This is a genomic window from Bradyrhizobium sp. BR 1433 (genome assembly GCF_051547665.1).
GTDB classification, from domain to species: domain Bacteria; phylum Pseudomonadota; class Alphaproteobacteria; order Rhizobiales; family Xanthobacteraceae; genus Bradyrhizobium; species Bradyrhizobium australafricanum.
The window spans coordinates 8,498,660-8,555,045 of sequence record NZ_JBPUGG010000001.1 but is presented as its reverse complement, the minus strand read 5'-3'; the positions used below and the strand labels follow the sequence as shown (position 1 = coordinate 8,555,045).

48 protein-coding genes and 9 pseudogenes (2 of these 57 cut by a window edge) are annotated in these 56,386 nt (G+C 65.3%); 22 read left to right on the top strand and 35 right to left on the bottom strand.

The window, feature by feature from the left end:
* Positions 1–1,421 carry the 5' portion of a thiamine pyrophosphate-binding protein gene (locus ACSKB9_RS40975; RefSeq protein WP_253587145.1) on the bottom strand. Its footprint begins 241 nt before the window's first position, so the window shows 1,421 of its 1,662 coding nt (coding positions 1–1,421); its start codon is at positions 1,419–1,421; the stop codon falls past the left edge of the window.
* Positions 1,422–1,558: 137 nt separating this feature from the next.
* Between ACSKB9_RS40975 and ACSKB9_RS40970 the strand changes: the two genes are divergently transcribed.
* On the top strand, positions 1,559–1,987 hold the full coding sequence (locus ACSKB9_RS40970; protein ID WP_438079903.1) for a hypothetical protein: 429 nt from the start codon (positions 1,559–1,561) through the stop codon (positions 1,985–1,987).
* Positions 1,988–2,297: 310 nt separating this feature from the next.
* Positions 2,298–3,788 carry a methyl-accepting chemotaxis protein gene (locus ACSKB9_RS40965; RefSeq protein WP_438079901.1) on the top strand — a complete coding sequence of 497 codons (1,491 nt, stop codon included), beginning with the start codon at positions 2,298–2,300 and terminating at the stop codon, positions 3,786–3,788.
* A gap of 151 nt (positions 3,789–3,939) precedes the next feature.
* Here the strand turns inward: ACSKB9_RS40965 and ACSKB9_RS40960 are convergent, their stop codons facing one another.
* The 5 genes and pseudogenes from ACSKB9_RS40960 to ACSKB9_RS40940 form a co-directional block, all read right to left on the bottom strand.
* A complete protein-coding gene (locus ACSKB9_RS40960) occupies positions 3,940–5,085 on the bottom strand; it encodes an acyl-CoA dehydrogenase family protein (protein ID WP_225641438.1) in 1,146 nt (381 codons plus the stop codon).
* 12 nt (positions 5,086–5,097) lie between these two features.
* Complete coding sequence (locus tag ACSKB9_RS40955) at positions 5,098–5,925, bottom strand: SDR family NAD(P)-dependent oxidoreductase (RefSeq protein ID WP_253609161.1); 828 nt, start codon at positions 5,923–5,925, stop codon at positions 5,098–5,100.
* A gap of 216 nt (positions 5,926–6,141) precedes the next feature.
* Positions 6,142–6,546, bottom strand: coding sequence for a MaoC family dehydratase (locus tag ACSKB9_RS40950; RefSeq protein WP_225641440.1), 405 nt, complete (start codon positions 6,544–6,546; stop codon positions 6,142–6,144).
* A complete protein-coding gene (locus ACSKB9_RS40945; protein ID WP_028344581.1) occupies positions 6,543–6,998 on the bottom strand; it encodes a MaoC family dehydratase N-terminal domain-containing protein in 456 nt (151 codons plus the stop codon). The genes ACSKB9_RS40950 and ACSKB9_RS40945 overlap by 4 nt, the downstream gene beginning before the upstream one ends.
* A 7-nt stretch (positions 6,999–7,005) precedes the next feature.
* Positions 7,006–8,191 (bottom strand): annotated as a pseudogene (locus ACSKB9_RS40940) (lipid-transfer protein).
* A 95-nt stretch (positions 8,192–8,286) separates the two neighbouring features.
* On the opposite strand from ACSKB9_RS40940, the gene ACSKB9_RS40935 reads away from it, so the two are divergent.
* From ACSKB9_RS40935 to ACSKB9_RS40925, 3 genes are all read left to right on the top strand, one after another.
* Positions 8,287–9,081, top strand: coding sequence for a TetR/AcrR family transcriptional regulator (locus ACSKB9_RS40935; RefSeq protein WP_438079898.1), 795 nt, complete (start codon positions 8,287–8,289; stop codon positions 9,079–9,081).
* Positions 9,011–10,567, top strand: a complete 1,557-nt coding sequence (locus ACSKB9_RS40930; RefSeq protein WP_438079896.1) for a long-chain-fatty-acid--CoA ligase — start codon at positions 9,011–9,013, stop codon at positions 10,565–10,567. The genes ACSKB9_RS40935 and ACSKB9_RS40930 overlap by 71 nt, the downstream gene beginning before the upstream one ends.
* A gap of 194 nt (positions 10,568–10,761) precedes the next feature.
* Positions 10,762–11,349: a DUF2889 domain-containing protein gene (locus ACSKB9_RS40925; protein WP_438079894.1), complete on the top strand. Its 588-nt coding sequence runs from the start codon at positions 10,762–10,764 to the stop codon at positions 11,347–11,349.
* Between the two features lie 163 nt (positions 11,350–11,512).
* On the opposite strand, the gene ACSKB9_RS40920 is transcribed toward ACSKB9_RS40925, so the two are convergent.
* A complete protein-coding gene (locus ACSKB9_RS40920; RefSeq protein ID WP_438079892.1) occupies positions 11,513–11,983 on the bottom strand; it encodes a carboxymuconolactone decarboxylase family protein in 471 nt (156 codons plus the stop codon).
* Positions 11,980–12,387 carry a cupin domain-containing protein gene (locus ACSKB9_RS40915; protein WP_253609167.1) on the bottom strand — a complete coding sequence of 136 codons (408 nt, stop codon included), beginning with the start codon at positions 12,385–12,387 and terminating at the stop codon, positions 11,980–11,982. The genes ACSKB9_RS40920 and ACSKB9_RS40915 overlap by 4 nt, the downstream gene beginning before the upstream one ends.
* A gap of 88 nt (positions 12,388–12,475) precedes the next feature.
* Here ACSKB9_RS40915 and ACSKB9_RS40910 point away from each other — a divergent pair, with 88 nt between their 5' ends.
* The gene (locus tag ACSKB9_RS40910) at positions 12,476–13,930 is read left to right on the top strand and encodes a PLP-dependent aminotransferase family protein (protein ID WP_438079890.1); all 1,455 of its coding nucleotides are present in this window, start codon (positions 12,476–12,478) and stop codon (positions 13,928–13,930) included.
* On the opposite strand, the pseudogene ACSKB9_RS40905 reads toward ACSKB9_RS40910, so the two are convergent.
* A pseudogene (locus ACSKB9_RS40905) lies at positions 13,908–14,736 on the bottom strand (SDR family NAD(P)-dependent oxidoreductase). The gene ACSKB9_RS40910 and the pseudogene ACSKB9_RS40905 overlap by 23 nt on opposite strands.
* A gap of 321 nt (positions 14,737–15,057) precedes the next feature.
* Here ACSKB9_RS40905 and ACSKB9_RS40900 point away from each other — a divergent pair.
* Positions 15,058–15,351 carry a hypothetical protein gene (locus ACSKB9_RS40900; RefSeq protein WP_229159760.1) on the top strand — a complete coding sequence of 98 codons (294 nt, stop codon included), beginning with the start codon at positions 15,058–15,060 and terminating at the stop codon, positions 15,349–15,351.
* Between the two features lie 178 nt (positions 15,352–15,529).
* On the top strand, positions 15,530–16,162 hold the full coding sequence (locus tag ACSKB9_RS40895) for a TerC family protein (protein ID WP_438079888.1): 633 nt from the start codon (positions 15,530–15,532) through the stop codon (positions 16,160–16,162).
* 63 nt (positions 16,163–16,225) lie between these two features.
* Here the strand turns inward: ACSKB9_RS40895 and ACSKB9_RS40890 are convergent, their stop codons facing one another.
* The 4 genes from ACSKB9_RS40890 to ACSKB9_RS40875 all read right to left on the bottom strand — a co-directional run bounded on the left by ACSKB9_RS40890 (position 16,226) and on the right by ACSKB9_RS40875 (position 20,941).
* The gene (locus tag ACSKB9_RS40890; protein ID WP_028344569.1) at positions 16,226–16,945 is read right to left on the bottom strand and encodes an RraA family protein; all 720 of its coding nucleotides are present in this window, start codon (positions 16,943–16,945) and stop codon (positions 16,226–16,228) included.
* 368 nt (positions 16,946–17,313) lie between these two features.
* Positions 17,314–18,237, bottom strand: coding sequence for a CDP-diacylglycerol--serine O-phosphatidyltransferase (gene pssA, locus ACSKB9_RS40885; protein WP_438079886.1), 924 nt, complete (start codon positions 18,235–18,237; stop codon positions 17,314–17,316).
* A gap of 38 nt (positions 18,238–18,275) precedes the next feature.
* On the bottom strand, positions 18,276–18,974 hold the full coding sequence (locus tag ACSKB9_RS40880) for a phosphatidylserine decarboxylase (RefSeq protein ID WP_016846296.1): 699 nt from the start codon (positions 18,972–18,974) through the stop codon (positions 18,276–18,278).
* Positions 18,975–19,027: 53 nt separating this feature from the next.
* Positions 19,028–20,941 carry an ABCB family ABC transporter ATP-binding protein/permease gene (locus ACSKB9_RS40875; protein WP_438080614.1) on the bottom strand — a complete coding sequence of 638 codons (1,914 nt, stop codon included), beginning with the start codon at positions 20,939–20,941 and terminating at the stop codon, positions 19,028–19,030.
* A gap of 287 nt (positions 20,942–21,228) precedes the next feature.
* Here ACSKB9_RS40875 and ACSKB9_RS40870 point away from each other — a divergent pair, with 287 nt between their 5' ends.
* A complete protein-coding gene (locus tag ACSKB9_RS40870) occupies positions 21,229–21,834 on the top strand; it encodes a TIGR00730 family Rossman fold protein (RefSeq protein ID WP_438079884.1) in 606 nt (201 codons plus the stop codon).
* 160 nt (positions 21,835–21,994) lie between these two features.
* Here the strand turns inward: ACSKB9_RS40870 and ACSKB9_RS40865 are convergent, their stop codons facing one another.
* From ACSKB9_RS40865 to cysS, 4 genes and pseudogenes are all read right to left on the bottom strand, one after another.
* Entirely contained in the window at positions 21,995–22,372 is a 378-nt protein-coding gene (locus ACSKB9_RS40865) for a VOC family protein (RefSeq protein ID WP_229192507.1), read from the bottom strand.
* A 109-nt stretch (positions 22,373–22,481) separates the two neighbouring features.
* A complete protein-coding gene (gene cimA, locus ACSKB9_RS40860; protein WP_438079883.1) occupies positions 22,482–24,080 on the bottom strand; it encodes a citramalate synthase in 1,599 nt (532 codons plus the stop codon).
* A pseudogene (locus ACSKB9_RS40855) lies at positions 24,077–24,582 on the bottom strand (N-acetyltransferase family protein). Before ACSKB9_RS40855 ends, cimA begins: the two are co-directional and overlap by 4 nt.
* Positions 24,579–25,994 (bottom strand): cysteine--tRNA ligase, encoded by a 1,416-nt coding sequence (cysS, locus tag ACSKB9_RS40850; RefSeq protein WP_438079881.1) that lies wholly within the window; start codon positions 25,992–25,994, stop codon positions 24,579–24,581. The pseudogene ACSKB9_RS40855 and the gene cysS overlap by 4 nt, the downstream one beginning before the upstream one ends.
* Positions 25,995–26,288: 294 nt before the next feature.
* On the opposite strand from cysS, the gene ACSKB9_RS40845 reads away from it, so the two are divergent.
* Both ACSKB9_RS40845 and ACSKB9_RS40840 read left to right on the top strand, forming a co-directional pair.
* The gene (locus ACSKB9_RS40845) at positions 26,289–26,612 is read left to right on the top strand and encodes a hypothetical protein (RefSeq protein WP_438080612.1); all 324 of its coding nucleotides are present in this window, start codon (positions 26,289–26,291) and stop codon (positions 26,610–26,612) included.
* Between the two features lie 143 nt (positions 26,613–26,755).
* On the top strand, positions 26,756–27,919 hold the full coding sequence (locus ACSKB9_RS40840; RefSeq protein WP_438079879.1) for a DUF2865 domain-containing protein: 1,164 nt from the start codon (positions 26,756–26,758) through the stop codon (positions 27,917–27,919).
* A gap of 7 nt (positions 27,920–27,926) precedes the next feature.
* On the opposite strand, the pseudogene ACSKB9_RS40835 reads toward ACSKB9_RS40840, so the two are convergent.
* The 3 genes and pseudogenes from ACSKB9_RS40835 to ACSKB9_RS40825 all read right to left on the bottom strand — a co-directional run bounded on the left by ACSKB9_RS40835 (position 27,927) and on the right by ACSKB9_RS40825 (position 31,620).
* Positions 27,927–29,679: pseudogene (locus ACSKB9_RS40835) on the bottom strand (NAD+ synthase).
* Between the two features lie 149 nt (positions 29,680–29,828).
* Positions 29,829–30,182 (bottom strand): diacylglycerol kinase, encoded by a 354-nt coding sequence (locus ACSKB9_RS40830; protein ID WP_028334253.1) that lies wholly within the window; start codon positions 30,180–30,182, stop codon positions 29,829–29,831.
* Between the two features lie 49 nt (positions 30,183–30,231).
* The gene (locus ACSKB9_RS40825) at positions 30,232–31,620 is read right to left on the bottom strand and encodes a class II 3-deoxy-7-phosphoheptulonate synthase (RefSeq protein WP_028334252.1); all 1,389 of its coding nucleotides are present in this window, start codon (positions 31,618–31,620) and stop codon (positions 30,232–30,234) included.
* A 151-nt stretch (positions 31,621–31,771) separates the two neighbouring features.
* On the opposite strand from ACSKB9_RS40825, the gene ACSKB9_RS40820 reads away from it, so the two are divergent.
* Positions 31,772–32,698: an alpha/beta hydrolase family protein gene (locus ACSKB9_RS40820; RefSeq protein ID WP_438079878.1), complete on the top strand. Its 927-nt coding sequence runs from the start codon at positions 31,772–31,774 to the stop codon at positions 32,696–32,698.
* Positions 32,699–32,967: 269 nt separating this feature from the next.
* On the opposite strand, the gene ACSKB9_RS40815 is transcribed toward ACSKB9_RS40820, so the two are convergent.
* The 6 genes from ACSKB9_RS40815 to ACSKB9_RS40790 form a co-directional block, all read right to left on the bottom strand.
* Positions 32,968–33,321: a cupin domain-containing protein gene (locus tag ACSKB9_RS40815; protein ID WP_225641477.1), complete on the bottom strand. Its 354-nt coding sequence runs from the start codon at positions 33,319–33,321 to the stop codon at positions 32,968–32,970.
* 56 nt (positions 33,322–33,377) lie between these two features.
* Positions 33,378–33,587 (bottom strand): DUF2934 domain-containing protein, encoded by a 210-nt coding sequence (locus tag ACSKB9_RS40810; RefSeq protein WP_438079875.1) that lies wholly within the window; start codon positions 33,585–33,587, stop codon positions 33,378–33,380.
* 476 nt (positions 33,588–34,063) lie between these two features.
* A complete protein-coding gene (gor, locus tag ACSKB9_RS40805; protein WP_057017261.1) occupies positions 34,064–35,449 on the bottom strand; it encodes a glutathione-disulfide reductase in 1,386 nt (461 codons plus the stop codon).
* Between the two features lie 215 nt (positions 35,450–35,664).
* Positions 35,665–36,195, bottom strand: coding sequence for a DUF2059 domain-containing protein (locus ACSKB9_RS40800; protein ID WP_438079874.1), 531 nt, complete (start codon positions 36,193–36,195; stop codon positions 35,665–35,667).
* A 23-nt stretch (positions 36,196–36,218) separates the two neighbouring features.
* Positions 36,219–36,917, bottom strand: a complete 699-nt coding sequence (gene rpiA / locus ACSKB9_RS40795; protein WP_438079872.1) for a ribose-5-phosphate isomerase RpiA — start codon at positions 36,915–36,917, stop codon at positions 36,219–36,221.
* Between the two features lie 107 nt (positions 36,918–37,024).
* Entirely contained in the window at positions 37,025–37,858 is an 834-nt protein-coding gene (locus ACSKB9_RS40790) for an SDR family NAD(P)-dependent oxidoreductase (protein ID WP_438079871.1), read from the bottom strand.
* A gap of 76 nt (positions 37,859–37,934) precedes the next feature.
* Between ACSKB9_RS40790 and ACSKB9_RS40785 the strand changes: the two genes are divergently transcribed.
* From ACSKB9_RS40785 to ACSKB9_RS40760, 6 genes and pseudogenes are all read left to right on the top strand, one after another.
* On the top strand, positions 37,935–38,615 hold the full coding sequence (locus ACSKB9_RS40785; protein WP_076826449.1) for an HAD hydrolase-like protein: 681 nt from the start codon (positions 37,935–37,937) through the stop codon (positions 38,613–38,615).
* Between the two features lie 161 nt (positions 38,616–38,776).
* On the top strand, positions 38,777–39,265 hold the full coding sequence (locus tag ACSKB9_RS40780; RefSeq protein WP_438079869.1) for a hypothetical protein: 489 nt from the start codon (positions 38,777–38,779) through the stop codon (positions 39,263–39,265).
* A gap of 255 nt (positions 39,266–39,520) precedes the next feature.
* Positions 39,521–40,555, top strand: a complete 1,035-nt coding sequence (gene moaA, locus ACSKB9_RS40775; protein WP_438079868.1) for a GTP 3',8-cyclase MoaA — start codon at positions 39,521–39,523, stop codon at positions 40,553–40,555.
* Positions 40,556–40,896: 341 nt separating this feature from the next.
* Positions 40,897–41,436 carry a TRAP transporter small permease subunit gene (locus ACSKB9_RS40770; protein WP_028334243.1) on the top strand — a complete coding sequence of 180 codons (540 nt, stop codon included), beginning with the start codon at positions 40,897–40,899 and terminating at the stop codon, positions 41,434–41,436.
* Positions 41,433–43,031: pseudogene (locus tag ACSKB9_RS40765) on the top strand (TRAP transporter large permease). Before ACSKB9_RS40770 ends, ACSKB9_RS40765 begins: the two are co-directional and overlap by 4 nt.
* A 216-nt stretch (positions 43,032–43,247) precedes the next feature.
* Positions 43,248–44,528, top strand: coding sequence for a M20/M25/M40 family metallo-hydrolase (locus tag ACSKB9_RS40760; RefSeq protein WP_438079866.1), 1,281 nt, complete (start codon positions 43,248–43,250; stop codon positions 44,526–44,528).
* 31 nt (positions 44,529–44,559) lie between these two features.
* On the opposite strand, the pseudogene ACSKB9_RS40755 reads toward ACSKB9_RS40760, so the two are convergent.
* The 7 genes and pseudogenes from ACSKB9_RS40755 to ACSKB9_RS40725 form a co-directional block, all read right to left on the bottom strand.
* Positions 44,560–45,889, bottom strand: a pseudogene (locus tag ACSKB9_RS40755) (sensor histidine kinase).
* Positions 45,890–45,891: 2 nt separating this feature from the next.
* A pseudogene (locus ACSKB9_RS40750) lies at positions 45,892–46,565 on the bottom strand (response regulator transcription factor).
* Positions 46,566–46,953: 388 nt separating this feature from the next.
* Positions 46,954–48,042, bottom strand: coding sequence for a TRAP transporter substrate-binding protein (locus ACSKB9_RS40745; protein WP_438079865.1), 1,089 nt, complete (start codon positions 48,040–48,042; stop codon positions 46,954–46,956).
* Positions 48,043–48,283: 241 nt separating this feature from the next.
* Positions 48,284–49,371, bottom strand: a pseudogene (locus ACSKB9_RS40740) (TRAP transporter substrate-binding protein).
* Positions 49,372–49,679: 308 nt separating this feature from the next.
* A complete protein-coding gene (locus tag ACSKB9_RS40735) occupies positions 49,680–49,916 on the bottom strand; it encodes a hypothetical protein (RefSeq protein WP_076826437.1) in 237 nt (78 codons plus the stop codon).
* 206 nt (positions 49,917–50,122) lie between these two features.
* Entirely contained in the window at positions 50,123–51,253 is a 1,131-nt protein-coding gene (locus tag ACSKB9_RS40730; protein WP_438079864.1) for an Mrp/NBP35 family ATP-binding protein, read from the bottom strand.
* A 57-nt stretch (positions 51,254–51,310) separates the two neighbouring features.
* The gene (locus ACSKB9_RS40725) at positions 51,311–51,748 is read right to left on the bottom strand and encodes a VOC family protein (protein WP_438079863.1); all 438 of its coding nucleotides are present in this window, start codon (positions 51,746–51,748) and stop codon (positions 51,311–51,313) included.
* A gap of 201 nt (positions 51,749–51,949) precedes the next feature.
* On the opposite strand from ACSKB9_RS40725, the pseudogene ACSKB9_RS40720 reads away from it, so the two are divergent.
* From ACSKB9_RS40720 to ACSKB9_RS40705, 4 genes and pseudogenes are all read left to right on the top strand, one after another.
* A pseudogene (locus ACSKB9_RS40720) lies at positions 51,950–52,821 on the top strand (NAD(P)-dependent oxidoreductase).
* A 295-nt stretch (positions 52,822–53,116) separates the two neighbouring features.
* The gene (locus ACSKB9_RS40715) at positions 53,117–54,724 is read left to right on the top strand and encodes a sensor histidine kinase (protein WP_057017245.1); all 1,608 of its coding nucleotides are present in this window, start codon (positions 53,117–53,119) and stop codon (positions 54,722–54,724) included.
* Positions 54,725–54,980: 256 nt separating this feature from the next.
* Entirely contained in the window at positions 54,981–55,184 is a 204-nt protein-coding gene (locus ACSKB9_RS40710; protein ID WP_026192618.1) for a DUF1289 domain-containing protein, read from the top strand.
* A 25-nt stretch (positions 55,185–55,209) separates the two neighbouring features.
* Positions 55,210–55,800 (top strand): TIGR02281 family clan AA aspartic protease, encoded by a 591-nt coding sequence (locus tag ACSKB9_RS40705; protein WP_028344537.1) that lies wholly within the window; start codon positions 55,210–55,212, stop codon positions 55,798–55,800.
* A gap of 22 nt (positions 55,801–55,822) precedes the next feature.
* Here the strand turns inward: ACSKB9_RS40705 and catC are convergent, their stop codons facing one another.
* Together catC and ACSKB9_RS40695 are read right to left on the bottom strand one after the other, a co-directional pair.
* Positions 55,823–56,113 (bottom strand): muconolactone Delta-isomerase, encoded by a 291-nt coding sequence (catC, locus tag ACSKB9_RS40700; protein WP_438079862.1) that lies wholly within the window; start codon positions 56,111–56,113, stop codon positions 55,823–55,825.
* An 87-nt stretch (positions 56,114–56,200) separates the two neighbouring features.
* A protein-coding gene (locus tag ACSKB9_RS40695) for a 4-hydroxyphenylacetate 3-hydroxylase N-terminal domain-containing protein (RefSeq protein WP_438079861.1) crosses the window boundary here: on the bottom strand, positions 56,201–56,386 show its final stretch. Its footprint extends 1,392 nt past the window's final position; only the last 186 of its 1,578 coding nucleotides appear in the window; its start codon lies beyond the right edge, outside the window — the gene reads right to left on this strand; its stop codon occupies positions 56,201–56,203.

Genomic DNA, 56,386 nt, shown 5'->3' with positions numbered 1-56,386 from the left:
ATGGTGCCGTATTGCGCGTTGTCGATGACGACGACGATCAGCGGCGCGTCATACTGCACGGCGGTGGCGAACTCCTGCCCGTTCATCAGGAAGCAGCCGTCGCCGGCGAACGCCACGACGACCCGGTCCGGATGATGCCGCTTGGCCATCACAGCCGCCGGCACGCCGTAGCCCATCGAGCCCGAGGTCGGCGCGAGCTGCGCGGCGAAAGCGTGGAAGCGATGGTGGCGGTGAATCCAGCCGGCATAATTGCCGGCGCCGTTGCAGACGATGGCATCCTTCGGCAGGCGATCGCGCAGCCAGGTCACGACCTCGCCATACTGGAAGCTGCCCGGCAGCTCGCGCGGCTTGTCGGTCCAGGCGAGGTAATCCGCGTGCGCCTTGGCCGCCTCGCCCTTCCAGGCCGGCACTGCCGCCGGCATCATGGTCTCGACCGCGGCGGCAAAGGCCGCAGGCGTCGCCTGGATCGCCAGCGCCGGCTGGTAGACACGGCCGAGCTCCTCGGCGCCGGGATGGACATGGATCAGTTTCTGGCTCGGCACCGGAATGTCGAGCAGCGTGTAGGACGAGGACGGCATTTCCGACATGCGGCCGCCGATCAGGAGGATGACGTCGGCGCCGGTGATGCGATCCCTGAGCTTCGGACTCGGGCCGATGCCAAGATCGCCGGCATAATGCGAGTGGTCGGCGTCGAACAGCGAGGCGCGGCGGAACGAGGTGGCAACCGGCAGGTCGAAGCGCTCGGCGAAGCGCGCGATGCCCTTGGCGGCCTCCGCGGTCCAGGCCGAGCCACCGAGCACCACGATCGGCGCCTTGGCGCCGGCGAGCATGCTGCCGAGGCGCTCGAGATCGGCCGGCGCAGGCCAGGTCGCCGCAGGCTCGACCTTCGGCGCGTCGGCGACCGCGGCGGTTTCAGTCAGCATGTTCTCCGGCAGCGAGATCACCACCGGACCGGGCCGGCCCTGCAGCGCGACGCGGAAGGCGCGCGCGACGAGTTCCGGAATGCGATCCGGACGATCGATCTCGACCGCCCATTTCGCCATCGTGCCGAACACCGCCTTGTAGTCGAGTTCCTGGAATGCCTCGCGCTCGCGCATGCCGGTGTCGACCTGGCCGACGAACAGGATCATCGGGGTGGAGTCCTGCATCGCGATGTGCACGCCATGGGCGGCATTGGTCGAGCCCGGACCGCGGGTGACAAAGCAGATGCCCGGACGTCCCGTCAGCTTGCCATAGGCCTCCGCCATCATCGCGGCCCCGCCCTCGGCGCGGCAGATCACGACGTCGATCGGGCTGTCGTGCAAGGCGTCGAGCGCCGCCAGATAGCTCTCGCCCGGCACGCAGGTGACGCGCTCCACCCCTTGCGCGACCAGCTGGTCGATCAGGATCTGGCCTCCGGTGCGGGCATTGCTTTTGGTCATGAGGGCTCCCTGCAAGTACTGGCGCGCGTTTGGGCTTCGCGCGGATCGTGGTCCCACGGGGTATGATAGACGGAAATGGGGTGCAAGGCCGAAGCTGCGTCTCGCGGGCGCAGCGGCGTCAAGCCATGCGGTAGGCAATGGGCAACGCAGTTTCGTCATCGATTTCCGCAGAGCGGACGATCGCCGGCAGGATTGAAGCCGCCGGCCAGCAAGCAACGCGGGTCACCGTCGGCCGGCTCTCGTTGCGCTCGCGCGGGACCGATGTCACGACGCCGGTCTGTGACCCCGATCGGGTCTCGCGCGGCATGATCAACTTGGGCGAGCTTCTTTCACGAACACCCGCATCGACGATGCGGCAGCCCTGTCATCACGAGGCGCCGACCGACGCCACAGAGCGCAGGCGAAAGAATGATCGCACGCCACATCGCCAAGACCGACAGCGCGTGGCCGCCGACACGATTGAAATCAGGAGCACTCCGCTGCGCGATGGGTGGCACAATCTGCATGAGCCACCACGTTATGTGCACGCTAACAATCATTATGAGCGCACGCGTCTGCTTCCGTAAGATTACGGTGCAGCGATCGGCCGCTTCGCATCTTCGTCGCAGGATCACGCGGATTTCACGACAAATCGCGGTGTTGCACGACATTTTCGGCTGCGCTCATCGCGAGCATCGCGCGTTCGACCTTGCGCGAGCGCACGCGGCGCATTGCACGCCCTTCTTGGTGGAACTCGAATCGCCTACCGTTCCATGCAGTCAGAAATTGTAAATAGTGTAGCGCACCTGCGTGGGGCCGGCGGTGGAAGGCATTCCGCTGCCGATCAGGTGCACCGTTTCAATTCACCAAGATCATTATCAAGGCTGGAGGCAATGCATGTTGGGAATGAAGAGCGTCGCAAGCGTGATCGGCGCGGACAGTTCGTACCGGCTGTTCGACGACATGCCGATCAGTGTCATGCTCTGCGAGCTGGACAATTTCAGAATCACCTACATCAACGAGTCGACGCGGCATAACCTGAAGAAGATCGAGCATGTGCTGCCGGTGAAGGTCGACGCGTTGATCGGGCAATCGATCGATATCTTTCACAAGAACCCGCAGCATCAGCGCCGGCTGCTGTCCGACCCGAAGAACCTGCCGCACAAGGCGCGCATCACCATCGGCGGCGAGACGCTCGATCTCACCGTGACGGCGATGACCAATTCGCGCGGCCGCTACACTGGCCCGATGCTGACCTGGGAGCTGGCGACCGAGAAGGCGCGGCTTGAAACGCAGACCGAACGGCTGTTGCAGATGCTCGACAACATGCCGATCAACATCATGATGTGCGACACCGATTTCAACATCACCTACATCAACCAGACCAGCCTCAAGACGCTCGACACCGTGAAGCATCTGCTTCCCGTGGCGCCGGACAAGATCCTCGGCAACTCGTTCGACATCTTCCACAAGAACCCGGCGCACCAGCGCCGCATCGTCGGCGATCCCAAGAACCTGCCGCATGCGGCCAAGATCAAGCTCGGTCCGGAAACGCTCGACCTGCGGGTCTCCAGGCTGACCGACAAGCGCGGCAACTACACCGGTGCGATGCTGAGCTGGTCGGTCGTGACAGGCAATGTGAAGCTAGCCGACGATTTCGAGAAGGACGTGAAGGGGCTTGCGGGGATGCTGGCGTCGGCCTCGACGCAAATGCAGGGCACGGCGCGATCGCTGACGACGACCGCCGAATTCGTCAATCAGCGCTCGGCGAGCGCGGCGTCCGCGTCCGAGGAACTGTCGTCCTCGGTCAACGAGATCAGCCGCCAGGTTGCCGAGGCGAGCCGCATTGCCCGCATGGCGGTCGACGAAGCCGAGAAGTCCGACAAGCTGGTCGCGGGTCTCGTGACCATGGCGCAGAAGATCGGCGACGTCGTCGCCCTGATCAGCCAGATCGCCGGCCAGACCAACCTGCTTGCGCTCAACGCAACCATCGAATCCGCGCGGGCCGGTGAGGCCGGACGCGGCTTCGCCGTCGTCGCCTCCGAGGTGAAGGCGCTGGCCAACCAGACCGCCAAGGCCACGGAAGACATTTCGGCGCAGATCAACGAGATGCAGGCCGCGACCGGCAACACCGCCACGGCGCTGAAGGCGATCTCGCAGGTCATCGTCCAGATCAGCGAGATCTCGACCGTGATCGCCAGCGCGGTCGAGGAACAGGCCGCGGCCACCAAGGAGGTCACCGCAAACATCAACGGCACGACCAAGGCGATCGACGATGCCAGCAAGGCCGCCGAGAACGTGCTGGCGGCCTCCGGAGAGCTCGCCAGCAACGCCTCAGAGCTGGAAGTTCAGGTCGACAAGTTCCTCAAGAACGTACGGGCGATGTAGCGGCGCACGGCCGAAGGAGATGAGCGCGCACTCACCCCTCCGCGTCATTGGGGCGATGCGCGAGCATCGAACCCGGAATCTCGAGCCGCAACTTCGAGATTCCGGGTTCACGCTTCGCGTGCCCCGGAATGGCGGCCAAAGACGCGCCCGCCTACAGCGAACGCGCGATCAGGAGCTTCATGATTTCGTTGGTGCCGCCATAGATCTTCTGGATGCGGGAATCGATGAACATGCGCGAGATCGGATATTCCTGCATGTAGCCGTAGCCGCCATGCAGCTGCAGGCATTCGTCGGCGGTCTCGACCTGCTTCTGCGAGCACCACCATTTCGCCATCGACGCCGTCACGGTGTCGAGGTCGCCGGCGACCAGGCGCTCGACGCACCAGTCGACGAACACGCGGGCGATCATCGCCTCAGTCTTGCGCTCGGCGAGCTTGAAGGCGGTGTTCTGGAATTCGAGCAGCGGCTTGCCGAACGCGGTGCGCTCCTTGGTGTACTCGGCGGTGATCCTGACCGCGCGCTCCATCGAGGCCACCGCGCCGATCGCGAGCGACAGCCGCTCCTGCGGCAATTGCTGCATCAGCTGCACGAATCCGTTGCCCTCCTCGGCTCCGAGCAGGTTCTCCGGCGGCACCGTGACGTTGTCGAAGAACAGCTCCGACGTGTCTGATGCGTGCAGCCCGATCTTGTCGAGGTTGCGCCCGCGGCGGTAGCCCTCGGCGCCCGCGGTCTCAACCACGATCAGCGAGATGCCCTTGGCGCCCGGAGCACCGGTCCGCGCGACCACGATGACGAGATCGGCGGCCTGGCCGTTGGTGATAAAAGTCTTCTGGCCGTTGATGACGTAGGAATTGCCATGCTTCTTCGCCGTGGTCTTGACGGCCTGCAGATCGGAGCCGGTGCCCGGCTCGGTCATCGCGATGGCACCGACCATCTCGCCCGACGCCATCTTCGGCAGCCAGCGTTTCTTCTGCTCCTCCGAGCCATAGTTGACGATGTAGTGCGCGACGATCGCGCTGTGCACGGAGACGCCGGTGGTCAGCTCCGGCACCGTGCTCTCGAGGTCATCGAGCACCGCGGCGTCATAGGCGAAGCTGGCCCCTAAGCCGCCATAGGCCTCGGGCACGCTCGGCAGCAACGCGCCCATCTCGCCGAGCGCGCGCCACGCCGAGCGATCGACCAGCTTCTGCTCGCGCCATTTTTCGGCGTGCGGCGCCAGATCCTTGGCGAGGAATTTGCGGAACTGGTCTCGGAAAGTGTCCAGCTCCTCGGTCATCCAGGACGATCGGTAGTGCATTCTGCCCTCGTGTTAAATCAGAAGACCGCCGCCGGCGACGATCACCTGACCACTGATGTAATTCGATTCCGGAGCGCAGAACAGATAGACCGCATCGGCCGCCTCCTCCGGCGTGCCGCCGCGGCCGAGCGGGATCATGCGGCCCATCGCCTCCAGCATCTGCGGCTGGACGCCGACCTTGATGTCGCGGCCGGCGACGTCGATGGTTTTCTGCTGGGTCTCGATCGGCTGGGTCAGGCGGGTGTTGATCAGGCCGAACGCCACGCAATTGACGTTGACCTTGTAGCGGCCCCACTCCTTGCACATCGTGCGCGTCAGCCCGATCAGCGAGGCTTTGGCGGACGAATAGCTCGCCTGCCCGGCATTGCCGTAGAGGCCCGCGATCGAGGAGATGTTGACGACCTTGCGGAATACCTCGCGGCCCGCCTCGGCCTCCCTCTTCGCCATCACCCGGATCGGCTCCGACGCCGCGCGCATGATGCGGAACGGGGCGACCAGATGGACGTCCAGCATCGCCTGGAACTGCTCGTCGGTCATCTTCTGGATCGTCGAGTCCCAGGTGTAGCCGGCATTGTTGACGATGATGTCGAGACCGCCGAACTGCTCGATCGCGGCGCCGACGAAGCGATCGGCAAAGCCGGCTTCGGTCACGCTGCCATTGACCGCGATCGCCTCGCCGCCCATGGCCTTGATCTCCGCGACGACCGCATCGCCCGGCTCGGCATCGAGGTCGTTGACCACGACGCGCGCGCCCTCGTTCGCGAGCTTCAGCGCAATCGCGCGCCCGATGCCGCGGCCGGAGCCTGAGACGAGCGCGACTTTGCCTTGCAGCTTTGACATTCAAACCTCCCTTAAACAACGTGATCTTTGCGGTATGCCCGCCTCACCTCGCCCCGCTTGCGGGAGAGGTCGGAACGCATCGTCAGATGCGTTCCGGGTGAGGGGGTACAGGTCTCACCACCTCCAGAGTGCGCGGAAGCAGCCCCTCACCCCAACCCTCTCCCCGCAAGAGCGGGGCGAGGGAGCGCACAATCCTTCGTGGCGAGACCTTTCGCGCTACAGCGCGATAACCGCCTCGCCGGCGAGCTTGATCTCGCCGTTCTGATCCCTGGTGGTCAGCGCGAGTTTTGCGCGCCTCTCACCGCCCTGCTCGACCAGCTCGGTCACCGTGCCCTCGCAGGTCAGCTTCGCGCCGAGCTGGGTGATCGCCGCAAAGCGGGTCGAGAACGAGCGGATGCGCGACGGCGCCACCGCGTCGGTCAGCGCCTGGCCGAGATAGCCCATCACCAGCATGCCGTGCGCGAACACGTCGGGGAAGCCGGCCGCCTTCGCGAAATCGATGTCGACATGGATCGGATTGTGATCGCCGGAGGCGCCGCAATACAGCGCGAGGCGATGGCGGGTGATCGGTGGAAACTCCTTGTGGACGATGCGGTCGCCGACAGAGGGAGAGCTGCTCATGACGGTCTCGCATTGCGTACCACGACGGTGCGCGAGACATCGGCGACATGGACACCGTTCTGGTTGGTGACCGGGGTGTCGACCACGATCAGCGTCATCGCCCCGCCCTTCTTGTCGGTCACGCCAGTGACGCGCGGGCGGAAGGTCAGGGTGTCGCCGACCACGACGGGCGCATGATAGTCGAAGCGCTGCTCGCCGTGCAGCACGCGCGCCAGATCGATGTCGAGCGCCGTGAGGAACTCGAACGGGTCCGGCGCATCCATCATCTCGAGGCAGAACAGATAGGTCGGCGGCACCGGCGCCGCCGTGAAGCCGGCCGCCTGCGCGGCCGTCTCGTCGCGATAGACGGCATTCGTCTCACCGAGCGTATCGAGGAAGAAGCGCAGCCGCCCCGGCTCGACGCGCGCGGTCACGGGCGTAAATGTACGCCCGACAGCGGATTGATCGACCATGAGTACCTCAAGCGCGTTCGTAGAGCGTCACGACGCAGGCGCCGCCGAGGCCGAGATTGTGTTGCAAGCCGACCCGCGCGCCCTCCACCTGCGTCGCCGCAGCGGTGCCGCGCAACTGCCGCGTCAGCTCATAGCACTGCGCAAGCCCGGTGGCGCCGAGCGGATGACCCTTCGACAGCAGCCCGCCGGACGGGTTGGTGACGATCCTGCCGCCATAGGAGTTGTCGCCGTCGTCGATGAATTTCGCGGCCTCGCCCTCGCCGCACAGGCCGAGCCCCTCATAGGTGATCAGCTCGTTGTGCGCGAAGCAGTCGTGCAGCTCGACGACGTCGAGATCATCAGGCCCGATGCCGGCGGCCTCATAGACCTTGCGCGCGGCATCCCGCGCCATGTCGTAGCCGACCACCTGCATCATGTCTGACGCACCGAAGGTCGAGGGCGTGTCGGTCGTCATCGCCTGCGCCGCGATGCGGACCTGCTTGTTGAGGCCGTGCCGGTCGGCGAATTTCTCCGAGACCAGGATCGCGGCGGCGCCGCCGCAGGTCGGCGGGCACGCCATCAGCCGCGTCATCACGCCAGGCCAGATCACCTGGTCGTTCATCACGTCGTCGGCGGTGACCTCTTTGCGGAACAGCGCCAGCGGATTGTTCTTGGCATGACGGCTCGCCTTGGCGCGCACTTTTGCAAAGGCGGAGAGCGGCGTGCCGTATTTCTTCATGTGGCTGAGGCCGGCGCCGCCGAAATAGCGCAGCGCCAGCGGCACGCCGGGCGCGTCGACCAGCTTGTCGGCCGCGGCGTCGAAATCGTCGAACGCACTGGGACGGTCGGTGAACACGGCCCCGAGCGCGCCGGGCTTCATCTGCTCGAAGCCGAGCGCCATCACGCAATCGGCCGCGCCCGAACTCGATCGCCTGCCGCGCCAGGAACAGCGCGGTCGAGCCGGTCGAGCAGTTGTTGTTGACGTTGACGATCGGGATGCCGGTCATGCCGACCGGATAGAGCGCGCGCTGCCCGCAGGTGGAGTTGCCATAGACGTAGCCGACATAGGCCTGCTGCACGCGGCCGTAGTCGAGCCCGGCGTCGGCGAGCGCCAGCTTCGCCGCTTCGGCGCCCATCACGTGATACGGCGCATTGGCGCCGGGCTTGACGAACGGGATCATGCCGACCCCGGCAATATAGGTGCGTGACGTCATCGCGTGTCCTCCCGGAAATTACCCACTGGACTATTTGTTACCCATGGGTAATATACGGGCGATCTTCCGGAGTCAATGCGACAACAGCCGACGCGATGGACGCCCACTCCCCCTCTTCCAGCAACGAGTTGCCATGGCTGCCATTCGAAAGCCGGCGCCGCGCCCGCGACGAGAAGCGCGAGGCGGTGCTGCGCACGGCCGTAGCCCTGTTCCTTGAACAGGGCTATCACCGTGCCACGCTGAACGACGTCGCCAAGCGGCTCAACATCACCAAGCCGGCGCTCTACAACTACTTCCGCGGCAAGGACGAGATCCTGTTCGAGTGCTGGTCGATCGGCAATGAGCTGGTCGACGAATGCATTGCCGAGACGTCGGCGGGCGGCGGCTCGGGGCTCGACAAGCTGCGCAAGCTCACCGTCCGCTATGCCGAGCTGATGACCGCGGACTACGGCAAGAGCCTGGTCCGCTTCGACATCCGCGATCTCAGCGAGGACAACCGCAAGATCGTGCAGACTGCCAAGCGGCGGATCGACCGCGCCTTCCGCGACTATATCGCACAGGGCGTCGAAGACGGTTCGGTGAAACCGTGCGACCCGAAGCTCGCGGCTTTCGCGATCGCCGGCTCGCTGAACTGGATCGGCCACTGGTTCCAGCCGGGCGGCGAGCTGAGCGGACGTGCCGTCGCTGAGGAATTCGCGATCCGCCTCACCGAAGGCATCGCCAAGACAACAACGCAAATGACATCAACGCGCAAGACAACGGCGCACGAGAAGGCGGACAAACCGCCTCGCAAGGGAAACGCATCAAGGGAGGAGACGAGTGAACATCACGCACGGACTGCGGCGCGCGCTGCAGGTCAATCCAAACGGGCTCGCGGTCGTCTGCGGTGAGCGGCGGCGCAACTGGCGCGAGGTCGGCGAACGCGTCGCCCGCCTCGCCGCCGCGATCCGCGGCCTCGGCGCCCAGGACGGCGACCGCGTCGCGATCCTGTCGCTGAACTCCGACCGCTATCTCGGGCTCTACCTCGCCGTCGGCTGGGCCGGCGCCGTGATCGTGCCGCTCAACATCCGCTGGTCTCCGATCGAGAACGAGGACGCGCTGCGCGACTGCCGCGCAACGATCCTGTTCGTCGACAGGGCGTTCGCGCCGGTCGGCACGGCGCTGGCAGGCGCCGTCCCCGGCCTGCGGCTGGTCTATGCCGACGAGGGCGACACGCCTGCCGGCATGGAGAATTACGAGACGCTCATCGCGCGCAGCGCGCCTGTTCCGGATGCGATGCGCAGCCGCGACGACCTTGCCGGCATCTTCTACACCGGCGGCACCACCGGCCGCTCCAAGGGCGTGATGCTGAGCCACGGCAATCTGATGGCCAACGCGCTCAACGCGCTCGGCGAAGGCCTATGGCCGAGCAGCACGATCTATCTGCATGCGGCGCCGATGTTCCACCTCGCCAATGGCGCGGCGATGTATTCGGTGCTGCTGTCCGGAGGATCCAACGTCGTAATCCAGGGCTTTACGCCTGACGGCGTCGCGGCCGCCGTGCAGAAGGAGCGCATCACCGACGTGCTGCTGGTGCCGACCATGATCCAGATGTTCGTCGATCACCCGACGCTCGGCAATTACGACCTGTCGTCCTTGAAGCGGATCTCCTACGGTGCCTCTGTGATCAGCGACGCCGTGCTGATGCGCGCCATGAAGGCGCTGCCGCATGTCGAGTTCACGCAAGCCTACGGCATGACCGAGCTGTCGCCGATCGCGACCCTGCTGCACTGGAAGGAGCATATCGGCGACGGCCGCGCCAAGGGCCGGCACCGCGGCGCCGGCCGGGCGACGCTTGGCGCCGAGGTCAAGATCGTCGATGCGGAGGACAAGGTCGTACCGACGGGCACCGTCGGCGAGATCGCGGTGCGTGGCGACATGGTGATGATGGGCTATTGGGAGCGTCCGGAGGAGACCGCGCGCGCCGTGATCAACGGCTGGATGCACACCGGCGACGGCGGCTACATGGACGAGGACGGCTTCATCTACGTCGTCGACCGCGTCAAGGACATGATCATCTCCGGCGGCGAGAACGTCTATTCGGCCGAGGTCGAGAACGCGCTCGCCCAGCACGCGGCGGTGGCGCAATGCGCCGTGATCGGGATCCCGAGCGAACGCTGGGGCGAGCAGGTTCACGCCGTCGTGGTGATGAAGAGCGGCGCCAGCGCCACGCCGGAAGAGCTGATGGAGCACTGCAAGGTGCTGATCGCCGGCTACAAATGCCCGCGCAGCGTCGACATCACCTCGACGCCGCTGCCGCTCTCCGGCGCCGGCAAGATCTTAAAGCGCGAGCTCAGAAAGCCGTATTGGGAGAACCGCGAACGGCGGGTGAGCTGAGGGACAGCTCTCAACGTCACCCCCATCATTCCGGGGCGATGCGAAGCATCGAACCCGGAATCTCGAGATTCCGGGTCTGGCGCTAACGCGCCATCCCGGAATGACGATGTCTCATGACGCCATTCGACCGCGAGCGTTGACATCGGAGCACATGGCCGATTGGATCGGTTCGAGATTCAATCCAGCGAGTTCCGATGTCCGCACCCGATACCAATACCGACGGCAAGCCCCGCCGCCTGATGCACCGCCGCTCCGTCGAATGTCTCGGCTATCTCCGTGATGACGGATTGTGGGAAGTCGAGGCGCAGCTGGTCGACACCAAACCCTATGCCCGACAGGACAAGCATCGCGGGCTGCAGCAGCCCGACGATCCCGTGCACGACATCCGCCTGCGGCTCGCGGTCGACGACAGTTTTACGATCCGCGAGACCGGCACCACGATGGCCTCAACGCCCTACCCGTCCTGCCTCGACGTCGAGGGCATCTTGCAGCGCCTGGTCGGCGAACGCATCGGCAAGGGCTGGCGCGAACTGGTCCGTCGCAAGATTGGCAAGCTCGAAACCTGCACCCATCTCGCCGAGCTGCTGGGTCCGGCGGTGACGACGCTGTTCCAGACCGCAACCTCCGGCAAGGACCCGCAGGGCCGCGGCGCGCTCGATCACCAGCGCGATGTCACCGAGCCGCCATTCTTCGTCGGCGGCTGCTATTCATGGCGGCTGGATGGGCCTGTCGTGGCCGAGACCTTTCCGCAGTTCGCGCAGAAGCCTGTCGAGGCGAAGTGAGGCTTGTAGGGTGAGTTAACCAACGGTCTGCGCAAGGCGCGGCCCGATGATAAACTCAGCGTAACCCACCATCTTGTGTGCGGCAAAAGCGGTGGGTTACGCCTTGCAGCATCGCTTGTCGAACGACGGCGATCGTGGGCGGCCACCCCACCCTACTAAGTCCTCAAGCCGCCGCAGCGGAATGCTCGACCACAGCCTGCGGCGGGTTGCGGAAGCCGATTGCGATCCGGTTGTAGGTGTTCATCAGGCCGATCGCGATGGTCAGGTCGACCAGTTGCTTCTCGCTGAAGGTGGCGCGCGCCGCTTCATACGCGTCGTCCGGAATCGCGGTCTCCGCCACGCGGGTGACGGTTTCCGCCCAGGCCAGCGCGGCGCGTTCCTCTGCGTCGAACAGCTCGCCCGCCTCGCGCCAGACCTGCAGCACCGCAAGCTTCTCGACCTTGACGCCCATCTTCCGCAAGCTGCGGGTATGCGAGTCCAGGCAATAGGCGCAGCCGTTGATTTGCGATATCCGCAGATAGACCAGTTCGACGAGCTGCGCGGAAAGCCCGCTTTGCGTGATGTAGCCATAGACGCCACCGAGCGCCTTGATGCCCGCGGGGGCGACCTTGTTGTAATCGATCCGCATGCTCATTGCTTGTGTCCTTCCTTGTCGAACACAGTCAGCGCCTTGTCGTTGCTGTCGACGACGAACACCGCAAGCAGCTTCGCCGGTTCGGTCGCGCTCGCGTTGCGCCCGAGCACGTGATGCGCGCCGGGCGGCTCGAAGAAGCTGTCGCCGGCCCGATAGACATGCGCGACCTCGCCTTCCAGCTGGCTCTCGATCGCGCCCTGGAGCACGTAGACATAGAGAAACGCCGATTTGGCGTGATGATGCGGCGCCGACGGCTCGCCGGGCGGAAAGTTGACCTCGACCGCGATCAGCGACTTGCCGGGAATGTTCGTGATCATGTGCTCGAACTTCGGCGTCACCGATTGCGCCATCACCGGGGTCGCAAGCGCCGCGCAGGCCAGCAGCGTCGTCATCAAGGTCTTCATCTCGTGCCTCCATTGCTACCGGATAGATGCGGGCACGCATGGCCAAAAAGAAGCACCAAGAATGAACCGAATTGGTGTACCACGGGCCATGTCCAACCCGCTTCCCATCGCGCTCGACCGGTCGGCCAGGACGCCGCTCTCCGAGCAGATCCGCAGAGCGATCGCGGCGGCGATCGACAACGGCGTGCTGGTGCCGGGCGCCCGGCTGCCATCGTGGCTCGACCTTGCCGCGCAGCTCGGCGTTGCGCGCGGCACCGTGCGGGCGGCCTATGACAAGCTGTCGGACGCCCAGCACATCGTGTCGTCGAAGGCGGGCGGCACCACCGTCGCGAGGCGGCCCAGGAAGGCCGCCAAGCCCGATGCGCCGGTCGCTCCCGGATCGGTCGTGGAGATGTTTCGCGATCTGAGCGGCCAGGGACACTTTCGGATGGGCCTCCCCGCGCAGGATAGCCTCCCCGCCAAGCTGCTGGCGCGAATCCGCGCGCGCGCCGTCCGGGCGGAATTGAGCGCGGTGATGCGCTATGTCGATCCACGCGGCGAGCTCGAATTGAGACGCGAGATCGCGGCGCATCTCGCGATCGCGCGCGGGCTCGAATGCTCGCCCGCGCAGATCGTCATCACCTCGGGATTCAGCGGAGGACTCGGCCTCGCGCTGCGCGTGCTCGGCCTCGAAGGCCGCCGCGCGTGGATGGAAGACCCGGGATTTCCATTGACGCGAAAGGGCCTCGAGCTCGGCCGGCTGGAGGTCGTCCCGATCCCCGTCGATGCCAACGGCATCGATGTCGAGTACGGTCTCAAGCACGCCCCCGACGCGGCACTCGCGGTCGTGACCCCGGGCCAGCAGGCGCCGCTCGGCCCGTCGCTGTCGCCGCAACGTCGCGCGCAGCTGCTCGACTGGGCCGCCCAAACCGGAGCCTTCATCATCGAGGACGACTATCTCGGTGAGTTGCAGCTCGATGGCCGTGCCGCGCCGGCGCTTGCCTCGCTCGATCGCGCCGGCCGGGTGATCCATCTCGGCTCCTTCAGCAAGACGATCTCGCCGACGCTTCGCCTCGGCTTCCTGGTTGCTCCGGAGCCGTTGGCGGCGCAGTTCGCCGATGTCGCGACGTGCCTGGTCCCCGCTCCCGGCCCAGCGGTGCAGCTGTCCACCGCGGAGTTCATGCGCGACGGTCACTACATCCGCCATCTCAGGCGAACCAAGCGGGCCTATTGCGACAACCGCAATGCGCTAACGACGGCGCTACGGAGCTGGAGCAACGACGTGCAGGTTGCCGGCCTCGCCGTCATGCTGACGCTGCCGGACAAGACCGCCGATGTCGAGATCGTCAGGGCACTGCTCGCGCACGGGCTGGCGCCCGCCCCGCTCTCGCCCTGGTATGTCTCACCGAAGCGCGCGCAGCCGGGTCTCTTGCTCGGCATTGCAACGGTGCCGGATCGCGGCGTTCCGGCCGCATGCAAGCGCCTGTTCGAGGCGATCCGCGCCCAAGGTCGCGTCCAAAGTGCGCCGGTCTCGCGCCGGATCAGGAAGCCCGCAGCCCGGTGAGCGTCAGGCTCAACGCCTTGAGCCGCTTGCGCGCCTCGGCGTCATAGGCCTGGGCATGGGCGCGCGCCTCGCGCTTGCCGTCGAAGAACAGCCCGCTCCGGCCTGCCACATCGTCGTCCTGGACCAGACGCAGGATGGCATCACCGCCCTGCTCGACGGTCGAGATCGGCGTCGCGCCGCTGGCGCGCACCATCGTGGTGTTCATGTAGGTCGCGGGGTGCAGCGAGTTGACGGTCACGCCGGAGCCTTCCAGCTCCGCGGCCAGGTCGATGGTGAACATGATCTGCGACAGCTTGCTCTGCGCATAGGCGCGCGCACCGCCTGTAGTTCTTCGTGATCATCACGTCACCGAAATCGATCGGGTGCTGGCCGAGCGACGCGACATTGACGATGCGCGCCGGCGCGCTCGCCTTGAGCCGCGGCAGCAACAGATGCGCGAGCAGGAAGCCGGCGAGATAGTTGACCGCGAAGCGCAGCTCGTGGCCGTCCTTGCTGGTCTGCCGCGCCGGCCCCTCGTTTTGCGAACCGATGCCCGCGTTGCTGACGAACACATCAAGGCGTTCCTGGTCGTCGAGCACCAGCTGGGCGAACTCGCGGACCTCGGCGAGCGAGGACAGATCGGCCTGGTAGAACATCGGCTCGCGGCCGCTGAGGCGCTTGATCTCGTCGGCGAGCGTCTGCGCCCGCTTGGTATCGCGGCCGTGGATCAGGACCCGGGCGCCGGCCGACGCCAGCTTCATCGCGACGTAGCGGCCGACGCCGTCGGTGGAACCGGTGATCAGCACCGTCTTGCCTGCCATATTCATCGAAATTGCCTTTCGATCGTTCGCCCAGCGCTGTCAGCAAAGATAAAGGCGCCGCGCGGACTTTGCCATGGCATGCCACCGCGCCGGCGGCGCCAAAATGGCGTCCAGATCCCGCCCCGGGGGGCTCGGGCCTTCTCCGGAACCGCATACGTACATCTTGTCGCGCGGCCGGCGGTCGCGCGGCGCCGCGTCGCGCGTCAAGGAGATCGCGTTCTGATATCCTCGACGTGAACGACAAGTCAGGATCGGTAAAGGACCGGAATGTCCTCGATCATTCCAGACACGATGCTGCGAAAGACTCCCTCTCTGGAGCCGTTCGGCATGCTGCTGTTGTTCGGCGCGCTGACCGCGCTGCCGATCGTCCTGACGCTCCGTCTGGTTGAGCCCGCACTCGTGCTGCCCGTGCTCAGCCTGTTGTTGTTCGTCCAGGCAGCCATTGCCGCGATTGCGGCGCGCGTGATCCACGTGCGCTCAACCGTGGCGAACCTCACGCTGTGGGATTTTGCCGGCGCGTTCACCTTCATGGGGTGCGCAGCGGCGATCCTCGGCGAACCGGATCAGGCGGCGCTGTTCTTCGAGGAAGAAGCAGCAATGCGTCCGGTGTCACGACCGTAATCCCAGGCCGGGCCCTCTGGCAGCCACAAGCTGCGATGTCGGACTGGAACTCAGTTGGAGTGGCCCTGCTTCGACCCGCGACGCGGATAAGCGTCGCGGTGGATTTGCCGTTCGCATGACGGCAAGAGCCGGTTTCGTCGAAAGGGTCCGCTCCCCGACCTCAAGGGGAACATGACCCATGTCCGAACTATTTTCGCCCGAGTTGTTTTCACTCGACGCCCTCAGCGCATTGCTGCAAGTCGTTGTCATCGACCTCGTGCTGGCCGGCGACAACGCCGTCGTGATCGGCCTTGCCGCGGCCGGCCTGCCGGAGAAACAGCGCGGCAAGGCGATCCTGATCGGCATCGGTGCCGCGACACTGCTGCGCATCATGTTCGCCCTGGTCACCACGCAGCTGATGCAGATCGTCGGCCTGCTGCTGGCCGGCGGCATCCTGCTGTTGTGGGTGTGCTGGAAGATGTGGCGCGAGCTGCGCGCCGACGCGCACGAGACCACGGCCGACCATGCCGATGGCGCAAAGGGCCAGCGCAAGACGCTGTGGCAGGCCACCACGCAGATCATCGTTGCCGACGTCTCGATGTCGCTCGACAACGTGCTGGCGGTCGCGGGTGCGGCGCGGGAGCAGCCGATCGTGCTGGTGTTCGGCCTCGCGCTCTCGATCGCGATGATGGGCGCGGCGGCCTCCTTCATCGCGCGGCTGCTGCAGAACCACCGCTGGATCGCCTATGTCGGCCTCGCCGTGATCCTCTATGTCGCCATCGACATGACGGTTCGCGGGGCGAACGAGATCGCGAAGGTTGCGCCGGCCTGACACCGAAAGCAAAACGGCGGGCCCTTCGGCCCGCCGTTCTGCAAATCGACAACGCGTGCTGCCTCAGTGGATTTCCGCTGAACGCTTCAGCGCGTCCTTGAGCTTCTCGAGCGAGAAATCCTTGGAACGCGCGATGTCCAGGATCGGGGTCTCGCGGCGGCCGCAGAGTTCGGCGGCCTCGGGCAGCTTCGCCGCGACTTCATAGGGGATCACGATCGCGCCGTGGCTGTCGGCGTGGATCAGATCGTCGGAACGCACCGTCATGCCGGCGACGCGGACCTCGCCGCCGAAGCTCTCGGCATGCACCCAGGCGTGCGACGGGCCGATCGAGCCGGCCAGCGCCTGGAAGCCCGGCGCCCATTGCGGGATGTCGCGGATCGAGCCGTCGGTGATGACGCCGAGGCAGCCGAGCGCCTTGTGCACGTTGCTCTGCACCTCGCCCCAGAATGCGCCGTAGCCGACGTCCGGACCATCGATGTCCTGGATGACAGAGATGCGCGGGCCGAAGCCGGTGCCGACATATTCGTAATATTCGATGCGGCGCTTCGACTGCTCCTCGGCCGAGAGACCGGATTTCAGCACCGAGCGGATCGTCGTGGTGCGGGCGTAGCCGACCATCGGCGGCAGGGTCGGGAACGGGCAGACCAGCGGCTTCACGGTGTAGCCGATCAGACGGCGCTCCGGCGCGACGATCTCCATCGCGTTGCAGATCGTCGGCGTGTCGTAGCGCGCCAACGCTTCAAGGACGGAAGCAGGAAGCGGGGCGGAAGCGGATGTCGTCACGGCGTTTCTCTCCTGATTTTTGGCGTCAGATCATGATGCGTTTCCAGGGAAACGCATGATGATCTCATTTCTTTGTTTGAGCATGATCTTTTCGGAAAACCGGTCTCCACTTTTCCGGATCATGCTCGAGCGGGCCGTCTCAGCCTATAGCCGAGATCGCTGGCGAACCCAACCGAGGCACGCTCATGGCTGATATTTGGGAAGTGCGAACAAACTTTATTACCGTCACCCCCGCGCAACGGCGTAGCCGTTGTCGCTGGAGGTGGCCGCTTCTTCAGCGGCCCTCGAAGGGTCGACGGCCCCGCTGGTGGCCGTCCATCCTTCGAGGCGCGCTACGCGCCCTCAGGATGACGGGTTACGCAGTGGCATCAGTGCAGATGCGTCGGACGATCGTCGTGGTCACTCTCCGCGACCGGCGACGCATAGGGAGCCGCAGGCGATGTCGCCGCCACCGGCGCGCCCGCAGCTTGCGTCTGCGCGGCAAGCTGGCGCTCCTGGTCGCGGTAGGACTTCCAGCCCCAGGGCAGGCTGATCAGATAGAGCACCGAGCCCGCCGACAGGATGTGCCAGGGATAGCCGATCAGCAGCGCGACGATGAACACCACCGACACGAACACCGGCAGCACCATTTCCGGCGGCACGCGCATCTTCACGGTCTTGCCGGAGAACACCGGCAGCCGCGACACCATCAGGAAGGCGATCAACAGCGTGTAGAACGCCGTCAGCGTCGCCGGCGGCATCGGCACGCCGAGGAAGGCGAGATAGATCGGCAGCAGCACGGTGATCGCACCGGCCGGCGCCGGCACGCCAGTGAAATAGTTGGCGGCGAAGGCCGGCTTGTTCGGATCGTCGATCGAGGCATTGAAGCGCGCAAGCCGCAGGCCGCCGGAGATCGCGAACACCATCGCGGCGATCCAGCCGCCATTGTTCAATTCATGCAGCTGCCAGAAATACAGGATCAGGCCCGGCGCGACGCCGAAATTGACGAAGTCGGCGAGGCTGTCGAGTTCGGCGCCGAATTTCGACTGGCCCTTGATCATGCGCGCGACGCGGCCGTCGATGCCGTCGAGGATCGCGGCGAACACGATGGCGGCGACCGCCAGCTCCATCCGTCCTTCCGTCGACAGCCGGATCGCGGTGAGGCCGGCGCAGATCGCCAGCAGCGTGATCATGTTCGGCACCAGCATCCGCACCGGGATCGGGCGGAATCGGCGGCGGCGATACTCGGTGGAATTCGGATCGAATGGCGTCATGGCCTGGTGAATATAGCAAGCGCCGCCCGGCTCCGCCATTGCGGTGGGAACCGGCTGATGGGGCTGGCGAAACAGAGTTAATCGGCGCGGTAAGTCCGGCCCGGATCGGCGTTGCGGAAATCCGCCAGAATCGTCTCGCCGGCGACCGCAGTCTGCCCCTCCGAGACCAGCGCCTTGGTGCCCTCGGGCAGATAGACGTCGAGCCGCGAGCCGAACCGGATCAGCCCGAAGCGCTCGCCGGCGCCGATCGACTGGCCCTCCTTGACGAAGCAGACGATGCGCCGCGCCACGAGGCCCGCGATCTGGACCACGCCGATGCGCCCGTTCGAGGTCGAGATGACAAGCGAATTGCGCTCATTGTCCTCGCTCGCCTTGTCGAGCTCGGCATTAATGAAGGCGCCGGGCCGGTAGGCAATGCGGTCGATGCGGCCGACCACCGGGCTGCGGTTCACATGGCAGTTGAACACGCTCATGAATACCGAGACACGCGGCAGCGGCTTGTCGCCGAGCCCGAGCTCGGCCGGCGGCAGCGCCTGCACCACCATCGAGACGCGGCCGTCGGCCGGCGATACCACGATGCCGTCGCGCAGCGGCGTCACGCGAACCGGATCGCGGAAGAACAGCGCGCACCAGACGGTCAGCAGCGTCCCGATCCAGCCCAGCGGGGTCCAGATCCAGAACAGGATCAGGCTCGCCAGAGCGAAGCCGCCAATGAAGGGATAGCCCTCGGGGTGGATCGGCGGGATCTGCGCGCGGATGGAATTGGCGATCGACATCAGAGCTCGCTTGCGTTTCCCCGCCCCATTTGGCGGGAGAGGCCCTAAATCGACTATTCCGCGGCGGTCGGCAAGGGTTTCTCACCCGCATCAGGGCTGGAATCCTCCGACGTTTCGGTGACCGCCGGCGGCAGCCAATTCGGCGCGGTGCCGTCGTCATCGACCTGGGCGAGCCGTTCGCGGGCCTCCTCGGCCTCGCGTTGCCGGTTCCACATGCTGGCATAGAGGCCGTCGGCGGCCAAAAGCCGCGCGTGGGTGCCGCGCTCGGCGATCCGGCCCTGGTCCAGCACGATGATCTCGTCGGCGCCGACGATGGTCGACAGCCGGTGCGCGATCACCAGCGAGGTGCGGTTGCGCGAGACCCGCTCCAGCGCGCCCTGGATCTCGTGCTCGGTGTGGCTGTCGAGCGCGGAGGTCGCCTCGTCCAGCACCAGGATCGGCGGCGCCTTCAGCACCGTGCGCGCTATCGCAACGCGCTGCTTCTCGCCGCCGGAGAGTTTCAGGCCGCGCTCGCCGACCTGCGTCTCATAGCCCTGCGGCGACATCCGGATGAAGCCGTCGATCTGCGCGAGGCGCGCCGCCTCCTCCACCTCGTCGTCGCCGGCATCCCAGCGGCCATAGCGGATGTTGTAGCGGATGGTGTCGTTGAACAGCACGGTGTCCTGCGGCACCATGCCGATCGCCGAGCGCAGCGAGGCCTGCGTCACGGTCTTGATGTCCTGGCCGTCGATCAGGATGCGGCCGCTCGAGACGTCGTAGAGGCGGAACAGCAGCCGCGAGATCGTCGACTTGCCGGCGCCGGAGGGACCGACGATCGCAACCGTCTTGCCGGCCGGCACCTCGAAGCTCAGGCCCTTGAGGATCGGCCGGTCCGCCTCGTAGGAGAAGCGGACATCCTCGAACCGCACGCTGCCGGATGACACCGCGAGCGGCTTGGCCCCCGGAATGTCCCTCACCTCGGGATCGCGCGCCAGCACGTCGAACATCTTCTCGATGTCGATGATCGCCTGCTTGATCTCGCGATAGACCATGCCCATGAAATTCAGCGGCTGGTAGAGCTGGATCATCATCGAATTGATCAGCACGAAATCGCCGACAGTGTGGGTGCCGTTGCGGATGCCGAACGCGCACATCAGCATGGTCGCGGTCAGCCCGGCGGTGAAGATGATCGCCTGCCCGGTGTTGAGCACCGCGAGCGAGGTATAGGTCTTCACGCTGGCCTGCTCGTAGCGCTCCATCGAGCGATCGTAGCGCCGCGCCTCGCGCTCCTCGGCGCCGAAATATTTCACCGTCTCGTAGTTGAGCAGCGAGTCGATCGCCTTGGTGTTCGCCTCGGTGTCGGAATCGTTCATCCTGCGGCGGATCTCGATCCGCCACTCGGTCGCGATATAGGTGAAGTACATGAACACGACGACCGTGAGCAGCACCGCGAGCACGTAGCGCCAGTCGAACTGCCAGAGCAGCACCGCCGCCAGCAGCGCGACCTCGACGATGGTCGGGATCAACTGCAGGATCACCATCCGCACGATGGTCTCGATGCCGGAGCGGCCGCGCTCAAGGACGCGGGTCAGGCCGCCGGTCTTGCGCTCGAGATGGAAGCGCAGCGACAGCTCATGCATGTGCACGAAGGTGATATAGGCGAGCCGCCGCACCGCATGCATGGCGACGCGGGCGAAGATGCCGTCGCGCCACTGCGTCAGCACCGCCATGATGATGCGCACCGCGCCGTAGCTGATCGTCATCAGCACCGGCGAGGCGATCAGCCAGACCACCCAGTTCGAGGCCGCGACCGGCGCCGAGCCGGTGCCGTTCAGCGCATCGATCGCCCATTTGAAGGTGAACGGCACCGACAGCGTCGCGAGCTTGGCGAACAGCAGCAGCACCACCGACCAGATCACGCGCGTCTTCAAATCGGCGCGATCGCCGGGCCAGATGTAGGGCCAGAGATGAACGAGGGTGCCGAGCAGCGTCCCCTCTCGGCGGCCGGCGGCGTGGCCGTGGGCTGTGCGGCGCCGGTCACACTCTGTTGCGGCGGCACCATCAGGCGCCCGCCCGCGCGGTCACGGCGCGGCGGTCCGCTGCCACATCTTTTCCACGGTTTGCCATTGTGCCCGTCATATAGATCGTTTGAACGCGGCGTACAGGCTTATGACGAAAATTGTTCGCGATTCGCGGGAATTTACGGGATTTTTCGGCTCTCCATCCCCATATGGGAGTCTTGACCCTGTTTGCGCTGCAGTGCCACAAGGAACGTATGAACCAAATCAAGACTGTCTGTGTTTATTGCGGCTCCGGCCCCGGTAACGATCCCCGTTTCGTTGAAGCTGCCGTCGCGCTCGGCAAGAGCTTTGCCGAAAACAACGTTCGCCTGGTCTATGGCGGCGGCTCGATCGGCCTGATGGGCGCGGTCGCGAAGTCCACGCTCGACCACGGCGGCTCCGTCACCGGCATCATTCCCGAATTCCTGCGCGCGCGCGAGAACGCGTTGACTTCGGTTCAGGAGATGATCGTCACCCCCGACATGCATGAGCGCAAGCGCCTGATGTTCGAGCGCTCGGATGCGTTCGTCGCGCTACCCGGCGGCATCGGCACGCTCGAGGAGCTGGTCGAGCAATTGACCTGGCAGCAGCTCGGCCGTCACCACAAGCCGATCCTGCTCGCCAACATCGACAATTTCTGGGAGCCCCTGCTCTCGCTTTTGAACCACATGCGCATGACCGAGTTCATCCGCCCGACGCTGCCAATCAACGTGCTGATGGCCGACCGCGTCGATGAGATCCTGCCGCGGCTGCGTTCGGCGGTGGCACGCATGCCCGAGGCCGCGAAGGAACTCGCGCCCGAAGTGGCGCGGCGGCTGTAACCGTTCGCCGCACTTTCGGCTCCATGACCGTCATGCTGAGGAGGCCGCAGCGCGGCCGTCTCGAAGCACGACGGCCCCGCTGGTGGCCGTGCATCCTTCGAGACGCGCTACGCGCTCCTCAGGATGACGGGTCGAGACAAGTGCTAGCCTGAAATCCTTACTACTCGCTCGGAAACGTCACGGCCTCGATGCGGTTGCCGTCGGGATCGAGGACGAAGGCCGCATAGTAGCGCACGCGGTCGTGCGGGCGCAGGCCCGGAGGGCCATCGGAGAGGCCGCCGGACGCCAGCGCGGCGGCGTGAAAGGCATCGACCTCCGCGGTGGTCTTCGCGCGCAGGCAGATATGGGTGCCGCTCTCATGCGGCACCTGCGCCATCGTGGCGCGCAGATTGATCCAGAATTCGGGATAGGCCTTGCCGAAGCCGATCGTCGCCGGCCGCGTGACGAGGCGGCTCAGGCCAAGCGCGGCCAGCGTCGGCTCGTAAAACCGTGCGGCCCGTTCCAGATCGCGGACACCGACGGAGACGTGGTCGATCATGGATACTCCCTCCCCGTTGTCATTCCGGGATGGTCCGAAGGACCAGACCCGGAATCTCGGGATTCCGGGTTCGCTGCTTCGCATCGCCCCGGAATGACGGCTCAATCACTCACGCCTGCGCGCCCGACTTCACCAGCTTGTAGAACACCGAATCCATCAGCGCCTGGAACGAGGCGTCGATGATGTTGGGCGAAACGCCGACCGTGGTCCAGCTCTCGCCGGTCTCGTCCTCGCTTTCGATCAAGACGCGCGTGACCGCCTCGGTGCCGCCATTGAGGATACGCACGCGGTAGTCGATCAGCTTCAGGCCATCGATATATTTCTGGTATTTGCCGAGGTCCTTGCGTAGCGCGACGTCGAGCGCGTTGACCGGGCCGTTGCCTTCGGCGGCCGAGATCAGCCGCTCGCCGTCGACATCGACCTTCACCACCGCGAGCGCCACGGTGACGCGCTGGCCGTTGGCGTTGTAGCGCTGCTCGACATTGACGTCGAACTGCTCGACCTTGAAATACTCCGGCACCTTGCCAAGCGTGCGCCGTGCCAGCAGATCGAACGACGCGTTCGCGGACTCATAGGCAAAGCCGGCGGCCTCGCGCTCCTTCAATTCCTCGACCAGCCGCGTCAGCCGCGGATCGCTCTTGTCATAGGCGATGCCGGCACGGTCGAGCTCGGCCATCACGTTGGAGCGGCCGGCCTGATCGGACACCAGCACCTTGCGGTGGTTGCCGACGGAATCCGGCAGCACGTGCTCATAGGTCTGCGGGTCCTTCATGACCGCGGAGGCATGGATGCCGGTCTTGGTGACGAACGCGCTTTCGCCGACATAGGCCGCATGGCGGTTGGGCGCGCGGTTCAGCATGTCGTCGAGCGTGCGCGACACCTTCACCAGCGTCGCCAGCTTCTCCGTGGTGACACCGATCTCGAACTTGTCGGAAAACTCCTGCTTCAGCTTCAAGGTCGGGATCAGTGAGCAGAGGTTGGCGTTGCCGCAGCGCTCGCCGAGGCCGTTGAGCGTGCCCTGGATCTGCCGCGCGCCGGCCCGCACCGCGGCGAGCGAATTGGCGACCGCCTGCTCGGTGTCGTTATGGGCGTGGATGCCGAGATGGGCGCCGGGCACCTGCTTGACGACATCGCCCACGATGGTCTCGATCTCATGCGGCATGGTGCCGCCATTGGTGTCGCACAGCACCACCCAGCGGGCGCCGGACTGATAGGCCGCCTTGGCGCAGGCGAGCGCGTAGTCGCGGTTCTCCTTGTAGCCGTCGAAGAAATGCTCGCAGTCGACCATCACCTCGCGGCCGAGCGCCTTCGCGGCCGCGACGCTGTCGCGGATCGAGGCGAGGTTCTCCTCATTCGTGGTCTCGAGCGCGACGCGGACCTGGTAGGCGGAGGATTTCGCGACGAAGCAAATCGCGTCCGCCTTGGCCTCGAGGATGCCGGCAAGCCCGGGATCGTTCGACGCCGAGCGGCCCGGCCGCCGCGTCATGCCGAACGCGGTGAAGCGCGCGTGGTCGAACGCAGGCTTCTTGCTGAAGAACTCGGTGTCGGTCGGATTGGCGCCGGGATAGCCGCCCTCGACATAGTCGATGCCGAGCGCGTCGAGCATGCCTGATATCACCTGCTTGTCCTGCAGGGTGAAGTCGACGCCGTTGGTCTGCGCGCCGTCGCGCAGCGTGGTGTCGAACAGATAGAGGCGCTCGCGGCTCACGCATGGCCTCCCGGGGTGGCGACACCATCGAGCTGCTTCTGCATCGTGGTGTTGGCGAGCCACTCGTCGTTGATAGTGACAGAGTTGCGCCGCTGGGCGACGTAGCCACGCTTGCGGAAAAATTCCAGCGCGGTGTCGCTGGCATCGACCTTCAGGGTCTTGGTGCCGCGGGCACTCGCGATCTTTTCCAGCGCATCGCACAGCGCGCTGCCGACACCCTGCCCGACCGCGCTCGGATGCACATAGAGCATGTCGATGAGATCGGCGCCCTTCAGCGAGGCGAATCCGACCGGGGCGCCCTGCAAGGTCGCGATCAGCGTGAGCTGGCCGGCGAGCTTCTTGCCGAAGGCCGCCTCGTCGTCGGCGGCCATCGCCCGGCTTCCTGCTGCGCCTCGCTGTAGTCGTCGCCGGTCAGGTCCATGATCGAGGCCGCGAAGATCGCCGCCAGCAGCGGTGCGTCGTCGGGCAGATACGGGCGCAAGGCGGGCGCGGAGCGGCTCATCGCGCGACCTCCCAGGTGGTGATCGGCTTTCCTTCGGCATCCTTGCCGTCCTTGATCGCCACGCCCATCGCGGCGAGCTGATCGCGAATCCGATCCAACTCCTTGAAGTCCTTGCGCGCCCGCGCCGCGGTGCGCTCGGCGATCAGTGCCTCGACGGCCGCAGCATCGACGCCACTCGCCTGCTGCTTGCGGGCCTCCCACGCGGCCGCGCTCTCCGACAGGAAGCCGAGCAGCCGGAGCGAGCCGGCAAACTCCCTGCGGCTCTGTTCGCTGCTCGACGCAGCACCGCGCAGGCCGTGCAGCACGGCCATCGCCTGCGCCGTGTTGAGGTCGTCGTAGAGCGCCTCGACCATCGCCGGCGACGGCGCTCCGGGATCGGCGTCGGCCGCGACCGCGTACCAGTCGTCGAGTGTCTTCGCGGCCTCCTCGGTGGCCTTGGCGGTCCAGTCGAGCGGCGAACGATAATGCGTCTTCAGCATGGCAAGCCGCAGCACCTCGCCGGGCCAATCGGCCAAGAGATCGCGTATCGTGAAGAAGTTGCCGAGCGACTTCGACATCTTCTCGCTTTCGATCTGCAAGAAGCCGTTGTGCATCCAGACATTGGCCATGCGGTCGGAGTGGAATGCGCAGCAGGTCTGGGCGAGCTCGTTCTCATGGTGCGGAAACACCAGGTCGATGCCGCCGCCATGGATGTCGAACTTCTCGCCGAGATGCTTCCAGGCCATTGCCGAGCACTCGATGTGCCAGCCGGGCCGGCCCTCGACCTTGATGCCTGCCGGCGACGGCCATGACGGCTCGCCCGGCTTCGACGGCTTCCACAGCACGAAATCGGTGTTGTCGCGCTTGTAGGGCGCGACGTCGACCCGGGCACCGGCGATCATCTCGTCGAGCGAACGCTTCGACAGCGCGCCGTAACGCGGCAGCATCGAATTGGCCGCGTTCATCGCCTGCGGCGAGAACAGCACGTGATCCTCGGCGACATAGGCAAAGCCGCCGGCGACCAGCTTCTCGATGATGGCGCGCATCTCCGGGATGTGCTCCGTCGCGCGCGGCTGCACGGTCGGCGGCAAGCAGCCGAGCGCCGTGACGTCGTCCTGATACTGCTGATAGGTCTGCTCGGTGACCTTGCGGATCGCCTCGTTCAGCGGCACGCCGGGATAATCCCGCGCGGCGCGGACGTTGATCTTGTCGTCGACGTCGGTGACGTTGCGGACATAGGTCACGTGATCGGCGCCATAGCGATGGCGCAGCACGCGAAACAGCACGTCGAAAACGATGGCGGCGCGGCCGTTGCCGATATGGGCGAAGTCGTAGACCGTCGGTCCGCAGGCATACATGCGGACGTTGTCGGCATCGAGCGGCACAAACGGCCGCTTCTCCCGGGTCAGCGTATCGTAGAGGCGCAAATCCATGGAAACCGTTCCCTTGCGGCCGGGCGGTCCAATGCTCTCATGTGTTGAGAAAAGACGGCCTCAGCCAGCAAATCGCTAGCTCATAATCTCGCGGCAAATGCTGCAGATGGCGAGGTGGCCGTTCATGGTTCCACCATGTCTCACGGCCCCATTATTGCGTCAAGGGGCTGTTTTCGGGCGGTTTGCCAGCCGCCCCGCACCGAAATCACGTCAACGCCCTCAGGGTTAATCATTATTAAGGATTTGGGCGTATCCGGACGCTTGCGGATTCCCCGCCATTTTCACTGGTGCACCATGCGGCCTGTTTCAGCATTGATTGCCTGCACGCTCTTTCTTGCTCCGTCCTTACTTGTCTCCTCGGCCGCGCTGGCCGACAGCCGCGTCTTCATTGTCGCCAACCAGGCCGACGGCTACGGCATCGACCAGTGCCTCGCCCGCGGCGATCGCTGCGGCGCCTCTGCCGCCCGCGCCTACTGCCGGTCACGCGATTTTGCGCAGGCCACCAACTACCGCCGCGTCGATCCCGACGAGATCACCGGTGCGGTTCCGCACGCCGCGAATGAAAAATGCAACGGCAACAGCTGTGGTGAATTCGTCGCCATCACCTGCCAGCGCTGAGCCAAGCCGCTGGCCAGACGGGGTTATTGCCACACCGGCGCCCCGGAAACGACGTGACGCTGCCCCGAGAAACGGCTATTGCAGCGGCCTTGCCCGCGCGCTTTGGCGTTGATCGCCGCGCGGCGTCGTTTTAATGGCCGGATATGCCCAATAGCTCCCGTTCTCGCTTCTCCCGCTGGTTTCTGAGTTGCGCCGTGCTGGCCGGCATGTCCCTGCCCGCCATGCATGCCCTGGCGCAAGTGCCTGGCCCGCCCGGTCCGGCTCCGCAAGGCGCGCCACAGCCCAATCCGCAGGCCAATCCGATGTGCGGCCGGCTCGAAGGCCAGCTGGCGGCGATCGACCGCGGCGGCGGCTCCGGCGACCCGGCCAAGGACGAGCAGATCCGCCGCTATCAGGACGCGGCAACCCGCCAGCAGGGCGAGCTCGATCGCGTGACGGCGCAGGCCCGGCGCATGGGCTGCGACAGCTCCGGATTCTTCTCGCTCTTCAACAACAATTCGGCGCAGTGCGGTCCGGTCAACACCCAGATCCAGCAGATGCGCGCCAATCTCGACCAGATCACCGCCAATCTCGAGCGGCTGCGCTCGGGCGGGCTCGGCGGCGCCGACCGCGAGAACCAGCGCCGTTCGGTCCTGACCGCTCTGGCGCAGAATAATTGCGGCCCGCAATATGCCGCGGCCGCGCGTGGCCCCGGCAACTTCCTCGAGAACCTGTTCGGCGGCGGTGGCGGCGGCAATCCCAACAATCCGCTGCCCCCGCCCGATGCGCAGTATGGCGCCCAGTCCGGCACCTTCCGCACCGTCTGCGTCCGCACCTGCGACGGCGCCTATTTCCCGATCTCGTTCGCGACCGTGCAGGCGCGCTTCGCCGCCGACGAGCAGATCTGCAAGGCGCAGTGCCCTGCCGCGGATGCCAGCCTGTTCACCTACCGAAATCCCGGCGAGGACATCAACCAGGCGGTCTCGATCAGCGGCGTGTCCTACTCGTCGCTGCCGAACGCCTTCAAGTACCGCACCGAGTTCAATCCGTCCTGCTCCTGCAAGCCGGCCGGCCAGAGCTGGGCCGAGGCGCTGAAGGCGGTCGACGACAAGGCGTCCGCCGAGCAGCAGGGTGACATCATCGTCACCGAGGAGAGCGCGCGGAAGATGCAGCAGCGCGCCCAGACCAAGGCCGCCGCCGGCAAGAAGGGCGCGCCCGCAGCCGCAGCTCAACAGCAGCCCGCCGCCGCTGACGCCGCGGCACCGGCCGCGCCGGCGAGCGACGGCCAGATCCGCACCGTCGGCCCGACCTTCATTCCCAAGCGGTAAGAAGAGTTCAGCCCTCGAACGCTTCCGCCGACGCGCGCGAGGTGCGCGCCACCAGCGTCTCGTCGGGCGCCGGCAGCGCCTTGCCGAAATCGCGGAAGCGGTTGGTGATGGGATAGCGGCGGTCGCGGCCGAAGTTCTTCCGCGTCACCTTCACCCCCGGCGCCGCCTGCCGCCGCTTGTATTCGGCGATGTTGAGCAGGCGATCGACCCGGGCCACCACGTCGCGGTCGAAGCCGGCTTCGATGATGGTCGCCAGCGGCTCCTCGCGCTCCACCAGCCGCTCGAGGATCGCGTCCAGCACGTCGTAGGGCGGCAGCGAATCCTGGTCGGTCTGGTTCTCGCGCAACTCGGCGGTCGGCGGCCGGATGATGATGTTGACCGGGATCACCTCGCCTGACGGCCCGAGCGCGCCGTCCGGCTTCCAGCCATTGCGCAGGCTCGACAGGCGAAACACCTCGGTCTTGTAGATGTCCTTGATCGGATTGAAGCCGCCGTTCATGTCGCCGTACAGCGTGGCGTAGCCGACCGACATCTCCGACTTGTTGCCGGTGGTCACCACCATGGCGCCGGTCTTGTTGGAGATCGCCATCAACAGCGTGCCGCGGGCGCGCGCCTGCAAATTCTCCTCGGTGATGTCGCGGTCCAGCCCCTTGAACACCGGCGCCAGAATCGTCTCGAAGCCGTTCACGGCATCGGCGACCGGCAGGATCTCGTAGCGGATGCCGAGCGCCGCGGCGAGCTTGGCGGCATCGTCGAGCGACACCTGCGCGGTGTAGCGGAACGGCAGCATCACGCCGCGCACCTTGTCGGCGCCGAGCGCATCGACCGCGATCGCCGCGCACAGCGCCGAGTCGATGCCGCCGGAGACGCCGAGCAGCACGCCGGGAAAACCGTTCTTGCGGACATAGTCGCGCAGACCGAGCACGCAGGCCGCGTAATCGGCCTTGTCGCCCTCGAGCTGCGCCGTGATCGGCCCGTTGCAGCGCCAGCCGTCGGCGGTCTTGCGCCAGGTCAGCGTCGTGATGTTCTCCTCGAACGCCGGAAGCTGCGCCGCGACGGAAAGATCGGCATTCAGCGCGAACGAGGCGCCGTCGAAGATCAGCTCATCCTGGCCGCCGACCTCGTTGAGATAGACCAGCGGCAGCCCGCTCTCAGTGACGCGCGCGACGACGATCGACAGCCTGAGGTCGGCCTTGTCGCGGGCATAGGGCGAGCCGTTCGGCACCACGGAGAATCTCGGCGCCGGTCTCGGCGAGACATTCGACGACGTTCTCGTACTCTTCGAACTCCTCGAGCCAGATGTCCTCGCAGATCGGCACGCCGATACGCACGCCGCGCACCGTCACCGGGCCCGGCGCCGGGCCGCGCGCGAACAGCCGCTTCTCGTCGAACACGCCGTAATTTGGCAGATTGGCCTTGAAGCGCAGCGCGGCGATGCGGCCGCCGTCGAGCAGCGCGCAGGCATTGTAGAGCTTGCCGTCCTCGACCCACGGCGTGCCGATCAGCATCGCTGGGCCACCATCCCTGGTCTCGCGCGCCAGTTCCTCGATCGCGGCGCGGCAGGCCGACTGGAACGCCGGCTTGAGCACCAGATCCTCCGGCGGGTAGCCGGCGATGAACAGTTCCGACAGCACCACGAGGTCGGCGCCGTCGGCCTTGGCTTTCTCGCGCGCGGCGCGCGCCCTCGCGGCGTTGCCGGTGACGTCACCGACCGTCGGATTGAGTTGCGCCAGCGTAATCTTGATCTGTTGTTCGCTCATACGCTTAAGTTGTCCTGCACAACAGCAAACTTCAATCACCTTCCAGTCATGGTGCGATTGCAGAAATCGCGCCGTGACCGGCGGGAGCTTCTTTTGAGCATGATCTGATCGGAAAACCGGTTCCCACGTTTCCGGATCATGCTCGGGAATCAGAACGCGCCCATGCGTTCGGCGAGGGCGAACAGCCAGAACAGCCCGGCCATGACGAGCGCGACGCCGACCGCGGCCGAGCCCATGTCCTTGACCCGCCCGATCTGCGGATCGTGATCCATGGTCAGGCGATCGGCTAGCTTCTCGATCGCGGTGTTGAGCAGCTCGATGACGAGCACCAGCACCACGGTCGCAACCAATTCGACCCGGCGCATCACGGTGGCGCCGACCAGCCAGGCCAGCGGCAGCGACAGCGCCAGCGCCACCACCTCCTCGCGAATCGCCTGCTCCGAGCGAATGGCGAATGCCAGCCCGTTGCGCGAGTTGATGGTGGCTCGCCAGAACCTCAGCAAGTCACGGCCCCCAAGTCCAAGTCACTGCCTGCCCAAGCCACAGCCCCAATCACAACCCCGCAGCGGCCGGCATCGGCTTGACCTTGCCGGCGCGCTCCTGCTTCAGGAGTTCGGCGATCAGGAAGGCCATGTCGATCGACTGTTCGGCATTAAGACGGGGATCGCAGACCGTGTGGTAGCGGTCGTTGAGGTCCTCATCGGTGATGGCGCGCGCGCCGCCGATGCATTCGGTGACGTCCTGTCCGGTCATCTCCAGGTGCACGCCGCCGGCATGGGTGCCTTCAGCAGCGTGGATCTGGAAGAACGACCTCACCTCCGACAGCACGCGATCGAACGGCCGCGTCTTGTAGCCCGAGGTCGAGGTGATGGTGTTGCCGTGCATCGGATCGCACGACCACACCACCTTGCGCCCTTCCCGCTGCACGGCGCGGATCAGGCCTGGCAGATGGTCGCCGACCTTGTCGGCGCCGAACCGGTTGATCAGGGTCAGGCGCCCCGGCTCATCGTCGGGATTGAGGATGTCGATCAGCTTCAACAGTTCGTCCGGCTTCAGCGACGGGCCGCATTTCAGGCCGATCGGGTTCTTGATGCCGCGGAAATATTCGACATGGCCGTGATCGAGCTGACGGGTTCGGTCGCCGATCCAGATCATGTGGCCGGAGGTCGCGTACCAGTCGCCGGTGGTGGAATCGACCCGCGTCATCGCCTGCTCGTAGCCGAGCAGCAGCGCCTCGTGGCTGGTGTAGAAATCGGTGGCGCGCAGCTCGGGATGGCTCTCGAGGTCGAGGCCGCAGGCGCGCATGAAGTTCAGCGCATCCGAGATACGGTCGGCCAGCTCCTTGTAGCGGCGTGACTGCGGCGAATCCTTCAGGAAGCCGAGCATCCACTGATGCACGCTGCCGAGATTGGCGAAACCACCGGTGGCGAACGCGCGCAGCAGGTTCAGCGTCGCGGCGGATTGCCGATAAGCCATTAGCTGGCGCTGCGGATCGGGAATGCGCGCCTCCGGGGTGAAGGCGATGTCGTTGACGATGTCGCCGCGATAGCTCGGCAGCTCGACGTCGCCCTGCTTCTCGGTCGGCGACGAGCGCGGCTTGGCGAACTGGCCGGCGATCCGGCCGACCTTCACCACCGGCAGCGCGCCGGCATAGGTCAGCACGACCGCCATCTGCAACAGGACGCGGAAGAAGTCGCGGATGTTGTTGGCGCCGTGCTCGGCAAAGCTCTCGGCGCAGTCGCCGCCCTGCAGCAGGAAGGCCTCGCCGGCGGCGACCCGCCCCAGCGCCTTCTTCAGGCTGCGCGCCTCGCCCGCGAACACCAGCGGCGGAAAGGTCGCCAGCTGGGCCTCGACATCGGCCAATGCCTTGGCATCGGGATAATCGGGCACCTGCAGCACCTTCTTGGCGCGCCAGCTATCGGGTGTCCACCGCTCGGACATGAGGTCAACTCCTGAGCAAAAACCGCGACTTAATCACGGCATGAGGAAAGCCCGGCTTATACACAGGCCCCCGCTTTCCCGCTAGAAGGATTCCTGCAATCTGGTCAAGCCCTTGCAGGGAAATCCGAATTCGCTTTTGGTAGAGCATAGCATGAATGCCGGGGAAATCGCCGTGGCCTCCGCCGCGCTGGACGACGTTTTTAGCGACGACATCGTCGTGCCGGCCGCAGACGGCTATCCGCTCGCCGCGACGTTGTTCCTGCCGCGCGGCACGCGGCGCCACGCCGTCCTGATCAACTCGGCGACCGCCGTGCCCCGCAAGGTCTATCGCGGCTTTGCCTGCTACCTCGCCCGCCGCGGCGCCGCGGTACTGACCTACGACTACCGCGGCACCGGCGATAGCCGGCCGATGGCGGCGACCGGCCTCAACAAGCCGAAATCGCTGGCCGGCTTCAAGGCCACCATGGCCGACTGGGCCGCGCTCGATGCCACCGCGGTGGTGAGCTGGATGCGCGAGCGATACCGCAACCTCCCCTTCGCCTATGTCGGCCACTCCTTCGGCGGCCAGGCGCTCGGGCTGCTGGCCAACAATGCCGAGATCCCGCGTGCGCTCCTGATCGCCTCCCAGGCCGCCTATTGGAAGCTGATGGCCTCGCCCGAGCGCTACCGCGTCGTCGCCTTCATGAACGGTGTCGGCCTGCCGCTGGCGCGCACGCTCGGCTACTTGCCCGCCTGGGCCGGCCTCGGCATGGACCTGCCGAGGGGCGCGTTCGAGCAATGGCGGAGCTGGGTGATGCGGGAGCGCTATCTGCTCGATGATGCCACGCTGACGGAGCGCGAAAATTTTCCGAAGTTCAAGGGCAAGCTCCGCGCGCTTGTCATCACCGACGATACCTGGGCAACGCGGCCGGCGGTCGAATTGCTCTGCTCCGCCTTCACGTCGACCACGCCCGAGATCATCTCGATCCGCCCCGCCGACGCCGGTGTCGCCAAGATCGGCCATTTCGGCTTCTTCCGCAGCGACCACCGCGACACGCTATGGCGCGGCGCCGCGGAATGGCTCGAGGCGGAAGGGTAAGCGCAGCACTCTCCGGCGTCGTCCCTGCGAAAGCAGGACCCATAACCACGGGGCTGCGTTGTTGAAACAGGTTGTGGCTCCAGCGCTGCAAGCCAACTGACGACGGCGGCTATGGGACGCTGCTTTCGCAGGGACGACACCGCATGTATTGCGCTGTCCGTGAGTCATACATTCGCATTCTCGCGACATGAATCGCCCAGCTTTGCTCTTCAACTCGGATTCGCGGTCAAGATGATGGGTATCGCTTCGCTCCACCCATCCTGCCAGCCTCACACCACCTTCCGCGGCGCAGCCGTCGCAGCATCGCCCGTGTTGGGTGTCCCGGTCGGCTCGATCAGCAGCAGATGCACTTCTTCCCGCGCGACGGGTCGATGCTCGACGCCCTTCGGCACGATGTACATCTGGCCGGGCTTCAGCGTCACGGTGCGGTCGCGCAGCTCGATGTCGAGGATGCCTTTCAGCACGAGGAAGAAATCGTCGGTGTCGTCGTGCTTGTGCCAGACGAACTCGCCCTGCACCTTTACCACCATGACGTCGCAGGCATTGAATTGCGCCACGGTGCGCGGCGACCAGTGATCGCTGAATGTCGACAGTTTCTGCGAAAGATCGATCGCGCCGCTCATGATACCTCCGGTCCGGGCCAGCCTGCCGGACTCGTTAGCTCAGCCGTGCGACGCACTCAATGCACGCCCCTTAGCCTCTCCGGATATGTACTCGGCCCATTGTGCCCGTTGATGTCGCAAGGCGCTTCGCCGTTGCTGGTTCGCCGCGCCAGCAGTTCCTTTTCGGCCTGATACCAGAGCTGATCCATCTTGCCCGGCGGCTCGCCGGCGTCCTTCCACAATTCGTAGGCGCGGGTCCGGATCTCCTGCTCGGTTGGGCCTCTCATGCGCGGCTCCCTCAATTTGAGACATCAAACTGTTTGAGAGTGGAACGGACAGCATAGCGCAAGGTTCCAAGGTGCGCGAGACGGCCGCGCGCCGATGGCGCGTCGCCTGTGCACAGCGCCGCTGCGAGGGCCATTCGCCGGAAACCGGGTTCGATTCGAGCGCGCGCGAAGAGCGGCCCTGAGGAAAAGTCCCGGGCGGATGTGCATGTCAACAAGGGTGCCCTAATTCCCGGACACGAAGCACGGCCGTCGGCGTCGGTCTTGCGGAGGCGCGCTACCCCTTCTGAGGTATGAAACCTTTGCCCCGCTTCCGCAGACAAATACTCATCAGGATTTTGCCAACCTTCCTGGGGCTAGAGACAGCGCCGTCCGCATGTATTTTAAGCGGGCGGCGTTGGGCTGTCAGGCGGGGCTCATTCCCCGTTCCCCATCGCCAGGAGAGCACCAGGACGGCAGCGCCGGCCTGCGGGCTACCGCTACTCCGCCGCCTGGCGCACGTGGCGCGCGGTCGGGGTGCGCATCGTCACCAATTCTTCGGAAGCGGTCGGATGCAGCGCGATGGTGGCGTCGAAATCGGCCTTGGTCGCCTTCATCTTGACGGCGATCGCGACGGCCTGGGTGATTTCGGCGGCGCCATCGCCGACGATGTGGCAGCCGAGCACGCGGTCGCTCGCGCCGTCGACCACGAGCTTCATCAGCACGCGGGTGTCGCGGCCGGACATCGTCGCCTTGATCGGGCGGAAATCGGTCTTGTAGATGTCGACGTGGCTGAACTGCGCCCGCGCCTCCTCTTCCGTGAGCCCGACGGTGCCGACCTCCGGTTGCGAGAACACCGCGGTCGGGATCGTGGCGTGGTCGACCTCGACCGGGCGCTTGCCGAACACCGTGTCGGCGAAGGCATGGCCCTCGCGGATCGCAACCGGGGTCAGATTGGTGCGGTGGGTGACGTCGCCGACCGCGTAGATATTGTCGACCGAGGTCTTCGACCAGCCGTCGACCTGGATGCCGCCATTGGCGGGATTGATGGCGACGCCGGCGGTCTCCAGCCCGAGATTGGCGACATTGGGATGCCGGCCGATCGCGAACATCACCTGGTCGGAGGCGATGCTCGAGCCGCTCGACAGATGGGTGGTGAAGTCACGGCCGTGCTTGTCGACCTTCGCCACCGTGCAGCCGGTGATGATGGTGATGCCGCGCTTCTCCATCTCGGCGCGGACATGCTTGCGCACGTCCTCGTCGAAGCCGCGCAGGATGTTGTCGCCGCGATAGATCACCGTGACGTCGGAGCCGAAGCCGGCGAAGATGCCGGCGAATTCCAGCGCGATGTAGCCGCCGCCCTGGATCACGATCCGCTTCGGCAGCTCCTTGAGGTGAAACGCCTCGTTGGAGGAGATCACGTGCTCGATGCCGGGCACGATCGGCCCGTGATTGGGCGCGCCGCCGGTGGCGATCAGGATATACTTCGCCGTCACCTTCTCGCCGGTGGCGAGTCTGATGGTGTGGGCATCCTCCAGCACCGCGCGGGTCTTCGCGATCCGTGCGCCCGACTTCTCGACGTTGGTGGTGTAGGCGCCTTCGAGCCGGGCGATCTCCTTGTCCTTGTTGGCGACGAGAGTGGCCCAGTCGAACGAGACCTGCCCGATGCTCCAGCCGAAGCCGGCCGCGTCCTCGATCTCGTCGTGGACGTGGCTGCCGATCACGAACAGCTTCTTCGGCACGCAGCCGCGGATCACGCAGGTGCCGCCCATCCGGTACTCTTCCGCGACCATGACCTTCGCACCGTAACCCGCGGCGATGCGGGCAGCACGAACGCCGCCCGAACCACCACCGATGACAAACAGGTCGACGTCAAACTCGGCCATGGTAAATCTCAGCTCTAATCGCCGGAATTCGGCTTGATCAACTGCTTTCCCTCATCTTGAGGGCATCTAGTCTTTCATCGCCGTCATTGCGAGGAGCGATAGCGACGAAGCAATCCATCTCTCCGCTTGTGGGACAATGGATTGCTTCGCTTCGCTCGCAATGACGTAGATAGTGCAGCGCACTCAACTCGACGCCCGTCATGCTGAGGCGTCGTTCAGATATCCTTGCCGCGCTTCTTCATCTCGGCCTTGAACTGGGCGTTGACGATCACGCCGAACTGCTGCGCCCACTGCTGCATATATTGCAGCGAATCGTTGATTGCCTTGGGCTCGGAGGTCAGAAGCTTCTGACCGAGCGGCGTCTTGTAGAAGATCACGAGATCCTTCAGCTCCTGCTCGGTGAACTCGGCAGCGTAGAGCTGCGCCATGCCTTCGCCGATTTCCTTCTCACTGCCACCCAGGTTCTTGGCGATGACGAGCGCGACCTCGTTGAGGTCCTTCTGGTAGTTGAGGTATTGCTGGAGCAGACCGGTCTTGGTCTTCTCGATGATTCCAGGAACGGCGCCGGCATACATCGCCTGCACGTTCTTCATCTGAAGGATTTCCTTGGCGTACCCAATCGCCGCGGGGGTCGACTGCTTGACCTGGGGCATGGGAGGCAGCTGCGGCTGCTGCGCCATCGCCGGCGCGAGCGCCAGTCCAGCCGCCAGGGCCGCAGCCGACAAAAGTCCCGAAAAACAATTCATTCCAAGTCTCCTTGCTTGCGGCCTCATGGCCGTTCAACAACCCGAATTCCCTGCGCGCCGGCCAGCACGGCGACGCTGCCAAGCCCGATGAACAGGCCGTGTTCGACCACGCCCGGAATCACGCTAAGCAAACCGGCAAGACGCGGCGGATCGCCGATCCGGCCGAGATGGGCATCGACGATCCAGTGGCCGCCATCGGTGACAAAAACGTGACCGTCCTTGCCCTGACGGACCAGCATTTCGCCGGACACGCCGGCCTCTGAAAACGCCCGCGCCATCGCGGCCTGGGTCGCGGCGAGCCCGAACGGGATCACCTCGACCGGCAACGGAAAGCGGCCGAGCACGTCGACCCATTTGCTGTCGTCGGCGATCACGATCATGCGATCACTGGCGGCCGCGACGATCTTCTCGCGCAGCAGCGCGCCGCCGCCCCCTTTGATCAGGTTGAGCGCCGGGTCGATCTCGTCGGCGCCGTCGATGGTGAGGTCGAGATGGTCGATCTCGTCCAGCGTGGTCAGCGGAACGCCGCAGCGGATCGCATCCGCGCGGGTCGCTTCCGAGGTCGGCACGCCGATCACCTTCATGCCCGACCGGACCTTCTCGCCGAGCAGCTCGACGAAATGCTTCGCGGTCGATCCGGTGCCGAGCCCGAGCTTCATGCGGTCGCGCACCTCTTCGAGCGCGCGCGCCGCCGCCTGGCGTTTCAGTGCGTCCATGTCCACGTGCCGATAGCCCCTCGGTTGGTCCGTTACGGGCCGCCATCGGGTGGCCCGGCGGGCGCATATCTAGCGTCGTTTTGCAGGCAGGAATCGCGGCAAGCGACCAGTCTTTAGGCCGAAACGGCGTCCATCGCGGCCAAAATCGCCGAAAAGCGCTGTTCGACCTCGGCCCGCATCCCGGGGTGGGTGAAAATGTAGAACTGGTCGTCGCGGATCGCAGCCAGCACCTGCCCTGCAACCGACGCCGGATCGAGACCGGCCTCGAGGCGTCGCGCGATCTCGGCGACGACAGCGGCCATCGGGCTTGCCGGATCGAGCTGACGGGTCGGGCCGTACTGCTCCGGGCGGTTGCGCCCGCTCTCGCCGATCCGGGTCCGCACAAAGCTCGGACAGAGCACGCTGACGCCGATCCCGAGCGGCCTGAGCTGCATGGCGAGCCCTTCGGACAGGCTGACGACGGCGAACTTGGTCGCCGAATACGGGCTCAAGCCAAGCCCGGCATTCATCCCGGCCATCGAAGCCGTATTGACGATATGGCCACCCTCGCCGTGCCCGCGGATGTGCGGCAGGAAGCTCCTGATGCCGTGCACGACGCCCATCAGATTGACGTCGATCACCCAGCGCCAGTCGTCGACCGAGATCGGGTCAATGCCGCCGCCGGCCGCGACGCCGGCATTGTTGCAGACGACATGGACCTTGCCGAAGGCGCGGAACGACGCCTCCGCCGCGCGATCGACGCTTAGGGGATCGGCAACGTCGCAGACCACGCCGTGAACATCCGCACCGCCGGCGCGCAGCGCATCGACGGCCTCGTCCAGCGGACCGGTTTCAATGTCGGCGAGCATCACCTTCATGCCGTCGCGGGCGAAGGCGGTTGCCATCGCAAGTCCGATTCCGCTGGCCGCGCCGGTGACAAAAGCGGCTTTTCCGGCAAGTTCCCGCATCTCAGCCTCCCCTATCTCATGACGTGCCCACATCTACTCTTGCATCGCAGCGCCTGGCCCGATAGCCAAAAGCATCATGTCCGCCGCCTCTCCCCCCATCGTCGTATTCGATCTCGACGGCACGCTGGTCGACACCGCGCCCGATCTGATCGGCGCGCTGAACCATGTGCTCGACCGCGAGGGCCTGCGGCCGGTGCCGCTGGCGGCCGCGCGCAGCATGATCGGCGCCGGCGCCCGCAAGCTGCTGGAACGCGGGCTCGAGGTGGAAGGACGCGCGGTCAGCGTCGGTGACCTTGACCGCTTAACCGCGGATTTCGTCGACTATTATGCCGAGCATATCGCCGACGGCTCGCGCCCGTTCGACGGGCTCGAGGCCGCGCTAGACCGGCTCGAGGCAAAGGGCCATCGCTTTGCGGTGTGCACCAACAAGCTGGAATGGCTGTCGAAGCTGCTGCTCGACCGGCTCGGCCTGACCAAGCGCTTCGCCGCGATCTGCGGCGCTGATACCTTCGGCATCGCAAAACCCGATCCGACGTTCCTGCGCGAGACGGTGGCTCGTGCCGGCGGCCGGCTGCCCGGCGCCATCATGGTCGGCGATGCCGGCCCCGATGTCGGGGTCGCAAGGCGCGCCCAGGTCCCGGTGATCGGCGTCGATTTTGGCTATACCGACGTCCCAATGACCGAACTGAAGCCGGACCGGCTGATCAGCCATATGCGCGATCTGCCGGACGCCGTCGCCAGCCTGAGCGCGGCATAAACTTTCCGCAACACACTGATATCGCTAGGCAATATTCAGCCATGCGATTCTGCCATTAACCATCCGCTAACGAACAGGGCCCCTGCTGTTGCGCCTCTGTTCCGACGCACCTATGGTCCGCTCCGGGGATTGTGGCTGATTGCCGCAGTAGAGTGTGGATCATGCGTCGTATCATCGTGATTGCGGCCGCCGGGCTGAGCCTGGCCGGCTGCTCCTCCTTCTCATTGGATTCGTTCAAGTCGGCGCCGCCGCCGATGCCGGTGCAGCTGGATTCGAACCCGCCGGGCGCCGACGCCGTGACCTCGCTCGGACCGGGCTGCAAGACGCCCTGCACCGTGTCGATCCCGGCGCCGGAGACCAACTTCTCCGTCACCTTCAACATGCCGAAGTTCCAGCCGGCGACCGTTCCGGTCACCGTGACCCGCGTTCCCGGCGACTTCACCACGCCGGCCACCACGACGCTGGATCCGAGTCCGGTGTTCGCCGAGCTGCAGCCCGCCGGACCGCCGCCGCACGCGGCGAAGAAGCCGATACGGAAGAAGAAGCCGAAACCGGCTGCCGCTGCGGCGCCTGCCGCTGCCGCTCCGGACTCCGCGTTCCCCGCCCCGAGCGCGGCTGCGCCGGCGCCGGCCGCCGCGCCGTCGCGCTAGCGCGGGCGGCCGAACCGCATTTGCACTGCACAAGAGCCCGGCCCAAAGCCGGGTTTTTGTATTTGGCCGAGACACATCCGCGATTGCGATCATGCATCGCGCGATATGCCTCGCCTATCGCTTTGCATGTTGCGGATCATCCATACGATCATCTCTTGGGACGCATTGTGACAACGCGCCAACATGCATAGATTGCGGATGCCGGAGCCGATCACGGCGCGGCAGGCAGGAAACAGATTGCAAGGCCCGAACTGAATGAGCGGATCCACGCAAGCACATTCCGACGCGCTGTTTCGTCCTATGACCGATCCGTTCGGCCGGACCATCCGTTATTTGCGCGTCTCCGTCACCGACCGCTGCGACCTGCGCTGCTTCTACTGCATGTCGGAGGACATGACCTTCCTGCCGAAGGCCGATCTCTTGACGCTGGAAGAACTCGACCGGCTCTGCTCGGCCTTCGTCGCCAAGGGCGTGCGCAAGATCCGCCTCACCGGCGGCGAGCCGCTGGTCCGCCGCAACGTGATGGGCCTGGTGCGCTCACTGTCGCGCCATCTGACCACGGGCGCACTCGACGAATTGACGCTGACCACCAACGGTTCGCAGCTGGCGCGCTTCGCCCAGGAGCTGGCCGATTGCGGCGTGCGCCGCGTCAACGTCTCGCTCGACACGCTCGACCCCGTAAAATTCCGGGCCATCACCCGCTGGGGCGACATCGACAAGGTGCTGTCGGGCATCGAGGCGGCGCGGTCGGCGGAACTCGCGGTCAAGATCAACGCGGTCGCGCTGAAGAACCTGAACGAGGACGAGATTCCGGCGCTGATGGAATGGGCGCACGGCAAGGGCATGGGCCTCACCTTGATCGAGGTGATGCCGATGGGCGACATCGGCGAAGGCCGGATCGATCAGTACGTGCCGCTGTCCTTGCTGCGCGCGCGGCTCGAGAAGCACTACACCCTGACCGATCTGTCCGACGACACCGGCGGCCCCGCCCGCTACGTCCGGGTCGCCGAGACCGGCGGCAAGCTCGGCTTCATCACGCCGATGACCCATAATTTCTGCGAATCCTGCAACCGGGTGCGGATCACCTGCACCGGCACGCTGCACACCTGCCTCGGCCACGAGGACGCCTCCGACCTGCGCCGGCCGCTGCGCGCCTCCGCCGACAACGACCTGCTGGCAGCGGCCATCGACCGCGCCATCGGACTGAAGCCGAAGGGGCACGATTTCATCATCGACCGCCGCCACAACCGTCCGAGCGTCAGCCGCCACATGAGCGTGACCGGCGGCTAGTCTTCAAGCTCCCTCCCGACGCGCGGCCTATCCCCCGATTACCAAGGCGGGACAACAGTTTGCCGCGGCGTCAATTTGTCCATTTTCCGATTGACGGCGTTCCATGGCGCTGATTTGGTGAATCAGCTTTCACGCTAGTCTGGCCAGCATAGGCCGCTGCCCTCCGTCGGCTCCTGCCGACAATTCCCGGCAGCCAAGAACGGCTGAAGCGGATTTCGGGGAGGACGAACGTTTGCAACTGCTCCTGAAAGTGAGCCGTGGCTCCGTGCGCATGCGCGCGGCGGCCAGATGATGCTTGAAGAGATATTCGGCGCGCAGATGGCGCGGCCGTGGAGATCGTGATGCGCCCATTGCTGGCATTAAGTCAGGCCATCGACCAACTCAACGAGAAGATCGGCTACATCTGCAACCTGCTGGTGCTGATCTCGTGTCTGGTCAGCGCCGGCAACGCCATGATCCGCTACGCGTTCAGCTACTCCTCGAACGGCTGGCTCGAGGCGCAGTGGTACATGTTCGCGATCCTCGTGATGTTCGGCGCCTCCTACACCTTCAAGCGCAACGAGCATGTCCGCGTCGAGATCATGTATCTGATGCTGTCCGAACGCGGCCAGCTCTGGCTCGACCTGATCGGAACGCTGTTCTTCCTGATCCCGGCCTGCCTCCTGCTCGCCTATCTGTCATGGCCGTTCTTCTACCAGGCCTATGCAGTCGGCGAGATGAGCGGCAACGCCGGCGGCCTGCTGCGCTGGCCGATCAAGTTCGTTATCCCGTCCGGCTTCGTGATGCTTGCGCTGCAAGGCGTCTCAGAGGTGATCAAGCGGATCGCCGCGCTGCAGGGCTACGTGACCATCGACGCGAAGTATGAGAGGCCGACTCAATGATCACGCTGGAGATGATGCCGCCACTGATGTTCGGCGGCCTGATCGTAGCGATGCTGATCGGTTATCCGGTGGCGTTCACGCTCGCCGCGGTCGGCCTGTCGTTCGGGTTCCTCTCGATCTATCTCGGCTTCTTCGACCTCAACTTCCTGCAGGCGATCCCGGGCCGCATCTTCGGCAGCGTGCTGTCCAACGAGCTGCTGCTGGCGATCCCGTTCTTCACCTTCATGGGCGCGATATTGGAGAGATGCGGGCTCGCCGAGGACATGCTGGATTCGATGGGCCAGCTGTTCGGCCCGATCCGCGGCGGCCTCGGCTATTCCGTGATCATCGTCGGCTTCATCCTCGGCGCCATCACCGGCACGGTGGCGGCGCAGGTGATCGCGATGGCGCTGATCTCGATGCCGGTGATGATCCGCTACGGCTACAACATCCGCTACATCACGGGCGTGCTCGCCGCCTCCGGCACCATCACGCAACTTGTCCCTCCCTCTCGTCCTGATCGTGCTCGCCGACCAGCTCGGCAAGTCGGTCGGCGACATGTATCTCGGCGCCTCGGGCCCATCGGTGTTCCAGATCCTGCTGTTCGCCGGCTACACCTTCCTGCTCGGCATCTTCAAGCCGAGCCATGTGCCGGCGGTGCCGATCGAGGCGCGCACGCTGACCGGGTGGGCGCTGTGGAAGAAGTGCTTGCTCGGCATCATCCCCTCGGCGGTACTGATCTTCGTCGTGCTCGGCACCATGATGATGGGCCTTGCGACCCCGACGGAAGCCGGCGCCATGGGCGCGGTCGGCGCCATCGTGCTCGCCGCCATCCACCACAAGGATTTCAGCGCCACCGGCAACAAGGTGCTGATGGTCGGTGTGATCGCCGGCGGCATCGGCACCATCATCGCGATGCTCTACAGCGAGAACCTGCTCTTCAAGCTCGCCTTCGCGATCACCTACGCCGCGGTGGTCTGGATCTGCCTCGAGGCCGTCAAGATCCCGGACCTGCGCGACCTGATCAAGCAGGGCTACGAGACCACCATGCGGATCACCTGCATGGTCACCTTCATCCTGATCGGCTCGACCTGCTTCTCGGTCGTGTTCCTCGGCGTATCCGGCGGCACCTGGCTGGAGCACCATCTGACCTCGCTGCCCGGCGGCGTCTGGGGCTTCCTGATCTTCATCAACCTGTTCATCTTCTTCCTGGCGTTCTTCCTCGACTTCTTCGAGATCGCCTTCATCATCCTGCCGATGGTCGCGCCGATCGCGCAGAAGGTGCTGGCGCCGGTGGTCGGCCCCGACGCCGCGCTGATCTGGTTCGGCGTGATGCTCTGCGTCAACATGCAGACCTCGTTCCTGCATCCGCCATTCGGCTTCGCGCTGTTCTATCTGCGCGGCGTGGCGCCCAAGGAAGTGAAGAGCTCGGAGATCTACTGGGCGCAATGCCGTGGATCGGCTTGCAGGCGATCATGGTGGCGCTGGTGATCGCGTTCCCGGTCGTCGTCACCGGACTGCTCGACAAGCCGCTCGATGTCGACCTCAACAAGGTCAAGATCGAAGTGCCGCAGATCGACCTGCCGCCGCTCGACTTCGGCCAGCCGAAGCAGTAGCCGGCATCGGCGCATTCGGCGTGCCTGGAGCATTTCGGTTCTGATTAAATCAGAACCGAAGCCCTGGATTCTCGTTTTGTCGCGTTTTCTTCACGCGAACCGGCGTCCACTTCGCTCGAAAACGCTCGCGGGCGCGAGGCACGCCGCTGTTGACGGCACCGGCGAGGCCTGTGAAGACGGGGATACGGATCGTCCTCCAACTCACAGATCGCCGCCATGCCCCAATCGCATCCCGCCCGCTCGCTCATTCGCCCGCTGATGCTGTCGCTTGGTCTGGCGCTTGCCGCACCCGCAGCGCATGCAGCCGACATTCGCGCGCTGGCGCAACAGGAACAGCAGCCGCTGCTCGACACCCTGCGCGACCTCGTGCAGATCGAATCCGGCAGCAAGGACATCGAGGGCCTGAACCAGCTCGCCGAGCGGATCGCCGGCCAGCTCAAGCAGCTCGGCGGCATCGTCGATATCCTGCAGACCACCGAGATTTACCGCCTCGACGACACGCCGGAGAAGATCGGCCCAGCCGTGCAGGCCGTCTTCAAGGGCACGGGCAGCGCGAAGATCATGCTGATCGCGCACATGGACACGGTGTATCTCAAGGGCATGCTGAAGGACCAACCCTTCCGCATCGATGGCGACAAGGCCTATGGGCTCGGCATTGCCGATGACAAGCAGGGCGTCGCCACCATCCTCCACGCCGTGGCGTTGCTGCAGAAGCTGAACTTCAAAAATTACGGCACGCTCACCGTGCTGATCAATGGCGACGAGGAGATCTCTTCGCCCGGCTGGCGCAGCACCATCACCCGCCTCGCCGCGGAACAGGATGCCGTGTTCTCGTTCGAGGGCGGCGGCACCGACGGCACGCTGCGGCTCGCCACCAGCGGCATCGGCTCGGCCTATCTCACGGTGCACGGCAAGTCGTCGCATGCGGGCGCCAGGCCCGAAGGCGGCGTGAATGCGCTCTATGAGCTGTCACATCAGGTGCTGCAGATGAAGGACCTGTCCAAGCCCGAGCAGGGCCTGAAGCTGAACTGGACGGTGTCCAAGTCCGGCACCAACCGCAATGTGATCCCCGCCGAAGCCACCGCCCAGGCCGATGCTCGCGCGCTCAAGGTGGCGGATTTCGACGAGCTCGAGAAAGCCCTGCAGGACAAGATCAAGAACCGCCTGCTGCCGGACTCCAGGGTGGACGTGAAGTTCGAGGTGCGCCGCCCGCCGCTCGAAGCCAGCGACGCCTCGCGCCGCATCGCAGGTTACGGCAAGACGATTTATCAGGAACTCGGCCTGTCGCTGAACGTGGCCGAGCGGGCAACCGGCGGCGGCACCGACGCGGCGTTTGCCGCCCTCAAGACCAAGGGCTCCGTGGTGGAAGGCATGGGCCTGTCGGGCTTCGGCGCGCACTCCAACGATGCCGAATACGTGCAGATCAATAACATCGTGCCGCGCCTGGTGCTGACCACACGCATGATCATGGACCTGTCCGACGGCAAGGTGAAATAGGTCGGCAAAGCCGCGGCACGTTCGCGGGCGCTCAGGACGCCGCCGGCTCCGCCTTGGCGAGGCGGAAGCGCAGCGTGAACTGGGCGCCGCCGGACGGCAGGTTCTCTACCCTCACCGTCGCATCGTGATCGTCGACGACGCCGCGCACGATCGAGAGCCCGAGCCCCGCGCCGTCGGTGCGCTGGCGATCGCTGCGCCAGAAGCGCCGGAAGATCAGCCCCTGCTCGGCGGGCGCAATCCCCGGCCCGCAGTCGCGCACCTGCACCGAACCATTGTCGTGCACCTCGACATCGACGGAGGTTCTCTCCGCGGTGTACTTGATGGCGTTCTCCGCCAGATTGAAGATCGCCCGCTGCAGCATCTCCGCATTGCCCCTGACCTGCACCGGACTGTCAGTGCCGCGCAACGCGATGTCCTTCTGCTGCGCCAGCGCATAGGGCGCGATCGAGCCGACCACCTCGGCGCACACCGCGCGCAAATCCGCGGTCTCGCCGGGATCCAGCACCAGCGTGTCGAGCTCGGCGATCTCCAGCAGCTGGCTGACGATGCGGCTCATGCTCTCGATGTCGGCATGCAACTCCCTGGCCTCCTTGGCCGCATCGAGCGTCTCGATCCGGGTCCTGAGGATCGCAAGCGGCGTGCGCAGCTGATGCGCTGCATCGGCCGTGAACTGGCGCTGCACGTGAAAGCCTTCCTCAAGGCGATCGAACGCCTGGTTGACGGCGGTCACCAGCGGCAGGATCTCGCTCGGAATCCCCTCCGTCGGAAGGCGGATATCGAGTCCTTGCCGGTCCGATGCTCCTCGCCTCCTCCGAGGCCCGCAACAGCGGTATCACCGCGCGGCGGAAGATCAGGATATCGGTGGCAAGCAGGATCAGAAGGATCGGGATGGTGATCCAGCCAACCCGCCGGAAGAAATTGGAGACGATGTCATCGATGATGACGTCGCGATGCGACAGGTCCTCGGCGACCAGGATGCGCAGCGTCTGGCCGCCGAGCAGCTTGGTGACGCCGGCACCGGAAATCCGGTTGGCGGACGCCGGAAGTCGCGGCGCCTCGCGATGCGACGAAAACAGCAGATGACCGTCGGCATCGTAGATGTCGTAGCGATAGCGGCCATAGGCGTCGGAATAGAGCCCCCTCAGGCTGTCCGGCAGGCTGAGCTGCACCTTGCCCGCGGCATCGACCGAGAGGTTCTGGCCGAGATCGGCGGCCTGGTCGCGCATCGCTTCGCGATGCAGCTGATTGATCTCCGAATTCAACAGCCACAGCAGCAGCAGCGGCAGGAAGATCGCCGCGACCGCGACCGCCACGATGTGCAGGAACACGATCCGCGACGTCAGCGACTTGAAGCGGAACACGCCTACTTCTCCTCCGCCATCAGATAACCGACGCCCCGAATGGTATGGATGATGACCCTGGCGCGGTGCTCGGTGAGCAGCTTGCGCAGCCGCGACACGTAAACCTCGACCGCGTTCGAGGCGACCTCGCCGGCGAGGCCGAAGATGTGATCCTCGACATCTTCTTCGGCACCACCCGCCCCTGCCGCCGCAACAGGATCTCCAGCACCGATGTCTCGCGCGCGGAGAACACGTGCGGAGCGCCGTCGACGAACACCTGCTTGCTCTCGGTGTCGTAGACCAGATTGGCGAGCTTCAGCGAGGAGCCGAGCAGCTGGCCGGGTCGACGCAGGATGGCTTCGAGCCGCGCCACCAGCTCCTCCAGCGCGAACGGCTTCGCCAGATAGTCGTCCGCGCCGCTGCGCAGGCCGCTGACCCGATCCTGCAGGCCGCCCGCGCGGTAAGCACCAGGACCGGCAGCGGATCGGTCTTGCGGCGAAGCTCCGACAGCACCGACAAGCCATCGCCGTCGGGCAGACCGAGATCGAGGATCATGGCGGCATAACTGACGCTGCGCAGCGCATCGCGCGCCTCGGCAACGCTGTTGACGACATCGGAACTCGTATCCCGCCGCCATCAGCCCGCTTGCGAGCAGCCGCGAGAGCTCGACATTGTCCTCGACGATCAGAAGGCGCATCGCAGCAATCCTGACTTCATTCAATCGATCTTCTGCTTGCTGTCGTCAAAACAAGACGCATGCGAAGGTGACGTCTCGATGGCGACACAAGCGCATGTTGCTCCAGCTAGTGTTACTGCCCTGAAAACAGATACCGCCTACCCGCTGCAATCAAAATCTACGCAGGCGCCTGTGACTGCGCCCGTGTAAGGCTGACGTCAGCTAGCCATGATAACATAACGGATTGCACGTTCGCGCCCGGAGATCGAGAACTGGCAGCTGCCGCTACGGCCAGCGACCGGCGGTCATGCGTGTTCGCAAGCCGCGGCGCGCCGCGGCCGTGATCGCGGCATGGAAAAAGCCCCGGCGCTTTCGCTCCGAGGCTGATTTCCTGTCCAACTCGCAGCAATCACGCCTGCGAATGGCGCGCCATGAAATTGTCGTAGCCGACCTCGGCGACCTGGAACCATTGATAGCCGTTGTTGGAGAACGAGGTCAGCGAGTTGTAGACTTTCTTGAAGTTGGCATTGGTCGCCGAAACCTCGGCATGCAGCTCCTTGGCGGCCTTGAAGGAAGCTTCCATCACCGCGGCCGGGAACGGACGCAGCTTGGTGCCGACCGCAAGCAGCTTCTTCAGTGCGATCGGATTGGCTTGGTCATAGCGCGCCATCATCCAGTTGTTGGCGAGATGGCCGGCCTGCTCGAGCACGAACTGATAATGCTTCGGCAGCGCGTTCCACTTGTCGAGATTGATCATCGCCACCAGCATGGGGCCGCCTTCCCACCAGCCGGGGAAGTAATAGTTCGGCGCGACCTTGTAGAAGCCGAGCTTCTCGTCGTCGTAGGGACCGACCCACTCGGCCGCATCGATGGTGCCCTTCTCGAGCGCCGGATAGATGTCGCCGCCGGCGAGCTGCTGCGGCACCGCGCCGAGCTTCTGCATCACCTTGCCGGCAAAGCCGCCGATGCGGAATTTGAGGCCCTTGAGATCGTCGACGCTGTTGATCTCCTTGCGGAACCAGCCACCCATCTGGCAGCCGGTGTTGCCGGCGAGCAGCGAGGTGACGTTGTAGCTCTTGTAGAACTCGTTGAGCAGGTCCTTGCCGCCGCCCAGCATGAACCAGGCCTGGTTGAGGCGCATGTTGGGCCCGAACGGCACCGCCGAGCCGAAGGTGAAGGTCGGGTCCTTGCCGAAATAATAATAGGGCGCGGTGTGCCCCATCTCGACGGTGCCGTTCTGCACGGCGTCGAGCACCTGCAGGCCCGGCACGATCTCGCCCGCGGCAAAGGTCTGGATCTGGAATTTGTTGTCGGTGGCTTCACCGACCGCCTTCGCCATCAGCTCGGCGCCGCCGTGCAGCGTGTCGAGCGACTTCGGCCAGCTCGTCGTCAAGCGCCACTTGAGCTCCGGCATCGACTGCGCGATCGCGGGAGCTGCGACCGTGGCGGCGCCGGCGACGCCCAGACCCGTGACCTTGATGAAATCTCTTCGCTTCATTTGAATCCTGCCCTGTTCGATTGTGTTGTCCGAGCGTCGACTGCTTTCGATCGTCGCGCCGCTTTTCTTTTTGCCGTCATGACCGGTGACCGATCACACGCCGCCTTCGTGCCGAGGCTTCGGACGCGAGCATGGAACATCCCCTTCACGAATGCCAGACGCAAAAAAACCCGGCCTCCTTGCGGAGGCCGGGCAATGCGTTCGCGTCGCGCGAACGCTCGTCCAAAAGGCTAGACGCCGATCAGCCGCGGGTGCGCGAGCGGATCATGAAGCTGTCGAAGGTGTATTCGGCGACCTGCCACCACAGATACTGGTCGGAGCGGTACGCCTGCATGGCCTCGATCGACTTCTTGAAGTCGGCATTCTTGGCCGAGATTTCACCCCAGAGCTCGTTGGTCGCCTTGAGGCAGGCCTCGAGCACCTCGTTGGTGAACGGACGCAGCTGCGTGCCGCCGGCAACCAGCCGCTTCAGCGCGGAGGGGTTCTGCATGTCGTAGCGCGCGGCCATCCAGCTGTTGGCGTTGGCGGCGCCGTTGGCCAGGATCGCCTGGTAGTTCTTCGGCAGCGCGTTCCACTTCTCCAGGTTGACGAAGGAGTGCACGGTCGGACCGCCTTCCCAGAAGCCCGGGTAGTAGTAGTACTTGGCGACCTTCTGGAAGCCGAGCTTCTCGTCGTCATAGGGACCGACCCACTCGGCCGCGTCGATGGTGCCCTTTTCGAGCGCCGGATAGATGTCGCCGCCGGCGAGCTGCTGCGGCACCACGCCGACCTTCTGCAGCACCTGGCCGGCAATGCCGCCGATGCGCATCTTCAGGCCCGACATGTCGGCGACGGTCTTGATCTCCTTGCGGAACCAGCCGCCCATCTGGGTGCCGGTGTTGCCGGTCGGGAAACCGATCACGCCGAACTTCTTGAAGAACTCGTTGCCGAGCTCCTGGCCACCGCCCTGATACCACCAGGAGTTCTGCATGCGGGCATTGAGACCGAACGGCACCGACGCGTAGATCGCGAAGGTCGGGTCCTTGCCGACATAGTAGTAGGCGACGGTGTGCGACATCTCGACCGTGCCGTTGGAGGTCGCGTCCAGCGCCTGCAGGCCGGGACGATCTCACCCGCCGCGAACACCTGGATCTGGAACTTGTTGTCGGTCATTTCGGCGACGTACTTCGACAGCTCGACGGCACCGCCATAGATGGTGTCCAGCGACTTCGGGAAGCTCGAGGTCAGGCGCCACTTGATTTCAGGCGAGGACTGCGCGATCGCCGGCGCGGCAACCGCCGTCGCGGCAGCACCGGCCGCAGAAACTTTCAAAAAATCACGACGCTTCATCGTAAGACTTCTCCTTCAGGGGCGTTTCCCAGTGACCGCAAGCAGTTCTCCGGCAGCCGCGTGAAAGGCTTGCCGAGGCGCTCTGGGTCGGCCCTTTAACACGGAAGGTGGCGTCACGGAAACGCGACAATGGCATGACCGCGCCAATTAAACGAAAGTCTGATGGGGCTGGAAATCAGCCGGAAAATGCGCCTTCAGGCAGCGACGATGACGCCTGGCAGGTGGCCGCGGAGCTGCCGCCGACCGCGCGGTAAATCGCCGCGTGCGGGCCGTCCGGCTCGCTCTCAACCGTCGGGTTACCGGAGCTATCAGCGCCGCGTCGTCGCCCGCGCCTTCTTGGCTTGATCAGCCAAATACCGCCCGCGCCGGATCCAACTTTGCGCGGTTGTTTTGCTGACACCATACGTCTTGGCGATCACCTCGGCGGCCTCGCCGATCGAGTCGGATTTCTTGGCCATGTTGAATGCCAGCCGGGAGGCCTCTGCGCGCTTCTCCCGCGTCAGATGTTTGCGGTGCTGCTTGTTTGCTTCGCGTGATGCTGCCATGTCGATGGTCGCCTCACGGCCCCTTCCCGCAGTTTTGGCTTCACCCGTGGCCGCCTTCCGCTGATCGAAGGGTGGTACGATTCGGCCACTCCTGCATAAACATACAGGCCGGAACCGATTCAGCAATCGTCCAAACGCCACGGGCCTGTGAAGAAAGCCCGCCGGGCTCCCGACGCTTCGCGACCAATCGGCCCAGCAGCGCAGGCTCAGGCAGCCGCGATGACGCCTTGCAGCTGCTCACGGACCTTGCCGCCGATCGCGCGGTAGATCGCCGCGTGCGGGCCGTCCGGTTCGCTCTCGACCACCGGGTTGCCGGCATCGGAGGCGGTGCGGATCGCGATGTGCAGGGGGATCTCGCCGAGGAACGGCACCCCCAGCTTCTCGGCTTCGTGGCGGGCGCCGCCATGGCCGAAGATATCCGAGCGGGTGCCGCAATGCGGGCACTGGAAATAGCTCATGTTCTCGACGATGCCGAGCACCGGCACGTTGACCTTCTTGAACATCGCAAGCCCGCGCCGGGCGTCGATCAGCGAGAGGTCCTGCGGGGTCGAGACGATGACGGCGCCCTTGAGCGGAACGTTCTGCGCCAGCGTGAGCTGGGCATCGCCGGTGCCGGGCGGCATGTCGACCACGAGCACGTCGAGCGTGCCCCAGGCGACGTCGCGCAGCATCTGGGTGATCGCCGACATCACCATCGGCCCGCGCCAGATCATCGCGGTGTCCTCCTCGACCAGGAAGCCGATCGACATGATCGACAGGCCGAAGCGCTGCAGCGGGACCATCTTCTTGTCGTCATTGAGCTGCGGCTTCTCGCGGATGCCGGTCAGCCGCGGCACCGACGGGCCGTAGATGTCGGCGTCGAGCAGCCCGACGCGCAGGCCGAGGTCGCGCAGGCCGAGCGCGAGGTTGAGCGCCGTGGTCGACTTGCCGACGCCGCCCTTGCCGGAGGCGACGGCGATGACGGCGGAGATGCCGGGGATCTCGGCCTGCCGGGCCATCGGCGATTGCCCGCCGGGCGGATGCGGATGGCGATGGGCGGACGCCGGCGGGACGCCGCCGGCCGGCCGCGGCGCCGGTGCCGCAGCGCCCGCCTTGCGCTCGGCGGTCAACGCGATCATCGCGACGCTGACGCCGGGAATGGCGCGCACGGCATTCTCGGCCTGCGCACGCACGCTCTCCCAGGCGCGGGCCTCCGCTGCGTCGACATTGATCGAGAAGAACACCTTGCCGTCGGTGACCGTGATCGCCGACAGCACATTGGCGTTGGTCAAGGCTGTGCCGCGTGGCGACATCACCTTGGCAAGGCAATCGAGGACCTGTTGCTGCGTCACGCTCACCGCGCATCTCCTGGAAAGTTCAAGAGACCGACCCATAGAGCGTTGCAGCGCAAAAGGCTACCTCGCTCCGACGTCGTCCCGCCGCTCGGCCGGCGCGGCGGAGCCGCCTTCCTTGGCGGCCTCGTAGTTCAGCTCGATCATGACCCCGTTGGGGTCGTTGACGAAGATCTGCCAGAGATCGCCGCCGGGAACCTGGCGCGAGTTGAATTCCATGCCCTTGGACTGAAGCCGCTGCCGCATCCCATCGAAGCCCTGGCTGGCAAAGGCGACGTGATGGACGACGCCCGAGTCAGGCTTTTGCGCCTCGTCGGTCGCCGAAATATCGACCAGATGCACGACCGCCTTGCCCTCGCTGTACATCCACGCACCGGGGAACGCGAAGTTCGGCCGCGCGCCCTTTTCCAGGCCCAGGATGTCCTCATAGAACCGCACCGTGGCGGAGAGATTCCGGGTCCGGATATTGAAATGATCGAGCACACCGACGCTCATGCCCATGCGATACACTCCCTTTTTTGTGAAGTTCGTTGGTGGGCCAATCCTAGCACAAAACCGCCTTCTGCCATCCCACCAAGGCCGTTGCCCTCCGCTGCACAGGGGCATGGTGCAGCTCCTTCCATGGACGGAATGCCCTGCCCGCCGCGAATTTGCCGGCGGTCTCAAAGGGCGATCACCACGGCAAATCACAAGGTATCAGACATGGCTAAAGTCGCTTTCCTCGGTCTCGGCGTAATGGGTTTCCCGATGGCGGGCCACCTCGTGAAAAAGGCGGCCATGAGGTCACCGTGTACAACCGGACCGCGGCGAAGGCGAAGGAATGGGCCGACAAGTTCGGCGGCAAGACGGCGCCGACCCCGAAGGCCGCCGCCGAAGGCCAGGATTTCGTGATGTGCTGCGTCGGCAACGACAACGACCTGCGCGCGGTCACGATCGGTCCCGACGGCGCCTTCGCCGGGATCAGGAAGGGCGCGACCTTCGTCGATCACACCACCGCCTCCGCCGAGGTCGCCCGCGAGCTCGATGCCGCCGCGACCAAGGCCGGCTTCAAATTCGTCGACGCGCCGGTGTCCGGCGGCCAGGCCGGCGCCGAGAACGGCGTGCTGACGGTGATGTGCGGCGGCAGCGAAGACGCCTATGCGGGCGCCGAGCCGATCATCACCGGCGCCTATGCGCGGATGTGCAAATTGCTCGGGCCGGCGGGCGCCGGCCAGCTCACCAAGATGGTCAACCAGATCTGCATCGCAGGTCTGGTTCAGGGGCTATCGGAGGGCATCCACTTCGCCAAGAAGAGCGGCCTCGACGTCGCCGCCGTGATCGAGACCATCTCCAAGGGCGCGGCGCAGTCCTGGCAGATGGAAAACCGCTACAAGACCATGAACGAGGGCAAGTACGATTTCGGCTTCGCGGTCGAGTGGATGCGCAAGGACCTCTCGATTGCGCTGGCGGAGGCCCGCCGCAACGGCGCCACCCTGCCCGCCACCGCCCTGGTCGACCAGTTCTATGCCGAGGTCGAGAAGATGGGCGGCAAGCGCTGGGATACGTCGAGCTTGCTGGCGCGGCTGCAGCGGTAACGCTTCCCACGATCTCGTCATGCCCGGGCTTGTCCCGGGCATCCACGTCTTTGGATCCACGAAAAGCAAGACGTGGATGGCCGGGACAAGCCCGGCCATGACAACATGGAATTGTCAGACCCGGCATGCGCGTGTGCGCCCGCCATCGCACAACAGCAGGACCCCCGCGCAAAAGTTAATTTAACTCCCCGTTTACGCTTTTCCTTAGCTCTTTAAGGCAACGCTTAATGATTTAGCGTCACAGATAGACAATGCAAAAAGCCCGCGCGGTTCGTGGGCAGGATTTGTGTTGTTGATGAGTAATCCCGCAGAAAAGCCTGAAGTTGTAGCGCTTCCGGCAGGACCTCAGGTGACGGTGCCGGTGAACAGCCGGCGCGTCGCCGCGCAGCGGGTGCGCGAGGCGCGGGATCGGTTAACGTCAACCAGTGGAACCCGCCCGGCGTTCGACGCCGAACTGCTCCGTCAATACGCCCAGACCCGGATCTCGGCGTCCTACGTCGTGATGCTGCTCGTGGTGGCAACCGGCGTGCTGTTTGGCCTCTGGATGAAGCCGATCGTGGCCGGCGCCTGGACAGTCGGCATCCTCTGCGTCCATCTCGCCATCATCCGCAGCTGTTCCCGCTTCCTTGCCGAACCGACCTCGGTCGCGGTCACCCGCAAATGGCGGACCCGCTTCGTGCTGCTCGACCTGCTCTACGGCCTGTGCTGGACCGCGATCCTGATCCACCCCGCCGGGCGCGATCTCGCCTCCAACACGCTGATGATGTTTTTGATGCTGCTGGTGATCGCGGTCTCCAGCATGCTGGCCGCGAGCCTGCCGATCGCAGCCCTTGCGGCAACGGTTCCGGTGACGGTCGGGATCGCGCTCGACCTCGTGCTCAACGGCGCGTTCGACAATTACGTGCTGGCGCTGCTGGCGCTCGCGGCCGAAGGCTATTTCGCGCTGCTCGCGCACCGCCTGCATTCGACCACGCTGGCGACGCTGGAGGCCCGCGCCGAAAAGGATGCGCTGATCGGCGAGTTGGAACAGGCCAAGGCGATCTCGGACGAGGCGCGGCACCGCGCCGAGTCCGCCAACGTCGCCAAGTCGCGCTTCCTCGCCCAGATGAGCCACGAACTGCGCACGCCGCTCAATGCGATCCTCGGCTTCTCCGAAGTGATGAAGAGCGAGATCTTCGGCGCGCACACCGTGCCCGTCTACAAGGAATATTCCGCCGACATCCATAATTCCGGCGTACACCTGCTCAATCTCATCAACGAGATCCTCGACCTGTCGCGCATCGAAGCCGGCCGCTACGAGCTGAACGAGGAGGCCGTGGCGCTGGTGCATGTCGTCGCCGATTGCCACCATCTCCTGAAGCTGCGCGCCTCCAGCCGCGGCATCACCATCCACGAGGTGTTCGAGCACGGCATGCCGAGGATCTGGGGCGACGAGCGCGCCATCCGCCAGGTCGTGCTCAACCTGCTCTCCAACTCGATCAAGTTCACCCCGCAGGGCGGCGAAATCTGGCTGAAGGTCGGCTGGACCGCGTCGGGCGGGCAATATCTGAGCGTCAAGGACACCGGAAGTGGCATCGCCGAGGACGAGATCCCGGTCGTGCTGGCCTCCTTCGGCCAGGGCTCCAACTCGATCAAGTCGGCGGAACAGGGCGCGGGCCTTGGCCTGCCGATCGCGAAAAGCCTGATCGACATGCATGGCGGCACCTTCACGCTGAAGTCGAAGCTGCGCATCGGCACCGAGGTGATCGTCACCTTGCCGCCGGAACGGGTGATGAGCGCGCTGGCGCCTATGGCGGAAGAAGCGCCGCCGATGCAGCCGCCGGAGCCCGTCGAGCCCGCGATGGGCGCCGACCGGAAACGCGTGCGCCGCAAGTCGATCATGAGTGCCGGCACCGGATTGTAGAGCATGTCGCGGAAGATCGTGACGCGGTTATCGATAGAGCCCTTTCCGTTCCGATGGATTCGGAACGGGGCTCCACATCTTGGTTCTGACGCGCTCTCTCTACGCGAACCGGTATCCACTTCGCTCGAAAACGCTTTGGCAATAAACCCAAGGCATTCGCGCCAGGACCATGCTCGCGACAAAAAGCCGAGGCGTGATGCAGCATCCCACGTCAGCCGGCTTGCACTGGCCGCCGAAACCGTTCAACACTTGAACAATGAGCTCAGAGACGCCGTGTATCGCAGTCTGCATGATGGACCCCAGAACGAAGCTCTGCTTCGGCTGTGGCCGCACGCTTCCGGAGATCGCGCGCTGGCACAAGATGGACCGCACGGAGCGGCTGTCGGTGATGGCGACGCTGCCGGCGCGCATGGCCGAGGCTGGGCTCGAGCGCATGGAGCCGCGTCCGAAGCGCGCGTGATCGGTGTTGCGGCGGGAGTTGCGCCGTGACCCGTATCCTCCTCGTCATCGTGCTGCTGATGGCAACCGCCGGCGCCGTCGTCGCCTATGGCGACCCCGAGCAGATCGCCCGCGCCAGGGAGAATCTGACCCAGATCTTCGGCCGCAGCATCACCGCCTCAGCCTCGACCTCCAGCTCCGCCCCCGCCGTGCAGATCGCGCGCGGCCAGGGTGGCGAGTTCGCGTTCCGCGCCAAGATCAACGGCGTCAGCGCCCCGATGGTGATCGACACCGGCGCGACCTCGGTCGTGCTGACCTGGGAAACCGCGAAAGCGATCGGGCTGCCGATCGATATGCTCGAATACAATGTCGACCTCGAGACCGCCGGCGGTCACACCAAGGCGGCGCGGCTGACGCTCGACCGGCTCGCGGTCGGCAAGCTGGTCGAGAAATCGGTGCCGGCGCTGGTGGTGCAGCGCGGGCAGATGAAGACCAACCTGCTCGGCATGAGCTTCCTCGACCGGCTCGAGAGCTGGGGCGTTCGCGCCGACACGCTGAGCCTGACCGGCTACCCCGACGTCACCGGCAGCATCAACACCTCAAGCCGCCACCGGCGCCCGCGCACGGCCGTCGACTAGCGCGACGGCGCCTACTCCACCGCTACCGGTCGTCGTCGTGGATCGACGACGGGTGCCGGCACAGCGGCGTGACCTGGATCTCCATGAACGGAAACAGCGGCAGGCTGGACAGGATGTCGTGCAATTCCTGCGCGCCGGAGACGTCGAAGATGCTGACATTGGCGTAGCGCCCGGCCACCCGCCACAGATGGCGCCAGGCCCCGGTACGCTGCAGCTCCATGGCGCGGACTCGTTCCGCCGCCTTCAGAGCGTCGACCTTCTTGACCGGGAGATCGTGCGGAATCCGCACATCCATTTCGACGTGGAACAGCATGACAAGTCAACCCCTTCTGCGACAAGATGGAACGGCGTGGAGCCGCCACGCAACTGTGGCGGCTCCATTGATCCGTCTAACAGATCGTCAGCCCTGCACCAGACCGCGGCTGACGAGGTTGATGTCGTCGGGGTTGACGAGGTCCTTCGCCGTCCAACCGGAGACGTCGTAGTCGCTCATGCAGTTGCGGACGAAATCCTGCATGGCGCCAAGGTCGCCGGTGGCGCTCGCGGCCATCAGCGTCTCGACGCGCAGGTTCTCGTAGTTGCCCGC

Excerpts from the sequence above, each read along its gene's own strand:
- ACSKB9_RS40970 (WP_438079903.1), top strand. The coding sequence starts at position 1,559 with ATGGGCAACGCAGTTTCGTCATCGATTTCCGCAGAGCGGACGATCGCC.
- ACSKB9_RS40965 (WP_438079901.1), top strand. The coding sequence starts at position 2,298 with ATGTTGGGAATGAAGAGCGTCGCAAGCGTGATCGGCGCGGACAGTTCG.
- ACSKB9_RS40960 (WP_225641438.1), bottom strand. The coding sequence starts at position 5,085 with ATGCACTACCGATCGTCCTGGATGACCGAGGAGCTGGACACTTTCCGA.
- ACSKB9_RS40955 (WP_253609161.1), bottom strand. The coding sequence starts at position 5,925 with ATGTCAAAGCTGCAAGGCAAAGTCGCGCTCGTCTCAGGCTCCGGCCGC.
- ACSKB9_RS40950 (WP_225641440.1), bottom strand. The coding sequence starts at position 6,546 with ATGAGCAGCTCTCCCTCTGTCGGCGACCGCATCGTCCACAAGGAGTTT.
- ACSKB9_RS40945 (WP_028344581.1), bottom strand. The coding sequence starts at position 6,998 with ATGGTCGATCAATCCGCTGTCGGGCGTACATTTACGCCCGTGACCGCG.
- ACSKB9_RS40935 (WP_438079898.1), top strand. The coding sequence starts at position 8,287 with ATGGACGCCCACTCCCCCTCTTCCAGCAACGAGTTGCCATGGCTGCCA.
- ACSKB9_RS40925 (WP_438079894.1), top strand. The coding sequence starts at position 10,762 with ATGTCCGCACCCGATACCAATACCGACGGCAAGCCCCGCCGCCTGATG.
- ACSKB9_RS40920 (WP_438079892.1), bottom strand. The coding sequence starts at position 11,983 with ATGAGCATGCGGATCGATTACAACAAGGTCGCCCCCGCGGGCATCAAG.
- ACSKB9_RS40915 (WP_253609167.1), bottom strand. The coding sequence starts at position 12,387 with ATGAAGACCTTGATGACGACGCTGCTGGCCTGCGCGGCGCTTGCGACC.
- ACSKB9_RS40910 (WP_438079890.1), top strand. The coding sequence starts at position 12,476 with ATGTCCAACCCGCTTCCCATCGCGCTCGACCGGTCGGCCAGGACGCCG.
- ACSKB9_RS40900 (WP_229159760.1), top strand. The coding sequence starts at position 15,058 with ATGCTGCTGTTGTTCGGCGCGCTGACCGCGCTGCCGATCGTCCTGACG.
- ACSKB9_RS40895 (WP_438079888.1), top strand. The coding sequence starts at position 15,530 with ATGTCCGAACTATTTTCGCCCGAGTTGTTTTCACTCGACGCCCTCAGC.
- pssA (WP_438079886.1), bottom strand. The coding sequence starts at position 18,237 with ATGGCGGAGCCGGGCGGCGCTTGCTATATTCACCAGGCCATGACGCCA.
- ACSKB9_RS40880 (WP_016846296.1), bottom strand. The coding sequence starts at position 18,974 with ATGTCGATCGCCAATTCCATCCGCGCGCAGATCCCGCCGATCCACCCC.
- ACSKB9_RS40870 (WP_438079884.1), top strand. The coding sequence starts at position 21,229 with ATGAACCAAATCAAGACTGTCTGTGTTTATTGCGGCTCCGGCCCCGGT.
- ACSKB9_RS40865 (WP_229192507.1), bottom strand. The coding sequence starts at position 22,372 with ATGATCGACCACGTCTCCGTCGGTGTCCGCGATCTGGAACGGGCCGCA.
- cysS (WP_438079881.1), bottom strand. The coding sequence starts at position 25,994 with ATGGATTTGCGCCTCTACGATACGCTGACCCGGGAGAAGCGGCCGTTT.
- ACSKB9_RS40845 (WP_438080612.1), top strand. The coding sequence starts at position 26,289 with ATGCGGCCTGTTTCAGCATTGATTGCCTGCACGCTCTTTCTTGCTCCG.
- ACSKB9_RS40840 (WP_438079879.1), top strand. The coding sequence starts at position 26,756 with ATGCCCAATAGCTCCCGTTCTCGCTTCTCCCGCTGGTTTCTGAGTTGC.
- ACSKB9_RS40825 (WP_028334252.1), bottom strand. The coding sequence starts at position 31,620 with ATGTCCGAGCGGTGGACACCCGATAGCTGGCGCGCCAAGAAGGTGCTG.
- ACSKB9_RS40820 (WP_438079878.1), top strand. The coding sequence starts at position 31,772 with ATGAATGCCGGGGAAATCGCCGTGGCCTCCGCCGCGCTGGACGACGTT.
- ACSKB9_RS40815 (WP_225641477.1), bottom strand. The coding sequence starts at position 33,321 with ATGAGCGGCGCGATCGATCTTTCGCAGAAACTGTCGACATTCAGCGAT.
- ACSKB9_RS40810 (WP_438079875.1), bottom strand. The coding sequence starts at position 33,587 with ATGAGAGGCCCAACCGAGCAGGAGATCCGGACCCGCGCCTACGAATTG.
- gor (WP_057017261.1), bottom strand. The coding sequence starts at position 35,449 with ATGGCCGAGTTTGACGTCGACCTGTTTGTCATCGGTGGTGGTTCGGGC.
- ACSKB9_RS40800 (WP_438079874.1), bottom strand. The coding sequence starts at position 36,195 with ATGAATTGTTTTTCGGGACTTTTGTCGGCTGCGGCCCTGGCGGCTGGA.
- ACSKB9_RS40790 (WP_438079871.1), bottom strand. The coding sequence starts at position 37,858 with ATGCGGGAACTTGCCGGAAAAGCCGCTTTTGTCACCGGCGCGGCCAGC.
- ACSKB9_RS40785 (WP_076826449.1), top strand. The coding sequence starts at position 37,935 with ATGTCCGCCGCCTCTCCCCCCATCGTCGTATTCGATCTCGACGGCACG.
- ACSKB9_RS40780 (WP_438079869.1), top strand. The coding sequence starts at position 38,777 with ATGCGTCGTATCATCGTGATTGCGGCCGCCGGGCTGAGCCTGGCCGGC.
- moaA (WP_438079868.1), top strand. The coding sequence starts at position 39,521 with ATGAGCGGATCCACGCAAGCACATTCCGACGCGCTGTTTCGTCCTATG.
- ACSKB9_RS40770 (WP_028334243.1), top strand. The coding sequence starts at position 40,897 with ATGCGCCCATTGCTGGCATTAAGTCAGGCCATCGACCAACTCAACGAG.
- ACSKB9_RS40760 (WP_438079866.1), top strand. The coding sequence starts at position 43,248 with ATGCCCCAATCGCATCCCGCCCGCTCGCTCATTCGCCCGCTGATGCTG.
- ACSKB9_RS40745 (WP_438079865.1), bottom strand. The coding sequence starts at position 48,042 with ATGAAGCGAAGAGATTTCATCAAGGTCACGGGTCTGGGCGTCGCCGGC.
- ACSKB9_RS40735 (WP_076826437.1), bottom strand. The coding sequence starts at position 49,916 with ATGGCAGCATCACGCGAAGCAAACAAGCAGCACCGCAAACATCTGACG.
- ACSKB9_RS40725 (WP_438079863.1), bottom strand. The coding sequence starts at position 51,748 with ATGGGCATGAGCGTCGGTGTGCTCGATCATTTCAATATCCGGACCCGG.
- ACSKB9_RS40715 (WP_057017245.1), top strand. The coding sequence starts at position 53,117 with ATGAGTAATCCCGCAGAAAAGCCTGAAGTTGTAGCGCTTCCGGCAGGA.
- ACSKB9_RS40710 (WP_026192618.1), top strand. The coding sequence starts at position 54,981 with ATGAGCTCAGAGACGCCGTGTATCGCAGTCTGCATGATGGACCCCAGA.
- catC (WP_438079862.1), bottom strand. The coding sequence starts at position 56,113 with ATGCTGTTCCACGTCGAAATGGATGTGCGGATTCCGCACGATCTCCCG.